This window comes from Pseudomonas viridiflava (genome assembly GCF_003702045.1).
Lineage (GTDB): Bacteria > Pseudomonadota > Gammaproteobacteria > Pseudomonadales > Pseudomonadaceae > Aquipseudomonas > Aquipseudomonas viridiflava_C.
In genome coordinates this window covers 1-57671 of sequence record NZ_RBTP01000002.1, presented here as the reverse complement: position 1 = coordinate 57671, position 57671 = coordinate 1, and the positions used below count along the sequence as shown (strand labels likewise).

The 57671-nt window shown below is 53.2% G+C and carries 49 protein-coding genes; 28 read left to right on the top strand and 21 right to left on the bottom strand.

Annotated features, from left to right (window positions below; genetic code table 11):
* Positions 1 to 175: 175 nt before the first annotated feature.
* From ftsK to cysG, 6 genes are all read left to right on the top strand, one after another.
* On the top strand, positions 176 to 2578 hold the full coding sequence (ftsK, locus tag ALP40_RS00285) for a DNA translocase FtsK (RefSeq protein ID WP_122206342.1): 2403 nt from the start codon (positions 176 to 178) through the stop codon (positions 2576 to 2578).
* 77 nt (positions 2579 to 2655) lie between these two features.
* Positions 2656 to 3279, top strand: coding sequence for an outer membrane lipoprotein chaperone LolA (gene lolA / locus ALP40_RS00280; RefSeq protein ID WP_122206341.1), 624 nt, complete (start codon positions 2656 to 2658; stop codon positions 3277 to 3279).
* Between the two features lie 19 nt (positions 3280 to 3298).
* Positions 3299 to 4621, top strand: coding sequence for a replication-associated recombination protein A (locus tag ALP40_RS00275; RefSeq protein ID WP_122206340.1), 1323 nt, complete (start codon positions 3299 to 3301; stop codon positions 4619 to 4621).
* Positions 4621 to 4995, top strand: coding sequence for a fluoride efflux transporter CrcB (gene crcB, locus ALP40_RS00270; protein WP_004884696.1), 375 nt, complete (start codon positions 4621 to 4623; stop codon positions 4993 to 4995). Before ALP40_RS00275 ends, crcB begins: the two co-directional genes overlap by 1 nt.
* Before the next feature lie 16 nt (positions 4996 to 5011).
* Positions 5012 to 6292, top strand: a complete 1281-nt coding sequence (gene serS / locus ALP40_RS00265) for a serine--tRNA ligase (protein WP_122206339.1) — start codon at positions 5012 to 5014, stop codon at positions 6290 to 6292.
* Positions 6293 to 7687 carry a siroheme synthase CysG gene (cysG, locus tag ALP40_RS00260; RefSeq protein ID WP_122206338.1) on the top strand — a complete coding sequence of 465 codons (1395 nt, stop codon included), beginning with the start codon at positions 6293 to 6295 and terminating at the stop codon, positions 7685 to 7687.
* 45 nt (positions 7688 to 7732) lie between these two features.
* Here cysG and ALP40_RS00255 read toward each other — a convergent pair whose 3' ends face one another.
* The 8 genes from ALP40_RS00255 to ALP40_RS00220 form a co-directional block, all read right to left on the bottom strand.
* A complete protein-coding gene (locus ALP40_RS00255) occupies positions 7733 to 8731 on the bottom strand; it encodes a glutathione S-transferase family protein (protein ID WP_122206337.1) in 999 nt (332 codons plus the stop codon).
* Between the two features lie 108 nt (positions 8732 to 8839).
* Positions 8840 to 9841 (bottom strand): glycosyl transferase family protein, encoded by a 1002-nt coding sequence (locus ALP40_RS00250; protein WP_122206336.1) that lies wholly within the window; start codon positions 9839 to 9841, stop codon positions 8840 to 8842.
* On the bottom strand, positions 9838 to 10173 hold the full coding sequence (locus tag ALP40_RS00245; protein ID WP_122206335.1) for a TusE/DsrC/DsvC family sulfur relay protein: 336 nt from the start codon (positions 10171 to 10173) through the stop codon (positions 9838 to 9840). The genes ALP40_RS00250 and ALP40_RS00245 overlap by 4 nt, the downstream gene beginning before the upstream one ends.
* The gene (tusB, locus tag ALP40_RS00240) at positions 10170 to 10463 is read right to left on the bottom strand and encodes a sulfurtransferase complex subunit TusB (protein WP_122206334.1); all 294 of its coding nucleotides are present in this window, start codon (positions 10461 to 10463) and stop codon (positions 10170 to 10172) included. Before tusB ends, ALP40_RS00245 begins: the two co-directional genes overlap by 4 nt.
* A complete protein-coding gene (gene tusC / locus ALP40_RS00235; protein WP_122206333.1) occupies positions 10463 to 10825 on the bottom strand; it encodes a sulfurtransferase complex subunit TusC in 363 nt (120 codons plus the stop codon). Before tusC ends, tusB begins: the two co-directional genes overlap by 1 nt.
* A 1-nt stretch (position 10826) precedes the next feature.
* Positions 10827 to 11219: a sulfurtransferase complex subunit TusD gene (gene tusD, locus ALP40_RS00230; RefSeq protein WP_122206332.1), complete on the bottom strand. Its 393-nt coding sequence runs from the start codon at positions 11217 to 11219 to the stop codon at positions 10827 to 10829.
* 642 nt (positions 11220 to 11861) lie between these two features.
* A complete protein-coding gene (locus tag ALP40_RS00225) occupies positions 11862 to 12206 on the bottom strand; it encodes a hypothetical protein (RefSeq protein ID WP_044324018.1) in 345 nt (114 codons plus the stop codon).
* Between the two features lie 116 nt (positions 12207 to 12322).
* Positions 12323 to 12841 carry a GNAT family N-acetyltransferase gene (locus ALP40_RS00220; protein WP_122206331.1) on the bottom strand — a complete coding sequence of 173 codons (519 nt, stop codon included), beginning with the start codon at positions 12839 to 12841 and terminating at the stop codon, positions 12323 to 12325.
* Positions 12842 to 13248: 407 nt separating this feature from the next.
* Here ALP40_RS00220 and ALP40_RS00215 point away from each other — a divergent pair, with 407 nt between their 5' ends.
* The 3 genes from ALP40_RS00215 to ALP40_RS00205 all read left to right on the top strand — a co-directional run bounded on the left by ALP40_RS00215 (position 13249) and on the right by ALP40_RS00205 (position 16104).
* A complete protein-coding gene (locus tag ALP40_RS00215) occupies positions 13249 to 13665 on the top strand; it encodes a hypothetical protein (RefSeq protein ID WP_122206330.1) in 417 nt (138 codons plus the stop codon).
* Positions 13666 to 14000: 335 nt separating this feature from the next.
* Positions 14001 to 14813, top strand: coding sequence for a hypothetical protein (locus ALP40_RS00210; protein ID WP_122206329.1), 813 nt, complete (start codon positions 14001 to 14003; stop codon positions 14811 to 14813).
* A 586-nt stretch (positions 14814 to 15399) separates the two neighbouring features.
* Positions 15400 to 16104 carry a competence protein CoiA gene (locus ALP40_RS00205; RefSeq protein WP_122206328.1) on the top strand — a complete coding sequence of 235 codons (705 nt, stop codon included), beginning with the start codon at positions 15400 to 15402 and terminating at the stop codon, positions 16102 to 16104.
* A 238-nt stretch (positions 16105 to 16342) separates the two neighbouring features.
* Here the strand turns inward: ALP40_RS00205 and ALP40_RS00200 are convergent, their stop codons facing one another.
* Positions 16343 to 19225 (bottom strand): UvrD-helicase domain-containing protein, encoded by a 2883-nt coding sequence (locus ALP40_RS00200; RefSeq protein ID WP_122206327.1) that lies wholly within the window; start codon positions 19223 to 19225, stop codon positions 16343 to 16345.
* 480 nt (positions 19226 to 19705) lie between these two features.
* Between ALP40_RS00200 and ALP40_RS00195 the strand changes: the two genes are divergently transcribed.
* Genes ALP40_RS00195 through qatD form a run of 4 tightly spaced genes read left to right on the top strand, consistent with a single transcriptional unit; the run spans position 19706 to position 24469 of the window.
* Positions 19706 to 21616, top strand: coding sequence for a P-loop NTPase fold protein (locus ALP40_RS00195; protein WP_122206326.1), 1911 nt, complete (start codon positions 19706 to 19708; stop codon positions 21614 to 21616).
* Positions 21616 to 22467 (top strand): hypothetical protein, encoded by an 852-nt coding sequence (locus ALP40_RS00190; RefSeq protein ID WP_122206325.1) that lies wholly within the window; start codon positions 21616 to 21618, stop codon positions 22465 to 22467. Before ALP40_RS00195 ends, ALP40_RS00190 begins: the two co-directional genes overlap by 1 nt.
* Positions 22464 to 23729 carry a Qat anti-phage system QueC-like protein QatC gene (gene qatC / locus ALP40_RS00185; RefSeq protein WP_122206324.1) on the top strand — a complete coding sequence of 422 codons (1266 nt, stop codon included), beginning with the start codon at positions 22464 to 22466 and terminating at the stop codon, positions 23727 to 23729. Before ALP40_RS00190 ends, qatC begins: the two co-directional genes overlap by 4 nt.
* Positions 23729 to 24469 carry a Qat anti-phage system TatD family nuclease QatD gene (qatD, locus tag ALP40_RS00180; RefSeq protein ID WP_122206323.1) on the top strand — a complete coding sequence of 247 codons (741 nt, stop codon included), beginning with the start codon at positions 23729 to 23731 and terminating at the stop codon, positions 24467 to 24469. The genes qatC and qatD overlap by 1 nt, the downstream gene beginning before the upstream one ends.
* A 188-nt stretch (positions 24470 to 24657) precedes the next feature.
* Here the strand turns inward: qatD and ALP40_RS00175 are convergent, their stop codons facing one another.
* From ALP40_RS00175 to ALP40_RS00155, 5 genes are all read right to left on the bottom strand, one after another.
* The gene (locus ALP40_RS00175) at positions 24658 to 25767 is read right to left on the bottom strand and encodes a pentapeptide repeat-containing protein (protein WP_122206322.1); all 1110 of its coding nucleotides are present in this window, start codon (positions 25765 to 25767) and stop codon (positions 24658 to 24660) included.
* A gap of 277 nt (positions 25768 to 26044) precedes the next feature.
* On the bottom strand, positions 26045 to 26341 hold the full coding sequence (locus ALP40_RS00170) for a hypothetical protein (protein ID WP_147478281.1): 297 nt from the start codon (positions 26339 to 26341) through the stop codon (positions 26045 to 26047).
* 8 nt (positions 26342 to 26349) lie between these two features.
* Complete coding sequence (locus tag ALP40_RS00165; RefSeq protein WP_122206320.1) at positions 26350 to 26691, bottom strand: hypothetical protein; 342 nt, start codon at positions 26689 to 26691, stop codon at positions 26350 to 26352.
* Between the two features lie 212 nt (positions 26692 to 26903).
* Positions 26904 to 29558, bottom strand: a complete 2655-nt coding sequence (locus tag ALP40_RS00160; protein WP_122206319.1) for a TrlF family AAA-like ATPase — start codon at positions 29556 to 29558, stop codon at positions 26904 to 26906.
* A gap of 472 nt (positions 29559 to 30030) precedes the next feature.
* Complete coding sequence (locus ALP40_RS00155) at positions 30031 to 30483, bottom strand: helix-turn-helix domain-containing protein (protein WP_122206318.1); 453 nt, start codon at positions 30481 to 30483, stop codon at positions 30031 to 30033.
* A 235-nt stretch (positions 30484 to 30718) separates the two neighbouring features.
* On the opposite strand from ALP40_RS00155, the gene ALP40_RS00150 reads away from it, so the two are divergent.
* Entirely contained in the window at positions 30719 to 31231 is a 513-nt protein-coding gene (locus tag ALP40_RS00150; RefSeq protein ID WP_122206317.1) for a hypothetical protein, read from the top strand.
* A gap of 172 nt (positions 31232 to 31403) precedes the next feature.
* Here the strand turns inward: ALP40_RS00150 and ALP40_RS00145 are convergent, their stop codons facing one another.
* From ALP40_RS00145 to ALP40_RS00130, 4 genes are all read right to left on the bottom strand, one after another.
* On the bottom strand, positions 31404 to 33521 hold the full coding sequence (locus ALP40_RS00145; protein ID WP_310887061.1) for an ATP-binding protein: 2118 nt from the start codon (positions 33519 to 33521) through the stop codon (positions 31404 to 31406).
* Between the two features lie 2 nt (positions 33522 to 33523).
* Complete coding sequence (locus tag ALP40_RS00140; RefSeq protein WP_122206315.1) at positions 33524 to 33967, bottom strand: hypothetical protein; 444 nt, start codon at positions 33965 to 33967, stop codon at positions 33524 to 33526.
* Positions 33967 to 34881, bottom strand: a complete 915-nt coding sequence (locus tag ALP40_RS00135; protein ID WP_241001439.1) for a hypothetical protein — start codon at positions 34879 to 34881, stop codon at positions 33967 to 33969. Before ALP40_RS00135 ends, ALP40_RS00140 begins: the two co-directional genes overlap by 1 nt.
* A gap of 330 nt (positions 34882 to 35211) precedes the next feature.
* Entirely contained in the window at positions 35212 to 35667 is a 456-nt protein-coding gene (locus tag ALP40_RS00130; protein ID WP_122206313.1) for a transcriptional regulator, read from the bottom strand.
* A 117-nt stretch (positions 35668 to 35784) separates the two neighbouring features.
* Here ALP40_RS00130 and ALP40_RS00125 point away from each other — a divergent pair, with 117 nt between their 5' ends.
* The 8 genes from ALP40_RS00125 (at position 35785) to ALP40_RS00080 (ending at position 42646) form a co-directional block, all read left to right on the top strand.
* Positions 35785 to 36522: a metallophosphoesterase gene (locus ALP40_RS00125; protein WP_122206312.1), complete on the top strand. Its 738-nt coding sequence runs from the start codon at positions 35785 to 35787 to the stop codon at positions 36520 to 36522.
* A 32-nt stretch (positions 36523 to 36554) separates the two neighbouring features.
* Complete coding sequence (locus ALP40_RS00120; protein WP_122206311.1) at positions 36555 to 36884, top strand: hypothetical protein; 330 nt, start codon at positions 36555 to 36557, stop codon at positions 36882 to 36884.
* Positions 36885 to 36933: 49 nt separating this feature from the next.
* Entirely contained in the window at positions 36934 to 37323 is a 390-nt protein-coding gene (locus ALP40_RS00115) for a DUF6957 family protein (protein WP_122206310.1), read from the top strand.
* A 61-nt stretch (positions 37324 to 37384) separates the two neighbouring features.
* Positions 37385 to 38023, top strand: a complete 639-nt coding sequence (locus tag ALP40_RS00110) for an HAD family hydrolase (RefSeq protein ID WP_122206309.1) — start codon at positions 37385 to 37387, stop codon at positions 38021 to 38023.
* 830 nt (positions 38024 to 38853) lie between these two features.
* The gene (locus ALP40_RS00100; protein WP_241001438.1) at positions 38854 to 39180 is read left to right on the top strand and encodes a hypothetical protein; all 327 of its coding nucleotides are present in this window, start codon (positions 38854 to 38856) and stop codon (positions 39178 to 39180) included.
* Positions 39181 to 39910: 730 nt separating this feature from the next.
* Complete coding sequence (locus ALP40_RS00090) at positions 39911 to 41476, top strand: hypothetical protein (protein WP_122206305.1); 1566 nt, start codon at positions 39911 to 39913, stop codon at positions 41474 to 41476.
* A gap of 65 nt (positions 41477 to 41541) precedes the next feature.
* The gene (locus ALP40_RS00085) at positions 41542 to 41730 is read left to right on the top strand and encodes a hypothetical protein (RefSeq protein WP_122206304.1); all 189 of its coding nucleotides are present in this window, start codon (positions 41542 to 41544) and stop codon (positions 41728 to 41730) included.
* A gap of 34 nt (positions 41731 to 41764) precedes the next feature.
* Positions 41765 to 42646, top strand: a complete 882-nt coding sequence (locus tag ALP40_RS00080; protein ID WP_122206303.1) for a hypothetical protein — start codon at positions 41765 to 41767, stop codon at positions 42644 to 42646.
* Between the two features lie 131 nt (positions 42647 to 42777).
* On the opposite strand, the gene ALP40_RS00075 is transcribed toward ALP40_RS00080, so the two are convergent.
* Both ALP40_RS00075 and ALP40_RS25335 read right to left on the bottom strand, forming a co-directional pair.
* On the bottom strand, positions 42778 to 43719 hold the full coding sequence (locus ALP40_RS00075; RefSeq protein ID WP_147478280.1) for a hypothetical protein: 942 nt from the start codon (positions 43717 to 43719) through the stop codon (positions 42778 to 42780).
* 1 nt (position 43720) lies between these two features.
* Positions 43721 to 44608, bottom strand: a complete 888-nt coding sequence (locus ALP40_RS25335; RefSeq protein ID WP_147478279.1) for a hypothetical protein — start codon at positions 44606 to 44608, stop codon at positions 43721 to 43723.
* 1126 nt (positions 44609 to 45734) lie between these two features.
* Here ALP40_RS25335 and ALP40_RS00065 point away from each other — a divergent pair.
* The 5 genes from ALP40_RS00065 (at position 45735) to ALP40_RS00040 (ending at position 52350) form a co-directional block, all read left to right on the top strand.
* Complete coding sequence (locus ALP40_RS00065; protein ID WP_122206368.1) at positions 45735 to 46067, top strand: hypothetical protein; 333 nt, start codon at positions 45735 to 45737, stop codon at positions 46065 to 46067.
* Positions 46068 to 46229: 162 nt separating this feature from the next.
* Positions 46230 to 46559 carry a hypothetical protein gene (locus tag ALP40_RS00060; protein WP_122206301.1) on the top strand — a complete coding sequence of 110 codons (330 nt, stop codon included), beginning with the start codon at positions 46230 to 46232 and terminating at the stop codon, positions 46557 to 46559.
* 555 nt (positions 46560 to 47114) lie between these two features.
* Positions 47115 to 48521, top strand: a complete 1407-nt coding sequence (locus ALP40_RS00050) for a TolC family outer membrane protein (RefSeq protein ID WP_122206300.1) — start codon at positions 47115 to 47117, stop codon at positions 48519 to 48521.
* Between the two features lie 258 nt (positions 48522 to 48779).
* Complete coding sequence (locus ALP40_RS00045; protein WP_055003082.1) at positions 48780 to 50936, top strand: type I secretion system permease/ATPase; 2157 nt, start codon at positions 48780 to 48782, stop codon at positions 50934 to 50936.
* The gene (locus tag ALP40_RS00040; RefSeq protein WP_004665126.1) at positions 50929 to 52350 is read left to right on the top strand and encodes an HlyD family type I secretion periplasmic adaptor subunit; all 1422 of its coding nucleotides are present in this window, start codon (positions 50929 to 50931) and stop codon (positions 52348 to 52350) included. The genes ALP40_RS00045 and ALP40_RS00040 overlap by 8 nt, the downstream gene beginning before the upstream one ends.
* 71 nt (positions 52351 to 52421) lie before the next feature.
* Here ALP40_RS00040 and ALP40_RS00035 read toward each other — a convergent pair whose 3' ends face one another.
* On the bottom strand, positions 52422 to 53897 hold the full coding sequence (locus ALP40_RS00035; protein WP_240997204.1) for a tetratricopeptide repeat protein: 1476 nt from the start codon (positions 53895 to 53897) through the stop codon (positions 52422 to 52424).
* Positions 53898 to 54293: 396 nt separating this feature from the next.
* Between ALP40_RS00035 and ALP40_RS00030 the strand changes: the two genes are divergently transcribed.
* On the top strand, positions 54294 to 57671 hold a 3378-nt coding region (locus tag ALP40_RS00030; RefSeq protein WP_310887060.1), incomplete at its 3' end, for a calcium-binding protein.

The following is a 57671-nucleotide window of genomic DNA, read 5'->3' as shown; positions in this document are numbered from 1 at the left end:
CAAGGCGGGTAAAGCCGTACAATGCCGGCTTTTCGCATTATCATTCAACCGGCTGCCGATCAGGTGCTCCCGCTGGCCGACCGCCCATTTCCATCAGGGCCTGGCTAGTGTCTGTGACAGTTGTTCATAGTCAATCAACGAGATGTTCGCGCTCCAGCGCAGGAAATAAAGCGTTTTGAAGAAATCCACACCAGCACCCAGCGCTGTTCCGCTTTGGCGGCAGCAATTGCATTACCGGCTCAAGGAAGGCGCTCTGATTGCCTTCGGTGCACTGTGCCTTTACCTGATGATGGCACTGTTGACCTACGATCAGAGTGATCCCGGCTGGAGCCATACCAGCAGTGCCGCGCAGGTGCAGAATGCGGCCGGTCGTGCCGGCGCGTTCTGTGCAGATATCCTGTTCATGGTCCTGGGTTATTTCGCCTATATCTTCCCGCTGCTGCTGGCCATCAAGGCGTGGCAGGTGTTTCGTCATCGCCATGAACCGTGGCAGTGGAGCGGCTGGCTGTTCTCATGGCGCCTTATCGGTCTGGTATTTCTGGTGCTGGCGGGTGCTGCACTGGCGCATATCCACTTTCATTTTGCAGCAGGCTTTCCCGGTTCTGCGGGCGGCGTGCTGGGCGAAGTGCTGGGTGATCTGGCCAAGAAAGCGCTGAACATTCAGGGCAGCACGTTGCTGTTCATTGCCTTGTTCCTGTTCGGCCTGACCGTGTTCACCGACCTGTCATGGTTCAAAGTCATGGACGTGACCGGCAAAATCACGCTGGACCTGTTCGAGCTGTTCCAGAGTGCGGCCAATCGCTGGTGGACGGCGCGAGCCGAGCGCAAGCAGATGGTTGCGCAGTTGCGCGAAGTCGATATGCAGATCAACGACGTCGTAGCCCCGGTCGCCTCCGATCGCCGCGAACAGGCCAAGGCCCGCGAGCGCATCATCGAGCGCGAGGCGTCCCTCAGCAAGCACATGACCGAGCGCGAGAAACACGTGCCAGCCGTTATTGCTCCCGCTCCGTCGCGTCCGCCCGAGCCCAGCAAGCGGGTGCAGAAGGAAAAGCAGGCACCTCTGTTCGTCGACAGCGCGGTCGAAGGCACCTTGCCGCCGATCTCGATTCTCGACCCGGCTGAAAAGAAGCAGCTCAACTATTCGCCTGAATCCCTGGCGGCAGTCGGGCACCTGCTGGAAATCAAACTCAAGGAGTTCGGGGTCGAGGTTTCGGTGGATTCCATTCACCCCGGCCCGGTCATTACCCGTTACGAGATTCAGCCAGCCGCGGGCGTCAAGGTCAGCCGCATCTCCAACCTGGCCAAAGACCTGGCCCGCTCGCTGGCGGTGACGAGCGTGCGCGTCGTCGAGGTGATTCCCGGCAAGACCACCGTGGGTATCGAGATTCCTAACGAAGACCGCCAGATCGTGCGGTTCTCGGAAGTGCTGTCAACGCCTGAGTACGACAACGCCAAGTCCCCTGTGACCCTGGCGCTCGGCCATGACATCGGCGGCAAGCCGGTGATTACCGACCTTGCAAAGATGCCGCACCTGCTGGTGGCGGGTACGACCGGTTCCGGTAAGTCGGTGGGTGTGAACGCGATGATTCTGTCGATTTTGTTCAAGTCCGGCCCCGAAGACGCCAAGCTGATCATGATCGACCCGAAGATGCTGGAACTGTCGATCTACGAAGGCATTCCGCACCTGCTGTGCCCAGTGGTGACCGACATGAAGGACGCTGCCAACGCACTGCGCTGGAGCGTGGCCGAGATGGAGCGTCGCTATAAACTGATGGCAAAAATGGGCGTGCGTAACCTGTCGGGCTTCAACCAGAAGGTCAAGGACGCTCAGGACGCCGGAGAGCCGCTGGCGGATCCGCTGTACAAGCGTGAAAGCATTCATGACGAAGCGCCACTGCTGACCAAGCTGCCGACCATTGTGGTGGTGGTGGACGAGTTCGCCGACATGATGATGATCGTCGGCAAGAAGGTCGAGGAACTCATCGCCCGTATCGCCCAGAAAGCCCGTGCGGCCGGTATTCACCTGATCCTGGCTACCCAGCGTCCGTCGGTCGATGTCATTACCGGCCTGATCAAGGCCAACATCCCTACGCGTATGGCATTTCAGGTATCGAGCAAGATCGATTCGCGTACCATCATCGATCAGGGTGGTGCGGAGCAATTGCTGGGCCACGGTGACATGCTCTACATGCCACCCGGAACCAGCCTGCCGATTCGTGTGCACGGTGCATTCGTTTCCGACGAAGAGGTCCACCGTGTGGTGGAAGCCTGGAAGTTGCGCGGCACGCCGGACTACAACGACGATATTCTGGCTGGCGTCGAAGAGCCGGGCAGCGGGTTCGATGGCGGTGGTGGCGAGGGTGGTGACGACAGCGAGAGCGATGCGCTCTACGATGAAGCCGTCAAGTTCGTGCTGGAAAGCCGTCGCGCCTCGATTTCCGCCGTTCAGCGCAAGCTCAAGATTGGTTACAACCGGGCGGCCCGCATGATTGAAGCGATGGAAATGGCCGGTGTCGTGACCGCCATGAACACCAACGGGTCACGCGAAGTGATCGCGCCAGCCCCCATGCGTGACTGATCGTCAAGCTCAAGACTGCGTCGACAGTGAGCGCTGCTCGCTGTCGCTACATCCCAATGACTGCAAAGAGGAATTCCATGCGTCTTATCCGCATGCTGTTGGCAACCGCACTGACCTTCTCCGTAATTCCCGCCCATGCAGACAGCAAGGACGTGACACGCCTGACCCAGTTGCTGGAGAACTCCCGCACGCTGAGTGCGCGCTTCTCGCAACTGACGCTGGACGGCAGTGGCACCCAGTTGCAAGAAACCTCGGGCGAAATGGCCTTACAGCGTCCAGGCCTGTTCAACTGGCACACCGATGCGCCCCAGGAACAACTGATGGTGTCGGACGGTAAAAAGGTATCGCTCTGGGACCCGGATCTTGAGCAGGTGACCATCAAGACCCTCGATCAACGTCTAACCCAGACTCCGGCATTGCTGCTATCGGGCGATGTGTCCAAGATCAGCGAGAGCTTCGATATCACCACCAAGGAAGCGGGCGGTGTCATCGACTTCGTGCTCAAGCCCAAGACCAAGGACACGCTATTCGACAGCCTGCGCCTGTCGTTCCGTAACGGCATCATCAATGACATGCAGTTGATCGACAGCGTGGGGCAGCGCACCAACATCCTGTTCACTGGCGTGAAGGCCAACGAGCCGATTCCGGCCAGCAAGTTTCAGTTCCAGATTCCCAAGGGTGCTGATGTCATTCAAGAGTAAAAAGGCCTGATTCCGAACCATGGACCTGTTTAGCCGCGAACCCATCGCTCAGCCACTGGCCGCACGTCTGCGTGCGACCAATCTGGACGAGTATGTCGGTCAGGAGCACGTGCTGGCTCATGGCAAGCCTTTGCGCGAGGCGCTGGAGCAGGGCGCGTTGCACTCCATGATTTTCTGGGGGCCGCCGGGCGTGGGTAAGACCACGCTGGCCCGGCTGCTGGCCAAGGTATCGGATGCGCACTTCGAAACGGTTTCCGCCGTGCTGGCCGGTGTGAAGGAAATTCGCCAGGCTGTCGAGGTGGCCAAGCAGCAGGCTGGCCAGTACGGTCGGCGTACCATTCTGTTCGTTGACGAAGTGCATCGCTTCAACAAATCGCAGCAGGATGCGTTTCTGCCTTATGTTGAAGACGGCACGCTGATTTTCATTGGTGCCACCACCGAGAATCCCTCGTTTGAACTGAACAACGCGCTGCTGTCCCGAGCCCGAGTCTATGTGCTCAAAAGCCTGGACGAAGCGGCACTGCGCAAGCTGGTGCACCGCGCGCTAACTGAAGATCGCGGGCTGGGCCAGCGCCACCTGACGTTGAACGATGAAGGCTTCGCCATTCTCATGGCCGCCGCCGATGGCGATGGTCGGCGCATGCTCAACCTTTTGGAAAATGCCTCCGACCTGGCCGAAGACGGCAGCGAGATAGGCACTGAACTGTTGCAGAGTCTGCTGGGTGACAGTCGGCGTCGTTTCGATAAGGGCGGCGAAGCGTTCTATGACCAGATTTCGGCGTTGCACAAGTCGATTCGTGGCTCCAATCCGGATGCGGCGCTGTACTGGTTCGCCCGCATGATCGACGGCGGGTGTGACCCGTTGTACCTGGCGCGCCGCGTGGTGCGCATGGCGAGCGAAGACATTGGCAACGCTGACCCACGGGCCTTGCCACTTTGCATGTCGGCCTGGGATGTGCAGGAACGCCTGGGCAGCCCCGAAGGGGAGTTGGCGGTCGCTCAGGCGATTGTCTATCTGGCCTGCGCACCGAAAAGCAATGCGGTGTATATGGCGTTTAAAAGCGCCATGCGCGAAGCGTCCGAACACGGCTCGCTCGAAGTCCCGCTGCACCTGCGCAACGCGCCAACCAAGCTCATGAAACAGCTGGGTTATGGTGAAGAATACCGATATGCGCATGACGAGCCGGACGCGTACGCCGCAGGTGAAGATTACTTCCCTGACGAGTTGGAGCCGCGCCAGTATTATCAGCCGGTGCCTCGCGGCCTCGAACTCAAGATCGGCGAAAAGCTCAGGCACTTGAACGCGCTGGATGACGCCAGCCCCCGCAAGCGGAGAAAGTAGTGATTCAGACCATTCTTGCGGTGTCGATCGCCGGTATCGCTGGTACATTATTGCGCTTCGCGGCCGGTACATGGGTCAGTGCCCATTGGCCGCGGTATTTCTATACGGCGACGCTGGCGGTAAACATCGTCGGCTGCCTGATCATCGGCATTCTTTACGGGCTGTTTCTGCTGCGTCCTGAAGTGCCCATCGAGATTCGTGCCGGCCTGATCGTCGGTTTTGTAGGGGGTCTGACGACCTTTTCATCCTTTTCACTGGATACGCTGCGCCTGCTGGAAAGCGGGCAACTGCCACTGGCCCTGGGCTATGCCGGTATCAGCGTGTTCGGCGGGCTGCTCGCAACCTGGGTTGGCCTGTCCCTGACCAGACTTTGATAGACGAGAGAACGATATGCTCGATTCCAAACTGTTACGTACTCAACTTCAGGACGTAGCGGATCGCCTGGCTTCCCGTGGCTTTACACTGGACGTCGCCCGTATTGAAGCGCTGGAAGCCCAGCGCAAGGTTGTGCAGACCCGCACCGAACAGCTGCAGGCCGAGCGTAACGCCCGTTCCAAGTCCATCGGTCAGGCCAAGCAGCGCGGCGAAGACATCGCGCCTTTAATGGCGGATGTCGAGCGCATGGGCACCGAGCTGAGCGAAGGCAAGGTGGAGCTGGACGGCATCCAGGCCGAGCTGGATGCATTGGTGCTGAACATTCCGAACCTGCCGCACGAGTCCGTGCCGGTTGGCGCTGACGAGGACGGCAACGTTGAAGTCAGCAGTTGGGGCACGCCGACCCGCTTCGATTTCGAAGTCAAGGATCACGTTGCGCTGGGCGAGCAATACGGCTGGCTGGACTTTGAAACTGCCGCCAAGCTTTCCGGTGCGCGCTTTGCCCTGTTGCGCGGCCCGATTGCCCGTCTGCATCGTGCGCTGGCGCAGTTCATGATCAACCTGCACATCAACGAGCATGGCTATGAAGAGGCTTATACGCCTTATCTGGTTCAGGCGCCTGCGTTGCAGGGTACGGGTCAGTTGCCGAAGTTCGAAGAAGACCTGTTCAAGATTTCCCGCGACGGCGAAGCTGACCTGTACCTGATCCCGACGGCGGAAGTGTCGCTGACCAACATCGTGTCGGGCGAGATTCTGGACGCCAAACAGCTGCCCATGAAGTTTGTTGCTCACACGCCTTGCTTCCGCAGCGAAGCAGGCGCGTCGGGGCGCGACACGCGCGGCATGATTCGTCAGCATCAGTTCGACAAGGTCGAAATGGTACAGATTGTCGCGCCGGACGAGTCAATGGCGGCGCTTGAGTCGTTGACCGGCAACGCCGAGCGCGTTCTGCAGCTTCTGGGGCTGCCGTATCGCAAGCTGGCGCTGTGCACCGGCGATATGGGTTTCAGCGCCGTGAAGACGTACGACCTTGAAGTCTGGATTCCGAGTCAGGACAAGTACCGCGAAATCTCGTCGTGTTCCAACTGTGGTGATTTCCAGGCGCGCCGTATGCAAGCCCGCTGGCGCAACCCTGAAACCGGCAAGCCGGAACTCGTCCACACGCTGAACGGTTCCGGGCTGGCGGTAGGTCGTACGTTGGTAGCGGTTCTTGAAAACTATCAGCAGGCGGACGGTTCGATCCGTGTACCGGACGTTCTCAAGCCCTACATGGGCGGTCTTGAGGTCATCGGTTAAATGGAATTCCTGCCGCTGTTCCATAATCTGCGTGGCAGCCGAGTGCTGGTGGTCGGCGGCGGTGAAATTGCCTTGCGCAAATCCCGGTTGATCTTCGAAGCAGGGGCCATCATCAGGGTGGTCGCGCCAGAGATCGAAACTCAGTTGGGCGAGTTGGTCGTCCAGAGCGGCGGCGAGATGATTCTGCGTGGCTATCACGAAGATGATCTGGACGGCTGCGTGCTGATCATCGCTGCCACTGATGACGAGCCGCTTAATGCCCAGGTATCCCACGATGCCCGGCTGCGCTGTGTTCCGGTCAATGTGGTGGATGCGCCTGCGTTGTGCACGGTCATTTTTCCAGCCATCGTCGACCGGTCACCGCTGGTGATTGCCGTTTCAAGTGGCGGTGATGCTCCCGTGCTGGCGCGACTGATTCGCGCCAAGCTGGAAACCTGGATTCCTTCGACTTATGGGCAGCTTGCCGGATTGGCGGCGCGCTTTCGTCATCAGGTCAAAGGGCTGCTTCCAAACGTGCAGCAGCGCCGTGCGTTCTGGGAAGAAGTTTTCCAAGGAGCCATTGCCGATCGTCAACTGGCCGGGCAGGGTGCCGAAGCAGAGCGCCTGTTGATCGCCAAGATTGCGGGCGAGCCGCCGGCGCAAACCGGCGAGGTCTATCTGGTGGGCGCAGGCCCCGGTGATCCTGATTTGCTCACGTTCAAGGCGTTGCGCCTGATGCAGCAAGCGGATGTGGTGCTGTACGACCGCCTGGTAGCGCCCACCATCCTCGATCTGTGCCGCCGCGATGCCGAGCGGGTTTATGTCGGAAAGCGTCGTTCCGAACATGCCGTGCCGCAGGATCAGATCAACAAGCAATTGGTGGACCTTGCCAAGCAAGGCAAGCGGGTGGTTCGCCTTAAAGGCGGTGATCCGTTCATCTTCGGCCGAGGCGGCGAGGAAATCGAAGAGTTGGCGGCGCACGGAATTCCGTTTCAGGTGGTGCCTGGCATCACCGCCGCCAGCGGCTGTGCAGCCTACGCCGGCATTCCGCTGACTCATCGAGATCATGCCCAATCGGTGCGGTTCATTACGGGTCACCTGAAGGATGGCAGCTCGGACTTGCCGTGGTCAGATCTGGTGGCTCCAGCGCAGACGCTGGTGTTCTACATGGGATTGATCGGTTTGCCAGTGATCTGCCAGGAACTGATCAGACATGGTCGTTCTGCGGACACGCCAGCGGCGCTGGTTCAACAGGGCACCACGACCCATCAGCGGGTGTTCACGGGCACGCTGGCCAACCTGCCGCAACTGGTCGCCGAGCATGAGGTGCATGCGCCTACCTTGGTCATCATTGGTGAAGTGGTTCAGCTACGAGAAAAGCTGGCCTGGTTCGAGGGTAATCAGGCCACTGTCTGATGCTGGCTAATGGATAGCCCGCTCGGGCTATCCATCTTCACTCATTCACTTTTTCCAGACGCCCATGCCGGACAGCCGTTCACGGTCGTGGCTGGCCTCAAGATTCAATGCCGGACCCTTGGGGATGATTGCGGTAGGGTTGATGGTGCGATGGCTCGCATAATAGTGGCGTTTGATGTGCTCGAAATTCACCGTCTCGGCGATACCCGGCCATTGATAAAGCTCGCGCAGCCAGTTGCTGAGGTTCGGGTAATCCGTGATACGCCGCTGGTTGCACTTGAAGTGGCTGTAATACACCGCATCAAAGCGCACGATGGTAGTGAACAGTCGCACGTCGGCTTCGGTGAGGTGTTCGCCCGCCAGATAGCGCTTCTCGCCCAGTAGCTTCTCCAGCTCGTCCAGTTCGGCGAACACGTCGTCGAAGGCTTCTTCATAGGCATTCTGCGAGGTGGCAAAGCCTGCGCGATACACGCCGTTGTTGACGGCGGGATAAATGCGCTCATTGAGTTCATCAATGGTCGGCCGCAGCGCTGACGGGTAAAAGTCCAGTCCATTGCCCGTCAACTCGTCAAACGCCGAGTTAAACATGCGGATGATCTCCGCTGACTCATTGCTGACGATTCGCTGTTGCTGCTTGTCCCACAAAACCGGCACCGTGACCCGCCCTGTGTAATGAGGATCATCAGCGGTGTAGCGCTGATGCAAAAACGTCAGGTTGTCGAGCGCATCGCCACTGGAGCCTTTTTCCCGGTCGAAGGTCCAGCCGTTTTCCAGCATCAGCCAACTGACGACTGACACATCGATCAGGCTCTCCAGTCCCTTGAGCTTGCGCAGGATCAGCGTGCGATGCGCCCAAGGGCAGGCCAGTGAAACGTACAAATGGTAGCGGTCTGCCTCGGCGGCGAAACCGCCTTCACCAGAAGGCCCAGGCTTGCCATCAGCGGTCACCCAGCTGCGCCGCTGGGCATTCTCGCGCTGGAATGCTCCGTCTTTGCTGCTCTCGTACCACTGGTCTTGCCAGCGTCCTTCGACCAGAAGGCCCATGTCTGAATCCCCGTTTCCGATTAAGTACCGTTTGGAGATCAGTCTAGTGGCATCGGTTCGTCCGAAAAGCGCAAATAGTGACCTATAAGCATCGAATGAACCGATCGGTTAAAGGTTTTTGTCGCGACGCGCCCAGAATACCTCGGCCTGCGCAAACGCTTCATCACGCGCACTCCCCAAGCCGCGCAACGCGAGCGCGATAGTCGATATCAATGCCAGTTGCGGGTAGCTGTCTTCAATCTCACCACGCCACAATCCAACCAATTGCTGCGGTTCAAGGGTGGCCGGTTTGACGTGTCGACGAGGCGAGAGGGCAGGCCACTCCTCATCCCACGGCTGTCCGCCGGTGGTGCCGTACAAGTGGCTGATAGTGTCCGGATTGATCTCGATTTCGCCGCCGTCGCCCTTGACCACGATAGCGTTGTCGCCCAGCAGGCTACTGGCGTCGCGGTGTACGCCCTGGTAGCCGGGGTGGAAGATGCTTTGCAGCCCGCAGCGTGCGTGCAACGGATTGAGAATCCGCGCCAGCGAATGGATCGGCGAGCGCAAGCCAAGGGTGTTGCGCAGGTCGATCATGCGCTGCAACTGCGGTGCCCAGTCGGCCAACGGGATGAACGCCAGATTATCGTGCGCCATTGCCGTTTCGACGGATGACCAGTTGCGGCACAGCGGAATATTCAGCACGCCGAGCAACTGCTCAGTGTAGAGCCGCCCGGCAGTATGTGCGCCGCCGCCATGCATCAGGATCTTGATGCCGTTCTGGGCCAGGCACTTGGCGGCCAGCAGATACCACGGCAGATGGCGCTTCTTGCCCGCGTAGGTCGGCCAGTCGATGTCGATCTGAATCGGCGGGGCATTCAAGCGCTCCCGCACGGCCTCGGTGAAACCGGCCAGCTCGTCCGGGCTTTCTTCCTTATGACGCAACAGCATCAGGAACGCGCCGAGCTGGGTGTCTTCGACCTTCTCGTCGAGCACCATGCCCATTGCCTCGCGGGCTTCTTCGCGCGTGAGATTGCGTGCGCCGCGCTTGCCTTTGCCCAGAATGCGGACGAACGGAGCGAAGGGATGCTCGGCGGGTGTTTCGGTGACAAGCGGGGTAAGTTCGTTCATATGCAATTGGTCGGCTTCGGCAGGCCCGCCAGCTTGGCGGCAAGTTTGGCGGGGGTGCCGTTGAACAGGCGGTTAAGGTGCATGCTGTTGCCTTTCTCGACGCCCAGCTTCAAGGCGGTGTACTTGATCAATGGGCGGGTCGCGGGAGACAGCTGAAATTCTGAGTAGAATGCGCGCAACAACTGAAGAATTTCGACGTGCTCGGCAGTCAGCGGCAAGCCTTCTTCGGCAGCCAGCGCGTGAGCGACTTCCAGGGACCAGTCGTTCAAATCCTTGAGGAACCCTTCCTTGTCGAGTTCCAAGGTGCGCTCGGCGACGATCAACTGCTTCATAGCCAGGTGTTCACTTTGTCAAAACGGATCGACAGCGCGACGAAGCCTGCGTAATCCACGCTGACCGCGCCGGTCGGCAATACGATGTTTCGTGCCAGAAGGTCTTCATCCAGCGCATACAACGATTCAGTGCTCGCCTGCAGTCTGGCCAGCACTGCGCTGGTCGGCATCAAGGCGTAGGTGGCATCGCCGCAGAGCAGAATGCCGTCGTCATCGCCGAGCAGACGCAGGCAGCTGTCGAGCCGGCTGTCGGTGAAGGGGGAGTGTGAAAGAACGTGCAAAGTACTCATCAGATCGTTATCACCTGGTCATAGCGCTCGAACAGCGCCGACAGCTCGGTCCTGCCTGAGAGCACAAGGATGTCTTCATTCAGGTCATGAGCTTGAACCCCGCGTTCAGCGAGGCTCTGTGCGCAGGCGAACAGGTCGTCGACGCCAAACATCGACAGCGCTTTGAGATTGGCTGTCAGGTCTTTCTGTTGCACGGCGGCCGCAGCCTGTCGTGGCAGCAGTTGCAGCACACCGTCATCGAGAAACAGCAGGCCGATGGGCAAATCGAACGCGCCTCCCGCTAGCACGATGTCCAGGGCCTCGCGAGCGCCAGGCCCTGACCAGGGCGACTGACGGCTGACAATCAGCAGTGACCTGGGCATCTTATGGCCCTCCGAAACAGATCAGTCGATCGGCCGACTGCACGGCATCGTGCAACTGCCCCAGCCCGGACAAATCCCAAGGGGCCAGCAGATTGGCGGCAGGCCGCTCGTAGCGCTGCGCCTCTTCATCATTCAACACGCCACGGCGCAGGGCTGCGGCGATGCACACCACACCATCGAGCCGATGCTCGACGATGAACTCGCGCCACTGGCGTGGCAGATCCTGCTCGTCCTGAGGTGTCACGGCGTTGGCCGAAGCGCTGTGTACGCCATCCTGATAGAAGAACAGCCGGACAATCTCATGCCCGCCCGCCAGCACAGCCTGTGCAAACAGCAGCGCACGCCGGGAAGAGGGCGCATGGCCCGCAGAAAACAGGGAGATGGCGAATTTCATTATCGGCTCTGCCAGTAAAACATGCGCAATGATAAAGAATTCGAGGGCGTTCGTGTGAGTTTGCCAGCGGACTGGTATCGCCTGCGTGGCGAGGAAAGCGTCTGCCAGTCCCTGCGTCAACGAACGCCGTGGGGTCGCTCTCGCCAAACCCCAGAAACGACAAAGCCCTGAATAATCAGGGCTTTGCGCTACTTAATATGGCGGAGGCATAGAGATTCGAACCCTTATACAAGGTAGCCCCTATATCTCTTCATTTTCAGGCAATTCACTTGCAATTGATCGACGGATAGAGCTTAGCAAAACAGGGGCTTTCAGCCAAGTAACTTTATCTTAAAAGCATGCAGCTGGTTGCATTCTTAACAAGTCGGCCATCTTCCAAACTGACGTTTGGGGATCAAAGGCTTGTCGCCGCGATCCTTAACTCAACTGAGACTTTCACCCCGCGCGGGCAGGGGGGCCAGAAATGAAGTTCGGAATATTGCCACCATGCTTTTGAATGACACCAAAAAATAGTTAAGAACTCGATGGTTCGGATCAAGACGTTGAGGTATTTGGCTGTGGGTGACGTTCTTTGTTGAGAGGAGACTTTGCATTCAGAAGTCGAGCACTCCATGAGTCTCTCGACTCTGCGGGATGCGTTGATTACGAGCCTGTCGCAGAAAAGCAGAGAGTGGCCGGTTCCACATTGTATACAATTCGGTCTTGGGGGTAGCGCACGAAAAACCCGGTAAGAATATCTGCAGCCTGGATGCCGACGGAGTCCTCGTAGCGTGAGATCGATAGCTCTGCTTGCTGAAGGAACTTGTAGTCTGCGATGGGAGATACCTCTCGCTCTGGCATCGCTTCCTCGGCGGCTTTCTTGGCCGAAAACAGGATGTCTTCAAACTGGGTCTGCACGTGGTGAACCAATTTTACTGGTTCGATTTGGCCACCATTTTTCAGAAGTGGAATGGTTGAGGTTCCGAGCCTCAATTGGCTGATGTTCACTCAGCAGTTTCCAAGTAAGCCTCATCGGCGCCTCCATTCTTTTGCATCCAAATGCCGTTCAGAGCTGCTGAGCATCCAATCAAAGGTGTCCGTCCGGGAATCCCACCTGCGCGACCTCAGAGGATCAGGGGCAGTCGATACCTCGCCTCTACAAGTGCTGCGCCCCCCCTTTCGAGATTGCGCTCACTCCCCGTTTCTTCAATACATCCTACGCTGCGATAAAATCGGATAGCTCGCTCATTTTTGGTCAAGACCCAAAGGGTTAAACGCTGATAACCTTGCTTTATTAAATGCTGCAACCCGGCCTGCCACAAAGCAAAGCCGACTCCAGTTTTCCAGTGTTCAGCAAGAACGTAGAGAGCCATGACCTCAGCTAAATTTTCTGCGGCTATATCCTCATCTCGGCATACCCCGACAGATATCCAGCCGACCAGCTCGTTGTTCAGCTCAGCGACGAATACGTTCGATTCACCCGACTCAATCGAGCGAATCCAATAGGATTCCCGCTGTGGCAGCGAAGCGCCCAATGACAGCAAATATTCAGCAGGCATCAAGTCACGATATGCGTCTTGCCAACTGCTGATATGGACTTGCGCAATAGCTTTCGCGTCCGATGGTAATGCTTTCCGAATCATAGGTGCTCCTTTTCAGACTCTCGACGTTTTGCCTCAGGGTATCACCCCGTCCGTTACTACACCGTATGCCACTTATGCGGAAGTAGTTCCTCAATTTCACTCGCTTTCTGCGTCGGCAGGCGCGTGAGATCGATAATTTGCTACCGCATAAGTGGCAAGCGATTTAGTTACGCAGATTCTGATGGCTGTCCTCATGCTAAGCTTCAATTGACCAAATCTGATAACTGAACATGCCTTGGGGGCCATTTACGTGGAGTTTTCAAGCTTTTCACGTTAGCGACGAACGCTTCGTGTGCCCCCCAGCATTCGCGTCCCATTGGTATGTAGATATCTAACTTGGTGAGCGAAGGGTTGCTCACTCTCTTGCTCCATCCACATAATCAATAAAAACAAGAAGAGCATTGAAAATGTCCGATTACGCTAATTTCACCATGTATGTTGATATGGATTCCGATAAGGCCCTTCGCTTTCGGCATGAGCTCAAGAAAGAAGAGAGTTGCCATTTTAGCGACTATCAGGATATCGGACTCATCTATATGCGGTTGAGTAGTGCCATACGCACCAGCCCGGATTTTGTGAAACCGGCCGTGGAGTATTTTCAGAGCGCTATGCGCCGTAAGGGCTTTCAAGAAGATGAGATTCGGGTGCTGCTTCATGCTGAAAGCTGGGAAGAGCGGATGCGTTTCTCGTGGTATGCGGTGAGCGAACAAGCGCGAGCGTCAAGCACTGTCGTCGATTACAACCGTTATCAAAACTACTGGCCAAATTTGGATTTCTGCAAGGAGGGGTGGGGGAAAGATCCTTATGTTTTGATAACCTTGTAATCAAACGCCACCATTGAGTTGTGTGACTGAATTCATCTTCATATGCGATAGGTCTTTAGCCAACAGGCATTGAAAGCTTCCAGAAAATGGGCGTTTCCTTTCTGGACAGGGCCCTACGGGCGTCTATCCTTACGCCTCCGCGCTCCGCTTGGCATTGATCACCGCTCCAGCGCCATGGTGCTCGTGTCCCGGGAAATGGACTGACTTCGCTCGCATAACGATTCGAGTTGTGGTTCGATTCGAAATGTCCGCGCAGTACCCCAGTTTAGATCTACGCGCGTTCTCCTAGATGCAAGATGCAAACCGGACTGTCCAACTCACGATAAGGATCATCAATGACGCCCAGTATTTCTGAGTTCTCGTACGGCTACGCGGTGACAAACGAAGTGGTGAAGTTGCTGGGGACGTCTATCGCGGCTGCCCCCCAGTTTCCCACGCTGTATGCTGAAGGTCAGGCAGGCGGAGGGTATGACGTCAAGATCGTTGGGGGCAGCCCGGTTTTCTTGCAGTTCAAGCTGAGCCATCGCATGGTGCGAAGCAATTGCAAAGAATACGACCTGATGGGTGGGCCTTACTACCGGTGGCATCTGCATTCGCTCCAGCGCTCGGATCAGCACAACCTGCTTCTTGATCTAGAAAGCAAAGGAAACCTCGTGGTCTACACAGCCCCTATGTTCGATGAGTCTGCAGAGCTGAACAGCTATTTCCTGCATGACGGAGTCCTGGATAACTCTGCCGCCTTTCTCCCCTCCGACATTGGGCCGCTTCCGGATGAGAAGGATCACTATATGGTATTCAACAGAGCAGGCTTGGTTCATCGCTGCTCTGAAGATCCCGTTCCGGCAAAGTTCCAAACCCTGAGCCGATTCCTTCAAGGCCAGTTGAACAAGCCTAAGCCGCAATCGCTGGAAGCCGGTGGGGTAATCAAGTTGGGCGATCAGATTGTCGAGGCTGTGAAGGTAGCCAAGTCACGTCGTAGTCAAGACAGCGGTTCTCGACCGTCAGAGATTGATACCGAGGAACTCAGCAAGGTGATCCGAGCCCGGCCTTCGCTTGTGACCCTGTCGCTGATATCCCGGACAGTCCTCGACTCTGAGCTGTTAGTGATTAACCCTCAATGGCAGCGCACGCCTAAGCTTTCGCCGTAGCTCGATTCATGTGGGTTAATTTCCATCTATCTAAATGGGTACCTCTACTTAGATAGATCGTCGTGACTCGGCAGATTTTCCCCTAGAAAAGCACTGGTGAGCCGTTTCAGGGTAGCTGTTGAACAGGTGGTGGTCGATAAGAGTGTTCCCTCTAATATCCTAGGCTTCCCACGCGGGTGCTGCGAAATCGTCTCGGAGCTTATGGGTAATTATTTGAACTGGGCATTGGGGACTTTCACTATGTCTGCTCGACGAAAGACGATGCTTCACACGCCTGGCTTGAGCTTGATGGACTGATCATCGACATCACCGGTGACCAATTTCCTGGTCGTCCACCGGTCTACGTTGGCGAGCCCGACGCTGGTATGGCGAGTGGGAGGAAGACACAAGACGCTCTGCAATCTACGACCCTAATGCGTCCGACTATGGCGATGAACGCGATTTTCTCGACCTGATCATTGAAAAGCTCAACAAACCTAAAGCGCCATCTTAGTTTTACGCCGTCCCTCGGGCATCATGAGTTGAGTTCTACCCTGACTTCGCACTGCACTTTCCAGACATGACTTTCGGTGACCCAATGAGCGTAATGCCTGAAGCCTTCACTAGGGACGAACAACCCGTCTATGCTGGCCGATACACTCGTGAGCATTGGGACGCCCTCAAGGCCCAGTCACTCCAAGACCCTCATGCATTCAAGATGCCCTGCTGCGCTTCGCGCGCGGTGCTGAAGACCAGCATGAACGGCGTTCAGTTTTTTGCGCATTACTCGGACGAATGCGCTACGGCGCCGGAGACGGTCTGGCACATAGAAGCCAAAGACTTGGTGTTCGGAGCACTCAAGCTATTCGGGCTCAACCCCCGCAGTGAGGTATCAGGTGGGGCAGGGAAGGATCGATGGCGGGCCGACGTGTACGTGGAGATGGGTGAGCGCAAGGTTGCGATCGAACTCCAGCGTTCATATCAGCACCTTAGGGACTTCGTCCGCCGGCAAGAACGCTATGCCAGGTCGGGGGTCGAATGCTATTGGCTGGTACGCCATGAGGTTGGGCGAACCTTGGGCAAGTCAATTATGACGAAGCGCTGGAAGGAGGAGTTCGATAGAAAACTCCCTCCACAAGGCCACATGATCAATAACTGGCCCATGTTCTATTTTGGCATGCTAGTACCCGAGCAAGATCCCAATGTGATAACACCAGGACTGCAGCTAAGCCATTTCGAGTTACTCGCTCACATCTACAACGATGACCTTCATTGGAACGGCATGCAATGGGCTGTGAAACGCGCTGATTGAAGCTTCAAAATATGCGGTTATGAGCATGCAGATTTTAGGGTCGCCCGTGTCTCTGCGTAATACTTAATCTATGAACCCGCTTAGGCCCAACTGGCCCAAGATGAGCCGCTCCCCATTTTCTGAGGTTTCCAAATTAAATGACACGCTGAAACAGGAATAAACGCGAATCGCTTTGTTTGGCTCTGTAACCCCATTCGCGTTACCCATGACCCCATGGAAGATGCATGAATCGTATTGGTTAATTACTTGGTTTTGGTGGTGGGGGAGCAATGTGTTTTTCCATATGCCCGCATGAGCTGAGGCCCCCAACACGGTAGTGTGAGCAGCCCCAGGTGTTGAATTTTTTTCGAAATACCATATGACCCCCGCTGGCAGGGCACACGGCGAGCCAGCCATTGCATTTAGGTGAGACGCAGACCCGGTAGCGTCCTGAGACAGTCATCGGTGCATTACACTCGTCGCACCCGTCTTCGATGTGCCTGCACGGTAGAAAGTTCGAACAGCCAATGAAGGGTTGCCCAGTAGTCCCGTTAACCCGGTTAACCAGGAACCCCTCTTTGCACGCGGGGCAGTTGGTTGCGATCGCGTTAACCTGTTCAGGGCTCGCTGCCAGCTCTTCCAGATCTAGCGGATATTTGCCGTCTATCAGCTCACGTACGAAGGGTGAGGATCGCATCATGTCGCAGATTAAGTAGACCCTGTGCTTGGCGCGGGTCAGAGCGACGTAGAACAAACGCCTCTCTTCGGCGTGAGGGAAGGCTTCAGCTTTAGGCTGCAGGGCCTCGATTAGCGGATGCGTAACAATCTCGGACGGCAGCCCGTACTTCCCTTTGCCTAGGCCCAGAATGATAACGTAGTCCGCTTCCTTGCCTTTGGAGCTGTGGATTGAATCCTGTTTGAAGACCAAGTTCGAGTAACGCGCACGGATGGCGTCAAGGTCAGGTAGATGGAATTTGAACCTCGCCAGCAAGTAGACGGTAGAGCCTGGCTTCGCAATTGCGCTGATGCGCGCCGCAGTTCGATCCAGGACTTGGTCGATGGCAGCATCGCCAGCCAGGGAGGCTCTCACTATCGACACCGTAGGTGAGGCTACGATGGTATGGGACTGGATGTCCTTGGTGATCTGGCGGCTGTTCTGCATGATGAACCGACTCGCCACTTCACCGATTTTGCTGTTGAAGCGGAAGGTCTTGTTGAGCTTGCTGAACTGGGTTGCGCCGAAGATTTTCTCGAAGTCGGCGGTGAAGCTGATATCGCTTCCAGTGAATCTGAATATGGACTGCCAGTCATCGCCGACGCAGAACAGTGAGGCATCTCCCCGGCTCTTGCGCAAGGCTTGAACGAGTTCGGCGCGGGACTTTGCAATGTCTTGGAATTCGTCGACGACGATGAATTTCCAAGGGCTCTCGAAACGGTCGTTCAGGACATATTCGTTGGCCATGTTGATCATGTCATCGAAGTCCATTTCTCCTTTGCCTCGAAGCGCTTCCACGTACGCGCTCTTGATAGGAGCCAGGAGTGTCAGGGCAGCGCTGACCTGGCCGGGATTAGCGGATCGGGCTATCAAATCCGCCTGCTGCTGGGCAGACAAATTCGCAGCTCGCACCAGTCCGAGCATCTGCGCCAAGATCTTTGAAAAATCCGAGATCGCTCCAAACTCTCGTAGGGTCTCAAGCACGGCTTCGGGAGGTAGTGGGTTGAGCACCACGCCTGCTTTGACTAGCCGTTGTTCTAGCGACTTAAGTAGAGCACCTTCCTGTTTCTCGTAGTGGAAGGTCTCGATGAGAGTCGTCCCACCCTGAGCGTGTACATTGCGTTTCCACGCCATGTCGGCCTGGTATTTCTGGCGGTCAATGTACGGAGCTGTATTGCCTTGGCGATCGATACCGAAGTGTTCGACGTAGATCCCAAGCTCCGGCAGGAAGAAGTCAGGGCGATAAGCAGCACGATCGGGTGATTGTAATGGGGTGGAGTAGGTGGCCTCGTACCGGTACTCGATCCCGTTCTTGAAGAGGAAGTTTGCGATGTCGCATTCGCCGAACCCTTTGACTGCTTCGCCTTTGAGGGTGCGAATTTGGTTGTCCTCAAGGAATCGGTAGTAGTCGCCAAGCGTTTTGAAATCAAACGGGTTGCGGGCAGGGTGCAGCCACCGTTCAAAATAGTTCAGCAGCAACGCTCTGTATTCTGGCTCTTGCTGATTGGCTTGGAAGACCTGGTCGACGAAATTCGCTGTGAGATCTTCATCCCCTGCCATGTCACTTATCGCGATTGCCTTTTTGTCAGCTGCCTTGACGATGCACCGACCCAGCCGATGGAAGGTTTCAGCTGTTACCCCTTTGATCCCGAGTTTGCTTTCCAGACGTTCCCGTAGCTCCAGGGCCGCTTTTTGGCCGTATGCAAGAAGCAAGATCTCTTCTGGTTTGGCTTGTTCACTGGCCACCAGAAATGCGACTCGACCAATGACCGTGCTGGTCTTGCCTGTGCCGGCACCGGCTAGGATCAGATTATTATCTTCGTCAATCACACATGCTTTGCGTTGTTCAGGCGTCAACGGGTCGCTTTCTACGGTTTCAAACAGATCGTGATAGTCAATCAGGGCTTGGGCGACGTAGGAGTCGCGCGATTCTTTCAACCAGCCATCGGGGTTCTTGGTAAGTTCCAACATCCTAATCAGCAGGTTTCGATGATCCTGCCTGAGAATGCCTTCAGGTGGGACAGGAGGTCTGGTGGTAGCCCAGGACAATACTTGCTGACGGTAGGGCTCCCACACGGATGTTCGCAGGTATCGAGAATCCTGCAGGCCATCATCGAACGACTTAAGTCGGCGCTGGGTCTCGATGATGCGGGGAATATACCAAGCCCGGACGAGCTCGTTCCACGCGGCATCTTGTTGTGGTTGGGTGCGAAAATAAAGGCGCCAGGAGCCACGTGGCGTATTGATGTATGCCATGTGCAGGAACCAGATCGGCGATCTTTTAGGATGCTGACTGATTGCCGTCCAGTCGAAGCTCTGGATACCTTCGCGGGTGTGGATTTCGACACCCGTGCCAGAGATAACAAGTTTGCGAGCAGCTGACGGGAGCCATCGGGCCCACCAAGGAGGAGTGAGTTCTTTAACCATTTAATATCAGCACCGGCCTTTGAAAGCGTAGTGGTGCACTTCCTTTTTCAATGGGGCTGGAATCTGGCAGGGCCGGAGTACCCTGGCCAATTAATCGCGGTTAAGCGAAAGGTGACTCAGCTTTCGTTTCCTGAATTGCTGGCACGCCGGGGTAACGAACGGAGGTGGGAGGCGCGACGGCATATACTTTAGGCATGTTTTTGCGTTGACAGGTAGTGGAAGAAGCGGGAAAAGGTGTGAACCCAGCATGTCTCTGATATGGCATTTTGCTATCAGGTGACTTAGAATCATTGGATCATGTATTGCTCTGCTGCAGAGCAGCGGGAGGATGGTTCTGCTTTAGGCCTGATCTATCACCGGCCGTAAGTCGGCGCATCCAGATAAATACACGGACGTTTTTTAGCCTTTGCCGAAGGGCTGCTGCCAGCAGCATCCAGGGCGAAGCGTCCATCGCACGAAAACCGAAACGGACTTCAATCCATGTGGCATGACAACGAGACAACGGTCGACTACCTAAACTTTGGCGTGGTGGCTGATGCCTGCGCTAGTCTTCTGCGGCAGAGTCGTGGCGAGCCGATTTCGATAGGTGTGTCAGGTGGTTGGGGCGCCGGCAAGTCCTCTCTGGTCAAAATGATCGCCGCCCGCCTCGAAACCCCGGTCGCTTCAGCTTCCTTATCGCCGCCTTCCGCCACAGGTGCCCGGCCCCAGCCTACCGACCACCGGTACGTCGTTATCACCTTCAATCCATGGCTCTATCAGGACTTCGAAAGCGCTCGCAGTGCGTTGCTGCAGATCGTCGGCGATGAAGTGCTGAAGCTGGCCAAGGGTGATGAAACGCTGCTGAAGAAAGCCCTCGACCTCTTGAAGCGCATCAACCTGCTACGGTTGGCGCAGTTCGGGGGTGAGGCTGCGATCACGATTACCACGGGTGTACCCGTCGGTGCGATTGGCAAGGCCATTGGGAAGGTTTCAGGTCTCTGGGATGCATTCACCTCAGATGGCGATACGGCTGAAGGGGAAGACAAGAAAGAAGGGGAGTCACTGGAGCTCAAGGCCGATGGTCTTCTGAGCGCGGCGAAGCCGATATCGCTGCCTAACGAAATCCATGCCTTCAGAACCGCACTCGAAAAGCTTTTGGAGGAGCTTGGGATCACCTTGGTGGTGTTTGTCGACGACTTGGATCGGTGTTTGCCGGAGACGGCAATTTCGACTCTCGAATCCATTAGGCTGCTTTTGTTCCTCAAGCGCACGGCTTTCGTGATCGCTGCTGACAACGAATTCATCCACGGTGCAGTGAAGAAGCATTTCGAAGGTACCGGCATCACGAGTGACATCGCCACCAACTACTTTGACAAGTTGATTCAGGTGCCTCTGCATGTGCCGCGCATCGGCGTGAACGAAGCCAAGGCCTACTTGGTGCTGCTACTGCTTGAGCGCGAAGCGAGGGCCGGGACATTTCCACAAGACAAGTTTGATCAGGCGAAGCTGGATATACCGCAACGCCTGGCCCGAAGCTGGCTAGGCGAGACGATTACGTCCACGTTCCTCAACGAGCTCGTGGGAGCCGATACCCGTCTTCAGGCGCTGATGGAACTGGCTCAAGGATTGGCAACGCTGATGTTCAAGTCCTCCAGTATCAGCGCGAATCCGCGGCTCATGAAGCGATTTCTGAACACCGTGTATCTGAGAGAGTCCTTAGCGTTACCTCAAGGAATCACTTTGGACATTCCGGCATTGGCGAAGTGGCATTTGTTGGAGCGCTACAAAGAGGAGCTGGCTGACACGTTGTCGTCCATGGTCAGTTCTGAGAATGACGGGCAGGTAGCGCAGTTGCTGCAGGCCGAGACGTTGGCCCGTGAAGGCGGAACATTGTCCAAACCTTTCGAGGAGCCGTTTGTTAAAGAGTGGCTCCAGTTGGCGCCGGCGCTCGGTACGATGGACTTGCGACCCTTGCTTCACCTGAGTAGAGACACCGCGACGCGCGACTTTGGTGACGACAACATGACTCCCGACGCTCGTGTTCTTCGTGATGTATTGAAAGTAGCTACCAGCGCCAATGAAGCGCTGACGAATGCTATTAACGCCGTTGACGGCGACCAGGCAGAGCTGGCTATGGTGAAGGCTTGGCAGGGCACAGCTTCATCGCGAACATGGAAAGCTACCGTCGAGATGATCATCTTGATTGAGCCTTGCAAGGTTTATCCAGCACTCGGAAGGCGTGCGGCAGGGCTTTTGAGTCTTGCTCCCTTGGATGCGTTGGGGCCTGGAATTATGCCTGTGCTTGCGGGCCAGTCTTGGGCGACGGAAGTCCTGAGATCCTGGGCGGACGATGCTGCTGTGAATGACCGTGCCAAAAGGGCAATCACTGCAGCACTAAGGAGTGCGGTCTAATGGGTACCTCTACATCAAGTGGTGGCGGTAAGGCGGGTTCTCCGTTTGATCCTGAATGGTTGGATCAGGGCGATGCTGCCGGTGGCCCGGCGCCAGATGGAGGAGCGCCAGATGGTGCTCCAGATGATGAGGGTGTTCCCGAGGATGCGCCTGAAAATGGTGAGGCCGGTTTAGAGCCTGCCCAAGACCGAGACATTGCGCCAGATCGCAGGTTTATGCCGGCCCGTTCAAAGATGGGTAAATACCTGTCTGGAGGTGGTCGTGACGCGCTTCGCGGCGCCGCCAGCAGCATGATCAAAAAGGGTATGGGGGGAGCCGGGCGCGCGAGCAATACCATGCGTGGGGTTGCTCAAGGTGCCGGGCGATTAGGATCGTTTCTCGAAGCTGTCAGGGACGGCACAGATCCTCAAGTAGTCGACTGGATTCAGAGGGTTCGCGGCCAGAACCTTTCAGCAAGCGATCTCGCACTGGAGCTCATCAAGGAAGTCATGCCGGGCACCGGCAGTGTCGACGATGAGTCTTTGAGAAATGCCGCCGCTGATGCGCTAGCACAGCTGTACGAGCAGGATCCCAACGTCGACATTTTTCAGCTTGATGATCAGCAGATCACCTCGGTCATCGGTTTCACGATCGCCAACGAAGTTTGCAATCGGATGGATCTGCAGTTGGGCCAGACCTACGAAAAGCTCAAGTATTCACCCGTCGAAATCCAGGCGTTCCGTAACGACATCAAGCAATGGGTTCACGCAGAGGTGCAGCGAATCATGGAAGGTCTGGCGGCGCAGAGAATCGATCCCCAGGCCCTTGCGCATGGCGTGCTGCAGACCGCGCTGGAGGTATTTGCAGAATGATCAAGGTTATTTGTACCAGCGTTGCCCGTCTCCCCGCTCAACTTGCCGAAGGGGAGCGGGCCTTCACCTATTTCAAAGGCGCCAGACGTGAAGGTGTCGGAACCATCGCTAAGGGGTGGCACGGCTCCTTGAAGCGCAAAGGGTTCCGCCCGAGTCCCGCGGCTTGGGACTTCGTTCAGCTCTGTTTGGCCGTCTGCGCGACCGACCTTTGTGCGATGCGCAGTACAAGTGCTGATGGCTGGACTCGGACTATTGAGCTGAGTGTTGGGCTTCATGAACCGTTGCGATGGGAACCGTGGAAGGAAGAGCTTGAGCAACTGCTGAAGGTTCTGACGGGGGACTATTGGACTCTCATGTTCACGGATGCAGGCCTGCCACCTCCTCAGGGCCGTTTCACCGCCAAAGATCAAGATTGTGTTTCCTTGTTGTCTGGTGGCCTCGACAGCCTAATCGGCGGTCTGGATCTCGTGGCTCAGGGTCGGCAGCCTCTGTTTGTTTCTCAGCTGGCTCATGAGGATTCTGAGCGCCAACGCCACTATGCAACCCTGCTTGGTGGTGCCGATGCTCACTATCAGTGGAGCCACGGGATCAGCTTCAAAGGCCCCCGCGAACCATCGACACGTGGTCGATCGTTGGCGTTTTACGCCTTTGCAGTGTTAGCGGCGTCTCGGCTTGATGCTGCACGCCCGACAATCTACATTCCAGAGAACGGATTTATCTGTGTGAACCCCCCACTTGTTCCTGGGCGAGTATCGAGCCTGAGTACTCGCACGACTCATCCTCTGTTCATCAACAAACTACAGCAGGTTCTCGACGGTATTGGCGTCTCGGTGCAGCTGGAATTACCCTACCGGTTCAAGACAAAAGGCCAGATGATGAATGAGTGCCTGGATCAGCCACGCCTAAAAGCGCTGGCCTCCGATACGACAAGCTGCGGGCGATTCCGTACTTACAATCGAACTCACTGCGGTCGCTGCGTGCCTTGTATGATTCGCAGGGCTGCTTTTGGTGCCTGGACATCGGGGGCCGATGCAACCCGCTACGTCTTCCCAAGGTTGGTAGGCAGCGACAAATCCAGCGGGCCAGATGACCCAATGGCTGTAGCATTGGCGGTACTTACGGCGCGAAATAGGGGTATCGACAGGTTCTTGGGAGCATCACTAGCGTTTGCTCCTATTCCTGAGCGACCTCAGTATCGATCTGTGCTCACCAATGGCATCCATGAGCTGGAGGCCCTTTTGACCGGAGACGGATTGCTTTGATGGATTTTCACTGCCATCTCGACCTCTATCCCAATGCACGGGAGGTCTTCGCGCAAGCGGTGGAGAGGAACATGTTCACCTGGCTGGTTACCACCAGCCCCCGTGCATTCTCCGCCACCAGTAAGGTGCTTGGCGGTCATGCAAATGTGCTCATCACCCCGGGACTGCATCCGGAAATCGTGCATGAGCGCTATGGTGAACTCGATACTTTGATCGAGCAGATCAAGGACGCAGCTGCCGTCGGAGAAGTGGGGTTGGATGGTTCCAGACGCTTTCAGCACAGCTACGAAGCTCAGCGCAACGTGTTTTCTGCCGTGGTCGCGCAATGCGCCAACGTTGGTGGGCGCGTGCTGAGCATTCACTCGCGCCAAGCTGCAAAAGACGTGTTGGCTGTTCTTGATGAGCACCCAGGTTTTGGTACAGCTGTTCTTCATTGGTTTACGGGTACAGCTGCCGAGCTTAAGTCTGCCGCGGATATGGGGTGCTGGTTCAGCATTGGGCCGGCAGCGTTTAACTCGGCATCTGGTAAGGCCCTGGCCAAGAAACTGCCTCGTGATCGCGTGGTTCCTGAAAGCGACGGGCCGTTCGCCCAGGTCAATGGTGCCACGGTCATGCCTTGGAGCTCAGGCCAGACGGCTGAGCTGCTGGCTGAGGCATGGGACGTGCCAGTGGGGGAGGTAGCAATGACTCTCGAATTCAACGCTAAACAGCTGATCGGTCTCATACACGCGGCCGATTGACTGTGTTCGAGCCCTTGCGCTTCTCATAGATGTGGCCTCCTACCAATCTACAGGCCTTGGACTGAACACACGCCGACTCTAGACACAGTGCGACTGATGAGGAAAGACAATGCGTCTGCCAACCACAGTTAGAGACTGAATGCTGTCAGCCAATAGCTACTACCTGATATGACCAAAATAAAGAACTCTCATTCACTGCGAGGGCTTTGGAAACGAATACGAAAATCGCTTTTAGCTGGATGTTCTATCAGTCCCTCTGGAGGGCCGTCAGAGATGAATAAATTTGACAGTACGGTGAGTAGCGCACCTAGTATGACATAACCAAATAGCACATGGGTTGCCACGAGTGCCTGAGATAGCCAGCTTAACTTGTTTGCTGAAATGTCTCCGTATCCAAGAGTTGTCATCGTGACGATAGAGAAATATAAACTCTGAATTATATTTAAATCTTTTTTCTCAACTCCAGATGTTGATCCAGGTATTAGCCAGTACAGGAGTGAGTAGAATAAGCATATAATCAGAAACGATAGTGCTACCTGTTTGGGAGATCTCCCATAGTCCGATGTCATCCAAAATAACTTGGCTGGGATGCTTTTTGCCCTACTATGTTTTTCATACCATGCAGTCCAGTTATGCCTGCGATTACAGTACTGAAGCGTTTGGCGAAGCCCCGCAGAATAACAGGCGCTTTCAAAGCTTACCGTTCTAAAATCTGTTTTTCTTGAAACTTTCGCAAGGTGGAAATAGGTTTCGCTTGTAAATTTTGCCTCCCTAAATATTGTTCCACATAGATTAAATCTCAACTCGCCCTCTACTAAAGGATTTCTGCCACCGCCCTGGAATTTGGCACCTGAAAGGTCTGTCGCGTAAAAGCTACAATCTTGAAAGTTTGAGTTGGAAAATTTCACTGCAGTTAAATTGCTTTGTTGGAAGTTGGCTTCGTCAAAATTGCAAAGCTTAAAGTGGGCGTTGGCTACTTGTGCCCTGACGAATATAGATTCGTGAAATATAGATCCGAATGCCTCAATGCCGGTCAGGTCGGCATTCAAGAAAGCGCAATCAGACATATCCACACCGTCTAGCATTGCATTCATTAATTTTGCGTCGCAAAAATTCGCACCCTTACCATCGGCATTTTTGAAATTGGCGCCAATGATTTTTATGCTCTCTAGGTTTGACTCTCGCAAATCGATAATGTCTTTAGTTTTCGAGGCGTAGTCATTCCATTCTGAGAAGTCTCCTTTTTGTGCGCATTCGGTTATGAGTTTGTATTGTTCTGGATTGAAGGTTTTGGTCATGGGTTATATGTAACTTCTGTGTGAACGTTGTAGTTGCTGATTCTGGATGATGGCGCAGGCCAAGTACATGCGTCAAATTGAGATTGCAATCGCCGCTCAGGAGTATGCTGGCCAAATCGAGGGCAACTGGATGATCAGTGATTATGCAAATGGGTGGCAAAGTCCTTGCCATATCGCAGGTGGTAGTTTTGAAGCTGCTGAACCATTAAATCTAGTGCTCCGACGGCTCAGCGGTCTAGGGGCGCCACCCAGTCCAATCGGCTTCTACACACCGCGACTAGGGAAGCAGCGGAATGATGCAGGCAGCTGCCCCAGCCGCAATCAGCAGACGTTCCAAAAGCTTTATCCCGCCGTTGTATTTGCGAGTGCGAACGTCCTTGTAAATCAGCCACAGTCGCCAGACATATTCGCTGAATGCCTGTTGGTGATGGGTGCTTGTGATAGACAGATACTTGAAGAGTTTCGAGAAGAGTTTTCTGATTTCCCGGTCGCTGACCTTGGCTGGGCTTCTGTACATTCCCAGAACGATATTGTCTTCGGTCATTCTCAGGTTGTCAGAGCCATAAGGAGCCATGAAAACGGTCACCATTCCCGACGGGGCTTGGTTGAACCACAGCGCGGCAGAGGCTTCGCTTTCCCCTTCCTTTCCTCCACCTTTGTCTCGACGCCCCAAAGCCCCAACTGCCTCGTACCGCAAGAGAGTTGTAATTGGCCTAGAATCTGATCCCCTCGAAATTCGCGAAGAGCTTCGGGAATCACGGGATGAAGGTATAGCGAGCCGTAGTGGCCGGCCAGAGGTGAATGCTCGACCTCAGCAAAGACGGCGCGCACGCGGTCGACCATCGCAGGCCATAGTTTTCTCCGGTCGACGGATGCTTGATCGTCTTTCATCAAACGCACAGCGTGCTTCTTGAACGCCTTCATAACTCCTCCAAATCAGCAGGCAAGCATGCTGAGCGAAAGGGCTTTTGGCAATACCTGTAGCCTTTAGAGTGAGGCCCGTAAGCGCTTGCGAATAATCAGAGAGGACTGCTCGAACCGTTAAAGAAAACGGCAGGAGTAGTAGCAAGTAATGTCATTGGAGCGGGGTGCCATTACCCTCGATCATTAGGTTTCGCTGCAAAAGTGATGGCGACCTAAAACTCGTACTTCTCTTTACGTTGAATGAAAGCGGCTCGGCCACCCTCAAGTATCTTCGCTACCTGGTCTCGGATCGCGGGGACATCAATCGACCCTTGAGCTTCCAAGGTCAGAGATCCCCGCTTTTCTTCTGCAGTGAAAACCCCGATCCATTCGGCATCACCGAAGACAGGGATGTTCGCGTTGTGGGTAGCGAACAAGAACTGCCTGGAAGTCTTCGCATCCCTCAATTCAGCGACGATCCTCTCCGCAATGAATGCGTTGTCCAGGTTGTCTTCGGGCTGATCCATGAGCAGCGGGTCTGGATTGTCGAGCAACAACATATGAAGGATCGCCGTGCATTGCTGTCCCGTGGACAGCTTGCTCAACGGCCTGAATGCCGGCTCGGCGTCGCCATGAGCGACGTTCAGGGAAATATCGACTCGGTGGGCCAATTCCAGCGCTTCGAGCTCCATGATTTGGGATGGCTGCAGTTTGGCAAGAGCATCGGCCACCATCTGCGGTGTGCCCCAGTCGAGGTAGACGACGCCAGCACCTTCCCTTATGGATTTAACCAAAGCCATGGGTGTGATTGATTCAGCTGCGCCAATCCAGCCGAGGCGTTTTTCGCCGATGTTATCGAGCTTGCAGGCCAGAAGGAATTGGACGATAGGGGATCTGTCCGCGTCAGGAACGATCTCAATCTTGAGCTTGGCCTGAAGCCGCTTGCTCATTTTCTTCGCAGCCTTTACCAAGGCGCCAATACGCTCGGCCCGCAGATCAGATAGCTCAGCCAACACATTTCGACGTTCCTGTTCGAGCTCATCAAGCTGTGCTTGGTGAGTTGGAAGCTTGGAATTCAGTGGCTTGATGCGCTCGATTTCCTCTTGCACCTTCTGGTATGCCGCACCGATGGCTTGGCCTGTTTTGCCAGCGGCGTCGGGGAGGGCTCGTAGTTCTTTCTCAAGCTCCGCGTCGTGCTGTTTGATCTGCTGCTCCCAGGCGTCGTGCTGGGTATTGAATGCCTGCACCGCTGTGTCCACGAGGGTTTGCATCGCCTGTAGGTGTATGGCGCACTCCGCTGTGAGCTTTTCCAACGTACCCCGCATGGCGATGAGAGCATCAATGTCGGGCACGCCCTTAAGCACCTCGTCACTGATAAAGGAGAGGTCAGAGAAGTGCTCGCTGAACGTCGGTACTGCGGTTTGAACGTTGCCGATCGCCTCTTTGGCGCTCTTGGCTATCTCACGTTCGCGGGCTAGCAAAGAGTTCTTGGCCAGCTTTTCTTTTACGCCCAGATCATCGAACCCGCGCAACTGTTCTTCCAGGTTGGGTAGGCGATCGACCTGTGTGTTCAGATCGTCAATGTCTCCCAGTGCTTCAGAAATGCTCTGCTGATTTGCCTTCAATCGACGCTGGGCGTCAGCTCGCTTGAAGTTGTAATCACCTTCCTCTGGTAGGAATCTTTCAAGTAGTTGTATGCGGCTGGATTCGTCTTGGGCGAGTTCATAGATCTCGTTTTGACCATAGATGTCGATCCGTGGCATCACATCGCTAGGCGTCATGGTCGAAACAGCTCCGTGCTCGTCTCGAACCACTGGAGGCTCGCCGTAGCGGCGGCTGATGCTGTACCTCCGGCCGTTCTGTGAAGACGAAACCAATGTCAGTTCTACGCGGCCACCTTCCAGACCTAGGTTTTCCTTCATGATATCGCTGTGCAGCTTCTGCGCCTGTTTTCCTTTGGGCTTGCAATCGAGAGCGAAGCGCACACATTCGATAAGGGTTGATTTGCCCGTGCCCCGGCCTCCAATGACAGTGTTTAGATGGTCAGAGAAACTGACATGCACTCCGTCAAGGTAGCCGCCGGCCACGCTCATGCTGATCAATCGGCCGATTGGGCTTTTGGCCTCAGTGGAGTTCAGGCGTATGCGTGACTCAGGATCGAGAAATGCGACCCTGAAAGCCGCAAAGGTCGGGCGAGTCATCTTGATGAGGCACGTTGCGTTGGGCTTCTCAAGGTCTTCAGGCTTGGCGACATCTTTTGCGTTGATGACTGCGATGGGCTTGTCTCTTCGATACGCGTCATCTCTGCCCAGAAGCACACGACGGTAGAAGTCGCTCTCTTCACCGGCCAGATTTTCAACGGAGAAGGGGATCTGGGCCGCCCTGAGCGTAGGATGCTTCCAGACGTGGCTCAGGCGGTTTTTTAACAGCCCACTGTCGTGTGTGCAGTGGGCTGCGTAGATAAATCCCCCCATCTGCTCGATCTTGTCGATCAGTTTGATAGAGCTTAACTGTGACGGAAGAATACGCTCTTGAGGATCCAGCAGCTCAAGGTTTCCCAGGTAGCGCTCAAGTGACTGCACCGAGGTGTCTTCAGGAAACAGGCAGACGAAGTGAGTCTTGTCACTCGCGGCAATTTCAAAGCCCGGAAACACCACGATCCCGTGTGGGGTCAATGCCTGACGTAATGCATCCACCGTCGCGACACTTCCATGGTCTGCGATCCCGACTACCTTGATGTCGAGTTCCAGGCACTTCTGGAGGAGCGCTTGGTTGTAGTTGGCTTCGTCCAACTGGTGATCGGTGCCTCGGTACGCGCCATGGTATGAAAACGGATTGACCTGAAGAGCGCAGCGCCAGAACCGGGCGTAGGTGAAACGATCGTCCATGATGGTTCCTTCATTATGTAGCAGGCCGACTGGGCAAAGGGGATGAGGCGTTATTACTAATGCTGACTCTACAGGTGGAAATTGAGCTGGAGTAGATCTTTCTGGGGCGATGATCAGTCAGCTCAAGTATCTCTTTGTCGAGCGTGCCTGTTCATAGTCTGGCGGCTTATCTCAAGACGTTTGGCGGCCACTGCTCGTGTCAGCCCTATGCCATTGGGTATCCAGCAGGGGTATCTGCTCTACAGTCAGGTTTTATCAACTAGGGCTTGCTCATGGAAGGGCAGAGAGTGATTGCGTCGAGCAGATTCCTCACTTATCTCGACTTAAGCTCCAATTTGGCGTGTACGCCCGGAGTCAACGCCGCAAACAGCGTGGTATGCGGCCAAGATTACAGGGTAGTACTGCTCGCGGGTAGGCCAGCAATTAAGCTGCAAACCACCTCATGGCTTTATCATCGGAAACGAGTGCGACTTTAGTGCCAATGCCTCTGAACCGTCGATCTCGGAATCCCCAGATGCTTAGCAACCGCCACCTGGGTTAACCCCTGATTTTTCAGTTCCTGTACTTGAAGCCGTATAACAGCTGCCCGCGCGCTAGTCGGGTGAGGGCTTTCAGTGCTCTGCGCCGATGCCGGCGGAACCGTATCAATCACCTCAAGGCGTTCCAAGTCGTCAATGGCCTGCATCAAGACGGCTCTAGGCGTCGTCCCCAAATTGGAGGCCGCCGCCGCAGCCAGCAGAGCTGAAGGTGACAAACCAAGCGCAAGGGCCAAGTCTCCAGCGACCTTAACAGTTGGGCTTGTTTTGCCAGCTTCGAGTTGACTGACGTGGGACGCAGCCACAGCGCCGCTGACCTCTTTCTGGTTAAGCCCTTTTGTCACGCGTATCCATCTTAACGCTGCAGCGAAGCCTTCATGTATAGACATTCTGCCGTCTCAAAAGCTGACGGTATGCCGCGTTTGCCTATGATCGAACAAATCTATATATTAACCTGATCGGGCGTATAGCCATCATTTGCGTGGATTGTTGCGTCCTTGGCGACGCCATGGCGTTCGATCCAAGACGTCCGGCGAAACCGCATCTGGGATATCTCAAGGCTGAAGCAAAGACGCCACCCATAGAAACGCGAAGCAAAACGGAACAGGCACTAAGGAAGGCCAAATGTCAGATCTGAAGAAAATCACGGTAACGGTCAAAAATTGCGACTTTCATGCCTCTCAAGGCACTGCAAATCTCTACAAGAAAGTAAGGCTTTTGGACGAGGCTGGCAGGATCTTTTATTACAAAGACCTGATTGTTCCTCACTACCTGGAGCGCAAAGGCGCAACGAGTAAGGATGTGCCGAGAACGTGGTTCATCAAACACATTGGCAAATCTGCGGTAGTGGTGGTCGCTTTTGAAACCAAAAACGGGACTGTCGAATACGATCTTGATGAAGTTCGCGACCTAGCGAGATCGGGATTTGTGGCCGGAGTTGTGTACGGGGTGTTAGCGATCCCAGCTGGTTTTATTGCCGGTATAGCCACCTTCGGGATAGGGTTGGTGGTGATCCCTATGGGCTTGTATTTTGCATATCGAAATATTTTCAAAATACCCGAAAGCTTGAGCCGAAAACGACTGCTGGAAGATTTTTCACTTCATGGTGTGCAAGTGGGTGAGGGCTGGGCGCGGTAGGGCCGGTTCACCTTGCCAGACCTCCAAGCAAGGCGGATTTGCCAAGGGCTGCGGAAAGGCGGGGCTGCTGTGTTCGTGATCAAGCATAAGGGTGTGGGAAGCCGAGAACGCTCGCTCTCACGCTCAACAACACAGCGAAGGCGAGCATTTCATGAGGGGGATGCGCACAGCTTCAAACGAGTTCGCCCAGCAGTAACGTATCCCCGTTTGGCACAATAGCCTTTTCGCCAAGACGAATGAGGTTGAAGCGAACATTTTGGGTGGCTTCTTTGTACGCCGCCTCGCTATCGTCGAACGATGCTGCGACGATGCTCTGAAGATTCTTCTGGGCCGACAGTTTCTGAAGCAGCGCGAGCTGACTCTTCGTCGCCATGGAGTGCTGTCCTGGCTCATCCATCAACATGAAACCCGGGTGGTTGCCTTTCACCGTAAAGTTTGCCGAAGTCTCGTATAGCGACAGTATGTAGCTCCAGATCAGGCGGACGAAGTCACTGGCACTGGATTCCCGCGCGATGTTTGAACTGCTCTTGGAAGTGCTGGTAACCGAGGCGCTCTTCTCTTCGGCGAAGTCTTTTTTGTAGATTTCTCTGAGCTCGATTTTGTCCAGTTCTGGCAGCAGGTTTGCCACATTGAACCGAATGTCGGTGATCGACGCGCTATGGTAGTCAAAGGAGCTCACGTTCGATCTGAAAACCTTAGAAAAATAGTCGTATTTCGCGAGGTCTACCTCGGAGTAATGCTCTTTTGGTAATGCAGCCCTGGCTTCCTGGTTCAGCTTGAACTGGCCCGACAGCTGTAAGAGGATCTCCAGTTGATCTTCGTTGCGCTGAACAAATTGCGAGACATCTTCGATGCTTATCTCGATCTGAAGCTGTTGGCGCAGGTTGGCCTTGGACACCACGGCATTTGTGGTGAGGTCAGACTTGAGTGCACGCAGTTTTGCTTTGGAAATATTGATCCGCTTCGCTAGTTCTTCGCCGAGCACAGCGGTTTCTTTGACCGATTGCTCGATACCGGCGGTGTCCCGTTCCAGCATCTTGATCTGGGATTTCAGATAGGCGATGTTGGTCTCGATATCCATATGCGGAGTGCTTTCATGGAGGTCGGTCAGGGAGTGGCCGATGTTCTGATGGCATGCCGGGCACACGTCGCTGGCTACATCAAGTTCGAGTGAGGCGCCATATTTAATGAGCTTCTGAGCCGCCTGGTTCTTTGAAAGCTCTTCCTCAGCCTGACGCTGGTGTATGGCGTTGGCGTTTCTCGCTGCGCGGTGGAGAGTCAACTCGCCGATGCTGGTCTCGTAGGCGACGGTCAGCTGTTGAAGCATCGAACTTTCATCTTCAATGAGCTTCAGGGTTTCGTCTGGCTGGTTGTCTTTCCACTTTGCCTCATCCTGAGCCAGCTTCTGCAGCGCCAATATCTGGTTACTCTTGAACTGATCTAGCCCGACCAGCCCCTGAAGCGTGGACTTTTGATAAGTCACGCTATCAGCCACGAAGGCCAGCACCGGACTCTTCGGCAGGTTCAGAACCTTCATGGAGTTTTTCAGCGCATCGGTGTTAATTGCCCGATATACGTCTTGCCAAGCCGTGTTCAACTCCTGCGACTCGTGATCCAGTCGAGCCCGGTTAGCGTCCATCTCGAACACATTGGTACCGACCAGATAGTCGACGATCTTGATTCGAGCCTCTTTGACGCCGAAGTAGGGGAGGTTGGCGATGTAGTCCGTCCAGCCACGCTTTTGCTCGATGACCATCGCCGCGAAGATGTATTGCAAGTAGAGCTTCACCTGCTTGCCGTTCGTATGGGGCACCATCGGCAGCTGAAGTCCCAAAAAGTTTTCCAGGTAGGTGTAGAAGCCTTCCCGGATCTGGGCGCTGCCGCCGTCATGTAGGAACCGGTAGAGGACTGGCGTAGATTGGCCTTCGCTGAGAACGGCGCATTCCTGGATCTCGACCAGCTTCGGGTTGACACCATCTTCCTTGATCTTGCGAGTGATAGTGATCGTCTTACCGAGCGATTCCAGCTCCATCATGACCTTGGAACGAATGATCGGGTACTTATCTCCCTCGAATTCGACATAGTCCTTCAGCACATACGTCAGTGCTGCCGCATTCTGCGCGCCTAGCAGCTCTTCCATGCCTAGCGCGTAAAGAACGCTGTGGACGATGCTGCTTTTGCCCGAGGAGTTACGGCCACGGATGATGTTGAGGTTCCGATCGAATTTCGCCATGAAGCCAAACGGGCCACCGGTGGTTTCGATTGCGATTTTGATACGTTTGATAAACAAGGTTATTCCCATTCCTTGGATATGGTCTTGACCATAGTTTCGGTGATTTTCCTGCCGATCTTCAAAAGCGCAGCCTTCTCTTCAGCCATGACGGTTTCATCGCCCATTATGTCTTTTACAAGCTGCCCCCCTTTGGGCAAGAGCTTGAAACCGTTCGACGTAGGCTCGATAAGCCCGTCTCTGAATGCCAGCTGCAGGGCAATCGATAGCGCAGGATCAAATCCCCAGACAGGTAGGCTGATCTGGCCGAGTTGTGCAGCAAGGATCAACGTTTCCATACGGCGGGGCGTTTTCATCGCCCAGTGCATCAGGTGCAGTTTGACCAAGCTGCATTTGCTGCCATGGCCACAGATAGAAAGGATCAGCAATGCTTGGCTGATCTTGTACATCGGTCTGAGCTCGGTCAGGACGGGCATGGGCCGTACTGTGAAGTTGATCTTTGCCATCAGGTGTAGAAGTCCAGTTGGCAGACTGCCAGCCAACGGGCGACTGTTCTGCGCACTATGTCGTCTGTGAGTGTTGCATCGATCCGTAGTTGATCATCGGTCAGCAGCCGGTTGGACAAATGCTCCCTGATCTCCTTTACCAGTTCGTCGGGGGTGCCATTGGCGGTCATGCTCCATTCGTCCACGTCTTTCTCGAAGCCGTTGAGAGTTTTCGCGACTTGGAAGTAGGTCTGCGGTGCCTTTTCGTACAGCATCTGGAAGAAGCCATCATGATCCAGGAAAGTGTCCCTGGTTTTGGAGAAGAGGGCGGCAGCCGGACGCTCACCCTTACCGACCATTCGCAGTTTCGTCTTACGTTGCAGATTGTCGTCGTAGGCGGTGGGGCTTTCGTTGACCTTGGGAATGGACTGCTTGTCCTGGCTTATGGAGATCGGTGCCCCCATTGTTAAACGGTGCTGGTTAATCTCATGTGTGTAAAACCCGATGTCCTGGACGAGCACTGTGAAGTTCTCATCCAGATGGGGCAGGCCCCAGGCTCGTACTTCATTCTGTTTTTTCTGAGCATGGGTCAGCAGGGCGTTGTGGGCGATTTCGGGCGTGATGAAGTACCAGTCTTTGATTTTGGTACCGCCAAGAATCCCCTGAAGGCTGGTTTGGTTAATCATCAGCTTCTTCAGGTCTTTTGTAATCTTATCCTGCTGCTTTTTGTTGAGCTCTTTACGTTCGTAATGCGTGTCAGGGCAATAGCACTGGAAGGCAAGCCCGGTATGTTTGGTAAAGCCTTCGATGCCGAAGTCGCCTGGGGTAGCAGGCACATGCTGGTATCCGTCAGCGCCGAATTTTGCCTTCAGGACGAACTGAATCGTCGCTTCCCACGTCGATCCGTTGAAGGCACCCATTGGTGTGATAATCAAAAGCTTACCTGCCTTACCACTCGAATCGATTAGTCCATTTCCGAGGGGAAGAATATCTACCCCGGATATCGCGAAGAGGTGCCCGGCACCGCATAGTGCGACGCTATCAAATGGCCAGTGGCAGGTCTACGATTTACAGAGAAATTGATAAGTAACGAACATGGTTATAAATACAGTGCTGTATGTGTAACCACCTTTGGTTGACCTTTACAACAAAATTAGGTGATCAGAATGAGTTGGAGGGTGCGCTCAATCTGGGCAACCCATCTCGCCAAAGGACGTCAACACAGGGCATAGCAACAGCACAATGCCAGCTTGCAAAAACGGGCCTCAGCCTTTCATCCAGTATTTGTCTACGGTCGACCTGCTGACGCCCAGCTGGCGAACGACCACCATCTTTGGATGCCCTTCTGCCTGAAGTCTCCTCACTGCCTCCATGGTTTCATCCGCGCGCTTTCCGCGTACGCCCCTGACTGCCGATGTTTGGAGCGCGCCACCGAGACGACCCAACTCAATGAGGCGTTCCATCTGGACATCCCAGGAAGTCTTGTAGGTGTGCAGATCAACCCCACGCAACCGAGCCTCCACTGCCAGCAATACCTGACTGGTAGGAACCCCGAGCAGATCACACAGGGAATGCAGCTTGATGGCCGTTATGGCTTGCTGGCCCTGTTCAACCTTGGCCAGATGAGGCCTGCTTAATACCTCGGCGCAGGCTTCGCGTGTCAAACCTGCCGCAACCCGCAGTTCGCGCAGAACCTGGCCTAATGTCGGCTGAAATCCCATCTCTTGGATGTACTCACAAAAGAAGAGAATGAAGCCACGCTTTGACGCCCGGCATCGTCAGCGTATACCATTCATTAAAATGGCGTTCCCAATGTACAATTGACGGTGAATTGACTCATGCGACTTCTAGTGATGTCGGATCTGCACGTCGAGTTCGAGCCCGTTGAGCTACCTGATTCGTCGCTGTACGACGTCGCGATCCTCGCCGGAGATATCAACATCAAAGGGCGGAGTTCCGATTGGGCGGGCGAGCATTTTTCGAAACCGACGATTCTGGTTGCCGGCAACCACGAATTTTATAAGTCGAGCTGGGAAAAGACCCTTGATCGATTGAATTCGCCCAGTGGCCCACATGTGCATTTTCTGGAGCAACGCACCCTGATCCTGGATGGTGTCCGTTTTTTAGGTTGTACAGGATGGACTGATTTTGAGGGGACAGGGAACGCGCCACTGGCGATGCTGGAGGCTCGCGCGCTCATGAATGATTACAAGGTGATCCGGGTGGAGCCGCAGTACCGAACTCTGGTTCCTCAGCAAACCCGACGAGTCGCCCAGCAGTCCCGTGAGTGGCTACGCAAGGAGTTGGAGGAGCCGTTTGAAGGCAAGACCGTTGTAGTCACTCATTTTCCACCCTTGATGCACTTCGTTCCTGACTACGGCAAGCATCCGCACTTGCGAGCCGCTTATGGCAATAATTGGCAAGAGTTTTTGGATATGGAAATCGAACTGTGGATGTTTGGGCACACCCATATGCCGGTGGATGAAACTATCAACGGGATCAGGTTCCTGTCCAACCCTCGCGGGTACCCAGGCGAAGATGTTGATTTCGACAACCAGTGCGTGATCACACTTTGAGTAGCTGGCAATCGCCGAGCAGAGGATTTTAAGTGTATTTTCCAGCCAAGCTGATGCAGGCCACGAAGGTCTCCTTTGAAGGCCCGATCAGTGGTTATCTACTTGATGCTCGCCCAGCAGGCGCTGGCTTCAAGGGGGCGATGTTCTTCGACATTCATCAGCGATCCGGCAATGGTGACACGGTCATTACCGATGAAGTGGCGATGATGGAAGAGGAGCAAGGCTACTCAGTCGTAGTCACCGTCAGGGGCGAGCGGTATGTGATCGTGAGCTTCCTGTTGTTCATGGTCGAGGAAGTGGATGGGGGCGAGCAGACCGTGGTGCTTTCGATGACGCGCAATGCCGCCAGCTCTTCCTCATAAGGCTCCCAGTTCAGAGACGCTAACTCGCGATGAATCGAAAGGAAAATCCATGTCGGACTTTGATGCGGAGCAGATGATCGGCCCGAGTGCAGTGATGTCTGGCAGTGATTTCGGGCTCGAAGAAGCCATTCGGGTCACCCAAGAAAAATTCCCGGATCGTAGTTTTTGCGTTGTCAGCGAGTGGGTCTGGCTTGATCTGGATGCGCCTGACCTCGTCGTTGAGGAGCTGGCTTTGGAGGGCAAAAAGCCAACCATGCTGCTGGTCTTCGATGTGCTCTTCGACAGTTCTACGAATTTCCAGTCTCATTGGTTTCGCTCGACGCCCATGATGGATTTCACTGATGGCATGTTTTTCCAGACGCAAAACAAACTGTATGTCCTGCTGGGGCATGGACGACGCAAGTCGATGCTTCTCTCGGCTGTCATGAGACTTTTTTGAGCGAAATAGGTAACAGCATGACCAAACCCAGCAGCGTCGTAGCGGAAGAAGGTGGTGTGGTTTGATCAGTGCAATCGTGTTCGACGCGTTCGGCACCACCGTGTGCATTAGTCAGCGGACGAACCCTTACCGTGAGTTATTTCGCGAAGGCCGGCGCCAAGGTGTAGAGCTGAAACCCGACAGCACTCACATCGCGATGACGATGAACCTCTCACTCGATGAGCTGGCATCGGAATTGGGCGTTTCACTTACGGCTTCGAAACGAGATGAGCTGCACCGTATGCTTGAGGCAGAGGTATCGTCGATCGAGCCTTATCCGGACGCCGTCGAGGCCATCTCATTCTTGAAAAAATACGAGATCAAGGCCGGGATTTGCTCGAACCTTGCCAGCGCCTATGGCCCTAAAGTCCGAGAAATCTTCCCGCAGATGGATGGGTACGCGTTCAGCTTTGAAGCGGGAGTCATGAAGCCCGCCCCCAGTATTTACCGACTGATCTGCGACCAGATGAATGTTGAGCCCGGGCACTATTTCAGTGACAACCTAGGAAAAGTACTGATGATCGGTGACTCACAAAGCTGCGACCAAGACGGCCCGCGCGCGGTGGGTATCGCGGGCTTCTATCTGGATCGGACAGGTCGTGGGAAAATCCATGACCTGATGCAGTTCGCTGAGATGGTCATCGCCCACAACGGCCAGTAGCTCATTTTATCCTCTATGCGATTAGTCAGCACCTCTCCCGCTGGGCGCATTTCGATTTACAGAAATGAGTCAGTAAAGTACTGGCCAATCCAACGCCTCCAGTCTCTCACGGAGGTTCCTCCCGTACTCAGGCTCGATCTGGATGGCATATGCTGCCAATCCCATAAGGTGATTGCGCATGCCTGCGACTGCTGACCCCCCCCGGCGCTCAGCGTGTACCAATGGCCCGATATCTCCGCGTTCCAGATAGTACATGTGCATCCGCATTTTCATTTTGAACGCACGGGTCAGCCTAGGCTTATCCCGATCAACCTGTAGCCCTAGTACGATTTTCGGCTGTGCGGCGAGGCGATCGTCATCTTCGCAATGTTCGGCATGAAGGCGTTACGCAAGGACATTTCGGGCTTACTCACAAAACCGATGATATGCCGCGTTTGTTATGCGTCTATCAACTCTATATATGTGATCGAGTGACGGTTAGGGCTCAGGCCTTACGAGAGCCGCCGATTTCTTTGACGGCAACACGGCAGCTTTAGATTGGTTGGTCGGGGCCGGCGTTGGGGAGTCGATCGGCTCGCGCTTAATATATAGATAAATCGAGCTTGGGCGAATTTCGGTTTCGAGCAATGGTTATCGCTGGGCGCCGGCGATACGGTTCGGCAAATACAGGTGGAACCCGAGAAATGCAGCGTCGCAGATTTAAATCTGCATTGTGGGGCCTTCGCATTCTGATCCGGCAGAGTTTTTGATGAACGAAAAGTTTCGAGCCTGTTTCTCCGACTTCACTATTTATGTCTGACACCAAGGGCGTGGGAGGGGGGACGTACTGGGTGAAGTCGTTTGGTGCTTCGCTGAAAGACCTCACGTTCTACCGGCTCCCAAGCATGATTGAGCGTGCCCGAATCGCTGTTCCGGATACGGACATCGTCGGATACCTGATCTGTGCCTTGGAGAGACCGCCTCAGATGACAGGCCTGCTTTTTTGCGATCGCCGCCGTCTCTTGCCCGAAGGCCTACCCGTGCACACCCCAGCGATCTCCGATCGCTTTTGGAAACAGGGCTATGAAGTCGTGGTTGCGGTCGACGGTGGATGTTATGTCGTCGCTCATTGGCTTTGTGAAAATGGCGCTCTCGATCGTTTCGACAGGGTTCATTGAGAGGCTAGCCAGCGTGGTTTCACCATCTGGAAATTGGGGGATATAGGCATTGGGGATTCCATCCAGCGTATTAGTTGCACAACGAGCCGATTTCGGGTGCTCCATCACTGGGTACTTGTGTTGTACAGAATTCGTGCCTCCCGTCCTGAAAGGACTGGTATTTAACGATGCCCGACGCCGCTTTCGGCAGGGTGCGCATATCCGGACTTCGGCGATTCAAAAGGTGTTTCTGTCCGAGGGGTAGGCTAGTCCGGGTGCGATACGGCAGACTGTGCCGACCTGCATTCTACGACCAACGTTTGGTCAATGCGGCAATACCCAGCATGTTGGGTATTGCATGCACGGCAGGCACAACATGATGTGTTTTTTTGTTTTATGAGTGGATATCTCTGTAGATAAACTGTGGATAAGTGCCCCCCAAACTCAGCAAGCCTGTTGAACCAGCGGGTACCCTCCGATATCATAAGTAGGCGCGAGATGCGCTTATCCCTCACTGCAGGCAGGACACATGACCTTGTCATACTCGAAAGCCGATCAGCTCCCACGTGCTTCATCTCCTGAAGAATCGCTCCCGGAGCGCGTGAGAGCGTGGATCCGTTCTGACGATGCCCTCGCTAGGTTCGAGCAAGCCTCCAGTCAGGTTGATCGGGCAATTGCGCGGATGAACGAGATGCGGGAAGTCAGCAGCGAATCTTTGCACCGCCCGATCAAGCTGGGTTAAGAACTCAAATTGACATTCGATGTCATTCCCTATTCTGACAGCAATCTGATCAGATGCTTCGTCAGCGGCTCGCGTAACCTCAATACGTTTGAAGGGGTCGAGTCGAAACTGCATTTAGACTATTTCAGCGAATATTTTGGGGAGCTTGAGGCTCGAACCATCCTGGCAGAGCACGATTATGTTGATCGTGACTACCTTGAGGACTACGCGGCTTACTACGATCGTTGTTTCCAGGAATACTCCCGGCGAACCCAGCGGCTTCATTTTTTCAGCAGGGAATTCACTGCTGAAGATTTTGAGCGATGCCTGATTGGTGAGCCTGGAGCGCTTTCAGAAGCGGAGCTACAAGCCTCATATCTTGGATTCGTGGTGGTCAAGCCCCTCCCTCAATCCTTCGTGGGGCGCACATGCCTTGTAACCTATCCAGACGATGGCGGAAGGCGATACTTTCCAAGCTTGCGCACCTATGATGTGCATCTCTTTGGCATCAATCTCGAAGTGCGCAGCTTGGCCTACCAGGAGCAGGATCACGTGGTTGCTGCCTGCGCGACTAGTGCAATCTGGTCGTGCCTGCAAGGTACCGGAAAACTGTTTCAACACATCATTCCTCCGCCTGTGGAGATAACGCGTTGGGCAAGCGAGCTCATGCCGGCGGATGTCACACGGTCAGGATCAAGAGCGTTCCCCAATTACGGCTTGACTGCTAGCCAGATGGCCCATGCGATCAAGCGAGTGGGCCTCGATCCAATGGTTGTAGGTACGCCTAACCGGTATGTGCTTAATGGGGTGGTGTATGCCTTTTTAAGAGGAAAGATACCTTGTGTGATGATCTGTCAGCTTAAGGATCATTCGGGTGAAGGCGAGCCGAGAAGTGATGGTTTTCACGCAATCGCGATGACAGGCTATTCCTTGCGGGAGGGAGAGCCCATCGGGGCTGTCGAAGCAGGTGGCCTCCAACTCCGCGCTACTCGAATTGACAAGCTGTACGGACATGACGATCAGGTAGGGCCATTCGCACGAATGACTTGGCCCGCTCTTTCCTCGGCAGACCAGCTTGGAAACTCCAAGGAACTCCTTACTTCTTGGCGGGGAGATGTGAGGGCGGAGATGGAGTTCGTCATGCTGCCGATTTATCACAAGATTCGCGTGCCTTATGCCGAGATTCATGACTTGGTCATGGCTGCCGATAGATATCTTGAGGCCGTGCGCGACCAGTTTGACGTTGATCGTGGTGAGTGGGACATCTACCTGACCACTGCAAGCGACTATAAATCGTCGGTGCGCGATCAGTATCCAGGGCTAGGGTTCGATCTTCGTGACTCCCTCTACCGGTCATTGCCCCGTTTTTTATGGCGCGCGTCGGTGGCGGTCGACGGGGAAATGCAGGCGGATTTCCTCTTCGATGCAACGGGCATTGCCACGCACGATCTGCTGGTGCACATGGTCATGAAAGAGGGAGCGTACGCCGACATGTTTCGTACCGTTGCTGTGTTGAGCGCAGAGGGGAGCTTGCGGCCAAAGCAGCATGTCAAAACCATTCTGGATCGTATCTACGCGGCCCCTCAGCCAGTTTGAAATGCTGGATTGTGTGAAGTGGATGTGTGCTAAATTGATAGCAATAGACAGGGAGAGGAAAAATTATGCTGTTCAACATGATCGGAAAGAAAACCAAAGCGGAGCGGGCAGAGGACGACAGGTTTCTGGAGGCGCTCACCAACATCAAGACGCTGCAAGTGCAGGATGGCTGCGTGTCCATGGAGTTTTCTGAACTCAAAGAGCAAGTACTTGCTGCCAGGGAAAAAGCTAAAGGCTTGGTCAAAAAGGCATAAATAATAGGAGGTTCAGGATCTATAAGGAAGAAATATGGGCTTCTTACTTCTCTTGCCGCTTCTTGTAAGCGGTTTTTTGGTTTGTCTTAAGCATCGAGGTATTTATTACCGGCTTCACCGTTATGAAGGTCAGCTTTTATATCTGCAGGTTGCCCGCTATGGTATGAACTGCCTGTTTGTTTCGCTGGCGGCTATTGGGCTAATCAGTGCTCTTATTTCTCACTCCTGGTCGGGTTGCATCTGGTTTACTGAATTTTGCCTCCCCTCATTCTCCACGGACTTTCTCTACTGGCTAAGCCCAAAAATGCAGGCGATCGGCCTGGCCAAGGATGAGATTCGTGGAGAGGCGGCTGCGTTCTTGGTGCTGGTGAGTATAGTTGCCATGTTATTGCCTGTGCCGTGGACTAAATGGCTCATGAGACGCCTCAAGAAAAACCTCAAGCGTCGCCTATCTAGGCAAGACAAGGGTGGGGCAGAGAAATTTGAGGAGCGAGCGGATGAGATCGTCTCGGCTTATTTGCTGAAAGAGTCGGTTGCGCACAGCCCACGACTAAAGATGCTCTATGAGGCTTTCGCTAATCAGCAGCCGGTCATGCTTTCCATGAGTGACCGCAAGGTCTACGTTGGCAACATCTTGTCCTTAGGTGCCCACACAGAAGTTGCAGGTATAGATCAAGAGCTTCATCTCGCTCCTATAATTAGCGGTTATCGAGATGATGACACTCTAGAGCTCACCTATACCACCGATTATGCAGGTCTCGCTGTTGAGTGCCCCATTTATCTGAAGCAGGAGAACATCGTCTCTGTGACACTTTACTTTGAGGATGTAAGGGTGAAGTTTGAGGGGATAGCAAAAAAAAAATCGCTAAGAAAGATGTGGAGCCGAGTTTTAGAATTCATTAGGCCAGCGGTTTGATCATACCCTATTAAAAAGAGCGCCTGGTGCGCTCTTTTCTTAACACATGCACTTATGTTGATTCGCCGTAGATTGATGATTCCAGGTCATTTCTGAGCTCGATCATCATGTGCGAGTATGAGACGGTTGCGTTATCCCGCACTTACTTTTTGTTCAATGATCGTCTTCAATGGCTGAAGAAGTCCTACGCCCTCATTTGCACTGCTGTGTGTAGAGAAAGCTCTTACGATCTCCATTGCAGCCTCGTGCGTATGTTCGGTCGACACGTCGATGATTACCTCAGGTTCTGTGTTGGAGTTCGCCGTCGCTCGGTAAATCATGAGCGACCCAGAAATGGCAGCCATCCAATATCGAGCTTGGGCGTCTTGATCTATTAATTTCATTGTTATGAGATCGGGGCGGCTGATTGAAACTTGCGGCTGGAATACAGGCATTGCCGTGCGCCCTATTACGAGGGATTTTAATTTGGAAAAAAATGCAGAGATAGTATGCGTGTTGAATAAGCTTGTTGATCTTGATCGGTAAGCTTCGTCAACGATAAGGCGTAAAGAGCTCTGCGCTTCAGCAATAACAATGAGGAGGGATTTAAAGTCCACGCGTTGATTTATTGTTGTTCTTATGAGCAGAGAAAAATTCCTGTTCGCTGCATAAAAGCAGACCAAGTCTTTTCTTTGCGCATCTTCTTTTGTGGCATCGATGAGGTGCTTGCATCTAAGAAAATACTCTTGATTTAGTCTGGCTAAGAGTTGCTTCTGGCGCAAGCTGCTATTGTGGTAATTGATCGTGCACAGCCGGGCCACACTCAGTAAGTTGTTCTGAGCATAGTGGTCAGCACTTTCAATGGGGCTATCATCATAAAGCCAGTTGTAATTTTCTTCAGGGTTTGGCCATTCTTTCATCGCTTCACGATAAAATCTCCTGCTGAGCAATGAAAGAGGATTACCGAGACGGGATCTTCTTTCTTCCAAGAAACCGGGATCTTCGGCAGATTTCGTAGAAAAATCGTCCGAATCTGTGCCTGAGGCGCGTTCAAGGGCACGGTTTAGCTTGTCTGGCGCAAATGGATTGCTCACCTTATGCTCCTTGATACGCGCTTTGCTGAGCAGGAAGTCTAGCAGGACTAGGTTGTCTGTAGACGTCGTATTGTGAGCAAAATTCTGTGGCCGATTTGTCGTCGAAGAAAAAGTAGTCTTTGCGACTCAAAAGAAATCTGGCTTTAGAAACGGCAGTGACGGCTACAGGGACGGAGGCCATGCCACAGTCAGACCTGTAGAATTTCTTGAGCCGATCACCGCCCTTTGGCGAGGCGTGCAATAGCAAGCTTCGATATCCGTTTTCCAGGTGGCCTGCTTGGATGCTGTAATCGAGAAGAGCGTCTGCCACATTTTCTATTTTTGGAGATTTTATAGCGTTGTAAAATTCTGTGGGCGCATCTGCAAGATACCAAGAAAAAGCACGGCTAGATCTGTCCCCTGAGATCACCGATAGAAACTTCGGAACAACGATGAGCATTCCAATTGGGAAAGTACGGCCGTTTTTTCTTAGAATCATACAAACGGCATGCGATTTTCCTATCAGTGTGGTTCTTTCACCGAGATAGTTATTGATCGAGTGCCGCCAGAAAAGATCTTTCCACTTCCACTTTACGTCCGCCCTGTATCGCCTAGGTTTTTTCTGAGCTTCATCAGTATGCGTCGTTATGGGAGATTCTAGAATAGTCGTCCCTAAATTAATCTGAGCCCTGGATGTGCTGGGGGCAATATCAGCTTGTGCATTGCATGCATCTTTAGGAAAAGGCCAGCGTGGGTATTTTTTATAGTTAGAATTCACTAACTTTTGGATTTCAGAATCCCAAATATTAATTAGTTCAGGAGTCATCTCTATAAATGAGATGTCTACAGTATTGTCTGGAGGAGGACAGTTTTTTTGGGGAAGTCGAGAGATTGAATTCGAAATTAGCATAGTTCTAAATCCGCACGAGCTTATCGGAAACCATCCACATGGCCGTGGCTCGTTTTAGCCCGTAGGACACGAATAGACTCTTGTGATTCTTTATGTTCATCCCTTGCCCGTCTGCAGATTCCACCGAAGTTACTCAATCGTATCATGGATCAGGCAGAATGCCATCAAATCGCGCAGCTTTGGATCCATTTTTGAATTTCGTCTTACTGGAGCAAAGGGAGTCCATACTGTTTAACCAGCCGTGCCAGTGCTTTACGGAAAGCGGGCAACCGTCTCGAGTGCTCATCTTTCATATGCGTAGATAAAAAGATCACCCCGCCAACTGTTCTCTGCGAAACGCTCTACGACCTGGGCGCATTTGGATAGTCAGTGGCCTAGCAGATGCTAATTTTCGAACCCGCTCCCATTGCAGTTCCTCGCCCGGCGCGGTACTGACGCAAGGGGGGAAGGGGAGATCGGCCTTCGGCGGCAAGGCCGCTGCCTTTTTTGGCTACAAAACTAAAACTTCTACAGACAAAAAATTCGTCGCCAAGCACGAACGACTGATATGGATCAGTCCGTCCTGAGCTTGGAAGTGAAAATGGATTATCGGTTGGAGCCGGAGATCTGGTGCGCCTTGCAACGAAGCATGCCAAGGGATGCGCTTGTAGCACTGCTCACCTTGGCAGTTCAAAGCTATTAGCGTCGTCCGGGTTACGCTCAGCTTGAACGGATACATGTGGCGGTCGTCGGTGCTGAAGGGATTGAAGCTCTAGGTGAGGCTTTCAGCCGGGCAGGGCTGTCAGGCTGGAAACGCGGAGATACTTTCGTTTCGATCAGGGCTCACCTGCGAGAGCATATTTACGGGGCTCTGCAGCAATATCTAATCTCGTCGTCTCTGGCGTCGGGCGCTGTGGAAGACAACAGAATGGCGCGTGACTTGGGGCTGTGATTGGTAGCTGGCAATAAACACGGAATGAACTGTAACGTCCGCGTGTGCTGCTTTACTCGGACGGTTACGGAGCTGCTGCCCATCATTAATCAACCTACATGATCAGCAGGTCTAGGATAGCGACTCGTTTAGCGAGTGACCAGCCATGCTGATAGAATGGTCTACGTTACTTATCCCAGATTTACGAGAGGCGGCATGAGCACAGAGCTTACAGAAGACGAGATGCGCCGGGCGCTATTCGGTGAAATCGAGCCTGCTGCGCAGCCCATTACACCGCCGGAGCCAGTTATCCTGCCGAAAGCCGTGACTACAGACCCCGTAAAGCCGATAAAGAAAAAGACCGTCGCCAAGGCATTCACACCAAGGTTGCGAGTCACCATGCGTGTAGGTAATGAGTTTGAAGGCAAAATGCACGAGCTGATTTATGAGGCTGATACGATGAGCTCACTCCTTGCTGAGCAAGAAGCTACCAAGGCAGCCAGGAAGAAATTCCGGTATGTGGAAGTGCTGTCTGTAATGTCGATGTAGCGGGCTGTTTCGATACGGTACATGCCGAGCCTGGAGAGCATACGCGGGCGTAAATCACACCTCGTATTGATGAGCCCTTTATACAGACCAGCGACGGTTGAGAGCGTTGGCGCCACGAAAACGCATTTTTAGAGGCAAAAGAGCATTTTGCAAGGATTATCTATGGCATCGGAATTGGAAACAGTCTCTCTTTTTTGTCATAAGCTTGCTTATGAGATTGAAGATGGAAGTCCAATTTTGCGCGATGATCTACTCATGGGTGACTACAATCGCGACGTCTTCAAACTGTTGATAGCCAGGAGTGATGTGGATGCGATTCAGCAGAAGATCAATGAGTGCCTGCTCGTTGCGCTTGAAGCGATGGGCGGCCCTGACAAGCCGCTCGGGCGCGAGCTTCAACATCTTTCCGCCGGTTTCTACGCCGCTCGAACAATGGACTCACTGGACGCCCCCTTGCGAGTGATCGAGGGCTATTTACGAGAGGTGCTGTAGTAACAGATGGCATGGACGAGCACCGGCCAGTTGGAGTGAAAACCCTTCAGCTTCCTACTTCATATTTCCTAGCCAAGCAATTGCTTATTCTGCTCTGGATGAAACGCATAGAATACCGGCTAATCAAGCAAGCTGATGAACGTCGTCGACTCAAGCCAATCTACGATCTGGCAAGCGCTTTATCAGTTTTTCGTGAGCACAGAGGTCGATCTTGAAACGTTTGATCATATGGCCAAGGCAAATAGGACGTCAGACTACAAAATAGCCACGACCCTCTTTTGCTGCGCTGGTATGATTAGGCAAAATGCAGCTTTACCTCAGCAAGGGTGCTGCGTTGTGGAATGGTTTCCCGATCAGCGTCGGCGCCGTTGAATGAGTTCACCCATCATAACCGAGAAACCGACGTCAGCTCTGGCGGCAATTGCGCTGCTGGACGTTCAGATACGTCCTTACGCTGGGTGTGCTGTGCAACGCTAAAGACTTTTATCGGCTGGCCGACAAATCTGACTGGCTGGCATTTAGGTTGTCTGGATGCATCCGATACATGGAACGTCGATGAAGCACAACTTCTATCTCTGCGCGCTTTCTCTTTACCTTTTCGCCTTAGATGCCCAAGAAGCTCTGGCACGCGAACCTTACTCAAAGCGCGCAGATCTGCTCGCGGTTTATCAAGCTGCATCACTGAACGATGCGAGGCTTTCCGCTGCGCGGCATACCTATCAAGCTCAATTAGAAGCAACGCCACAGGCGCGTTCCGGGTTGCTGCCAAGCCTCACAGCAGGAGCGACGACGGAGGTGACTCAGTTGGATCGCGACGAGCCAGCGCTGTCGAGGGAGCGCAGCAGCACGACCTTTCGAGCCAACTTGAGCCAACCTCTATTTCGCATAGATCGCTGGTATCAACTTAAAGCTGCAGAATTCACGGTCAGCCAAGCGGCGCTTGAGCTTTCCGCGAAAGAGCAAGAGCTGATACTGACTGCCGCGCAAGCGTATTTCGAAACGCTACGTCAGCTTGATGCAAGAGCCGCCGCTGAGGCTGAGGAGGCAGCGCTTTTACGGCAAAGAGATCAAGCGCAGGGCCGTCTTGAGGATGGAGCCTCAAGTATTACTGACGTTTATGATGCTCAAGCTGCGTACGACAATGCCCGAGCTAATCGGCAGCTCATTCAACGCAAAGTTGATGATGCCTATGAGGCTCTTTATCGCCTTACCAAAAATTCCTATGACTCCCTCGATGGTATGGGTCACCAATTGCCGGTCATACCTCCAAACCCTAACAATCCGGTTCTTTGGGTGGATGCCGCGATAAAGCAAAACCTTCAGTTGCAGGCTGCCGAGCATGCGGTGAGCGCCGCTGAGCAGACTCTTCGCCAGCGTAAAGCGGGGCATGCTCCTACGGTTGATGCCGTGGTGTCGTACCGCACAGGCAATAATGATGGTTTTGGCTATAGTAATCCTGCGGAGTCCGGGACGGGCGGATACCGAGGCAATGTAGCCCAGAGCAGTATCGGTGTTGAGCTAAGCATCCCATTGTATTCTGGTGGAATGGTCAATTCGCAGGTTCGAGAATCGACGGAGCGTTTGTACCAAAGTCAGGATGAGCAAGAAGATCGACGTCGTGAGGTAGTGCTCAACACGAGAAATGCATTTCGGGGGATAAATTCAGACATCGAGCAGATAGCCGCCCGACGCCAGAGCATTCGATCCGGAAGAAAGTCGGTAGAGGCTAACAAGGTCGGAGTTGATATCGGCTCTAGAAACGTTGTCGATGTGTTGAACGCTGAGCGGCAATTGTATGCCGCCGTTCGAGATTATAACGACGCTCGCTATGACTACATTCTGGACAACCTGAAGCTCAAACAAGCAGCGGGTTCGCTCAGTCCAGACGATCTCAGGTCTTTATCCGCCTACCTGAATCACGACTATGATCCAAGCCGGGATTTCCTTCCTCCAGATATCTAAGCTCCTTTTCGGCTCACCGCCGTCGTACGAGTGGTCAGATATTACCCTTGCAGTAGGCTAAGATCAGTGGCGCCTGCACACAGCCGCCCCTCGTCCATACCTTTTTCCGTGCCACTAGCGCCCAAATTTTATGGACGTCGTCATTTTGGTATGCCTCGTAATATTTTGTATCGGTTCAGGTATCGTTCAGATATATTGCGCTGGCTAACCGCTAGTAATAGCTCTGGTGCGCACCACATCAATTTGCAGGGGTGCTTCATGACCGCCACTGAGCCAGCCGCAGCTTCCAATGACGCCGTACCAATAGATACCGGACTGGCATCGCTCGTGATGCTGGCTCGTTTTCATCAGGTGTCAGCATCCCCTGAGCAACTAGCCCACGAATTCTCCTCAGGCGAAGCTCTCCAGCCATCCGAGCTGCTTCTTGCTGCAAAAAAATTGGGCCTCAAGGCGAAGTTTGCAAAAGTGGCTATCGATAGGCTGGATCGCACGCCTTTACCTGCAATAGCACAGGGCGAAGACGGGAATTTTTTTATCGTTGCGCGTCTAGATCAGGGCAAGGTGCTCATTCATGACCCTCGATCTCAGCGCCCCGAGATCATAACGATTGAGGACTTGGCTGGTCGCTGGGCTGGCCAACTGCTCTTTATAAGAGCTGGTGCAGGAATCACTGGTGAGTCCTCTCGCTTCGATTTCACCTGGTTTATTCCAGCGGTTGTTAAATACCGAAAGCTTCTCGGCGAGGTACTGCTGATTTCTTTCGTTTTACAGATTTTCTCGCTTATCACCCCGCTTTTCTTTCAGGTCGTCATGGACAAGGTGCTGGTGCACCACGGATTGACCACGCTGGATGTGATCGCGATTGGTCTGGCGGGTGTGATGCTGTTCGAGTCTAGTCTATCGGGCTTGCGATCCTATGTGTTTGCCCATACCGCCAGCCGAATCGACGTCGAGTTAGGCTCCAAGTTATTCAGGCATCTGATCACACTGCCGCTTTCCTATTTTCAAGCGCGACGGGTAGGGGATTCGGTAGCAAGGATGCGAGAGCTCGAAAACATTCGGAGTTTTATCACAGGCAACGCCATTACCTTGCTTCTCGATGTTTTATTCTCTGCGGTCTTCATCGCTGTGATGTTCTACTACAGCGGTTGGCTGACGCTGATCGTTCTCTTGTCACTCCCGATGTACATCCTAGTTTCGGTTTGCATTACACCGTTATTGAGGGCGCGCCTGAATGACAGTTTTGCTCGGGGTGCGGAAAACCAAGCATTTCTAGTAGAGACGGTTAACGGTATCGACACCCTGAAATCGATGGCCGTTGAGCCTCAAGCTGTTCGGAAATGGGACAACCAGTTAGCGGGGTACGTGGCAGCAGGGTTTAAAACTCAGACCTTGTCAACCATCGCCAACGAGAGCGTGTCGTTGATTGGTAAATTAGTGACTGTGGCCACGCTTTGGTTGGGGGCCCGACTGGTCATCGACGGTCAGCTTTCAGTTGGGCAACTGATTGCCTTCAATATGCTTGCTGGGCGTGTTGCCCAGCCAATCATGCGCCTGGCTCAACTTTGGACAAACTTTCAGCAAACCGGCGTTTCTGTGCAGCGGCTGGGGGACATCCTTAACACCCGTACTGAATTGACCCAGGCAACTCGTAGTTCGCTCCCGCCCATAAAGGGGCGTATAGAGTTCGATGAGGTTCATTTTCGTTATCGCCCGGATGGCTCTGAAATTCTTCGGGGCATCAGCCTAGCTATCGAAGCTGGCGAAGTTATCGGTGTCGTTGGAAGATCTGGCTCGGGCAAAAGTACGCTGACAAGATTGCTTCAACGCCTCTATGTGCCTGAGCGGGGGCGTGTCCTAGTCGATGGAATGGACTTGGCGCTGGCGGATGTTTCTTCGTTGCGTCGACAGATTGGTGTAGTGCTGCAAGACAATATGCTGTTCAACCGTAGCATCCGGGAAAACATCGCCTTAAGTGACCCAGGCGTTCCACTGGAAGCCGTGATTGAAGTCGCACAGCTGGCCGGAGCGCATGATTTTATTCTTGAGCTTCCCGAGGGCTACGACACTATGGTTGGTGAGCACGGCGCCTCACTGTCGGGTGGACAGCGTCAGCGTATCGCTATTGCCCGGGCGCTTATGGGTAACCCTCGCATTCTTATTTTTGATGAAGCAACGAGTGCTTTGGATTACGAATCTGAGCGCATTGTTCAGCAGAATATGAAATCTATCTGCACGGGACGCTCTGTCATCATCATTGCACACCGCTTATCAGCTGTCCGCGATGCGAATCGGATTGTCGTCGTCGATCGAGGGCAAATCGTAGAACAGGGCACACACGCCGAGCTGCTGAACCATCAGGCCGGACACTACTCTCGTCTCCATCGCTTGCAACAGGGAGGTGGTCATGGCTGACGTACAGAAATCGGGGTTGGGGCAGAGCTACCGAAGAGCTTGGCGTAACTCTTGGCGCCGACGTAAGGAAATGGATGCGCCTAAGCGTTTGGCGCATGAAGTTCAATTTCTGCCTGCTGCTCTTGAACTGCAAGATCAGCCGGTGCACCCAGCTCCTCGCATATTTATCTGGGCGATCATCCTCTTTGCCACTCTGTTATTGATATGGGCCTGCGTTGGTAAAATCGACATCGTAGCTACCGCAAATGGGAAAGTTATCCCAAGTGGCAAAACCAAGATCATTCAGTCGAGTGAGACTGCGGTAGTACGGGCGATCTACGTGAACGACGGGCAAGTGGTCAAAGCTGGCCAGCTTCTTCTTGAATTGGACTCTACGTCGGCGGACGCAGATGTTGGAAAAATTGAAAGCGATCTCCTCGCTGCTCGCATTGATAGTGCTCGCGCTGGGGCGATGCTAGATGCCATTAATGGTAACCATGCGCCGCGATCTCTCGCTGATACCATTCTCGGTGGTGATCCTGAGCATGTCCTAGCAGCCGAGCGATGGCTTCAGGGGCAATATCAGGAATACCGAAGTAACCTGGAACAGGGGGAAACGGAGATACTGCAGCGCCAAGCTGACATTCAAGCCGCTCGTGCGCAGGTGGCGAGTTTGCAAAAGACTTTGCCCATCGCCACAAAGCTTGCCCAAGACTACGAGCATCTACTGCAGAAGCAATATATCGCTCGCCACGCGTACTTGGAAAAAGAACAAGCTCGACTTGACTTAGAGCGTCAGCTTGCCGTTCAACAGATAAGTGTTTTGCAGTCAAATGCTGCGCGCCAACAAGCGGAGCGGAGAAGGGACGGTGTTGTCGCTCAGACCAGAAGAGCGATGCTTGATTTGTTGCAACAAGCGGATCAGAAGGTTGCTTCCTTGAGTCAGGAGTTATCGAAAGCTAGGTATCAGGAAGATTTGACTACTGTCGAAGCCCCAGTAGATGGCACCGTACAGCAATTGAATATCCATACTGTTGGTGGTGTTGTTACGCCCGCTCAACCGTTGATGATGTTGGTGCCTTCGGATGTATCCGTTGAGGTCGAGGCTATGCTGGAAAATAAGGATGTCGGGTTTGTTCATGTAGGACAGGATGTGACAGTAAAAGTAGAGACTTTTACGTTCACAAAATATGGAACCATTGAAGGGGAGGTGGTTAGCGTTTCAAGAGATGCGATTGAGGATGAGAAACGTGGCCTTCTCTACAGCAGCAAAATTCGCTTGAAGCAGAATCATTTGTTAGTTGATGGGAAGCAATTTGAGTTGACTCCCGGGATGGCCGTTACGGCAGAAGTAAAGACTGATAAGCGTTTTATTATTGAATATTTTTTAAGCCCTTTAAAGCAGCATATGTCCGAATCTCTCCAGGAAAGATAGCTTTGGTTCTCTCGGTCATAAGCTAAAAGCAATGCGCCATTCAGCAGTCGTGTGAATGGCTACGCCCGCCATTAATTATATTTCTCGATTACATCTAGTCCTTTTAGGTTTATTTTAAAAGCGAGATTTTTCGCGTTCTCGATTTCACTGCTGCTCATGTTGCTTGATAATTTTTCCAGATGTTCATTTATGTAGGATCTTTCGGGATGCTTAAAAAGCACGCTTCGTAGTAAAGCGTAGCTAATGACAGCACTTCTTTGTACACCATGCCCTTTCTCATAAGCAAAACCTAAATATTCAAACGCAAAACCTGTGTTGTCTTTGTCGCTAGATGCCAATTTATACAATGAAATTGCGCGCTGATAGTCTTGTTCAACGCCTAGCCCATTTTCATAGAATAATCCCAGCTGGGCCTGAGCTTCACTTGCACCCATATTTGCAAGTTGTTCCAGCAAGGCAGCAGATTGCACGTAGTCTTGCGGTGCTCCTCGACCATCCTTAAGCATTATTGCCAAACGGTACATTCCCATTGGAGACCTATGTGCTGCCGCCTTTCGGTAAAGTGCAATTGCAATTTTTTCGTCTTTTTTCACTCCGTTTCCGGTTTCATAAAGATCTCCTAAGGCTGCTTGAGCAAAATCTATGTCTTGATTGGCTGCTTCGGTGAACCACTTCGCAGCTTCTTCAGGATCTTTATTGACACCCATTCCTTCTAAGTAAAAAAATCCTATTTTAAAGCTTGCATAACCCCCAGCTTGTTTCGCCGCTCGTCTATACCACTGAAGAGACAACTTATAGTCGGGTTCAGTACCTATCCCTACTTCGTATATTTGCCCTAACATAAATTGAGCGTCTGCAATACCTTGCTCAGCACTCATTGTATACCAGCGTATGGCTTCGGACGGGTTTTGGGCTACACCGAGTCCTTTGCTGTACGCATATCCAAGATTTAACTGAGCACCAGCATTTTTCTGTTCTGCGGCTAAACGAAATAGCTCGAATGCTTTAATTGTGTTCTTGATTACTCCAGTTCCCGTAGCATATTTAATTCCAAGCTCATTTTGTGCTCGTGCATCGTTCTTTTCGGCAGCTTGTTCCAGCAGTGCTAAAGCTTTCTTCTGGTCTTTCTGTACTCCAATACCTTTGTCGTACAGTATGGATAATGCGTGCATCGCCTCAGGTACACCCCCATCTGCTGCTTTCTTGTATTGTTTAGCAGCCTTGATATAGTCTTGTTTGATCCCCAAACCTTTTTCGTAGAAAAATCCTAGCTCACCTTCTGAAAATAAATCTCCTCGTTTAGCAGCTAAGGCATAAAGGCGAAATGCCTCGTCGTAATTTTGAGGAATTCCTTCACCTGCGAGGTAAAGACTTGCGAGATATCGGGCTGCTACTGCCGAACCATTTTTTACTTCCGGAGTTAAAAAGGTAATCGCTACTGCGTAGTCTTTTTTTTCAATTGCTTGAATTGCGTCATTTAACGACGCGCGAGTGCACACAGAGATGGAGAGGGTTGATAATGCCACCAAGTATAATAATCGTTTCACAGTTTTGGATCTCTGTAAGGTGTCTTAAGCCAATGATAGAGAACGATTTTAGCTGAAAAAAAGCGATAGTAACATTTCAAAATTTTCTCTGCTATCTGGTTTTAGACGGTGTTAACGCCCTATGGTAGCCGCCGCTATATGGATAGAATATCGAAGAAACTAGACTGATAGGAATAGCTAATTGCCATTACTGGGTGTTTTTATATTATTATAGCCCGTGATCTCGTCCGTTGTGAGAAAGGTTTAGTGGGCATCCAATGGTTAACTCTCCAAAGGACTATCTATTCCCCACATCCTTCACACGTCTCAAAGCTACAAATAAATTACGTTGGCTAAAAATTCAAAATTTGTAGCTCTCATATTTTGGGCGCTGCTTTATCTATTGCAGGGGTAGGTATGTCGGGTCGTCCGGGTTATTCAGTCGGTGCAAAAGTATCTTATAGTGAGAGCACAGGAATCACTATACATGGGGAGGCATCAGACGGCCATGGGATCGGAATTCAGACAGAAACCAGGCCGTCCGACGGGGCTGGCACTTCTGTAAAGTTAATGTTTCCAGCTGGGAAAGACACCAGCGTGGGGTTAGGTGTCGATAAAACCGGAAATCCTGATTCGGTATCAATTAAGACTCCCAATGGGCAGTTAGAACTAACCAGGTTTAAAGACGACGCTGGTGGCGTCGGTTTTGGTATAGGATATCAAGACACTAAGACGGGGGTTAAACAGCAGCTTGATTTGGAACCGGACGGCAATGGGAACTATAATGTAGGTTTCCCAAATGGTGATGGATCGACGACTTCTGGAAAGTTTTTTAAAAACGAAGATGGTTACGGTTTTGGGGGGAGTTTTAATGATGGGAAAGGCTTTACTTTTAATCTTGATACAAAAGGAGGAAGCTTTAAGTTCGATAAGTCAACAACAGATGGCCAAGATGGCATTACAAAAACAGAGTCTGGAAGTTTTGAGTTTGGTATTCAGGGTGATTTTTTCAAGCTTGGCGGGCAGTACGATAGTGATGGTGGGGGAACTTATCAAAGTATTGAAGATATAATGTACCCGTTGCATATTTTTCCAGATGATTTCTTTGAAAAAGTCCCTGACGGTCAGGTCGAAAAGATCGAAGAGGCTTTTGGAGAGGCTGAGTCAACCGCTAGCCCCCTGATACTAGATTTGGATGGGGATGGAGTTGAAACGCTTTCTACCGATGCCGGAGTTCACTTTGATCACGATGGTAATGGATTTTTAGAAAGCACGGGATGGGTCGGCGTAGATGATGGCCTATTGGTTTATGATAGGAATCGTGATGGGAAGATTGATTCTGGCGCTGAGCTTTTTGGAAATAAGACGAGCATTTCAGTAGATAAGAAAGCCGCAAACGGATTTTTGGCATTATCTGAGCTTGATAGTAACAAAGATGGTGTTTTTGATTCTCATGATAATGCTTTCTCAGAGCTTAATGTATGGGTTGATAAGAACTCTGATGGTGTCGTAAGTGAGGGTGAGCTATTAACTCTTGCTCAAGCAAAAGTTGCCTCAATCAACTTGTCTTACTTCGATTCTAGTAAGCCAGACGCTAGCGGAAATGCACCTCAGAATATGCTGGATTCCAATGATAATGATCATCGTCAATTAGGGAGTTATACTCGAATTGACGGTTCTGTTGCTGCAATAGAGGATGTCTGGTTTGATGTTGATGCTACGGATACTGTCAATAAGCTTAGTGCTGAAGTTCCGCATGAAATAGTATCTTTTCCTAATGTTGATGGTTTCGGAAATGTCTATGACCTGCAGCAGGCAATGGCTCGTGACAAAATCCTTGTAACGTTGGTCGAGTCGTTCAGAAATGAGCAAGATATATCTGTTAGGCAGAAGCTGATTTTAGATATTATATATCATTGGGCTGGTGTCCAGGATCTCGATCCTGCAAGCCGGGGAAGTATGATTGGCGATGCACGTAAGCTTTTTACTTTAGAGGCTTTTTTAGGGGAAAAATACTTCACTAGTGCAGGCACCCCCGACCCAATGGGGCCAGTAGCAGTGTCGAAGCTGAACGAAGCATTTGACAGTTTAGCTACTGCTGTTTATGGCAAGATAATGCTACAAACTCATTTGGCATCACTACTTGGCGGGCTCGAAGGAACCTATGCTGAAGATGGAGTTCAATGGGATGTTTCATCTGTTGTTGTTAAGCTTAAAACTCAATTTGATGTGGATCACGAGAAAGGTCAGGTGCTTATCGCAGAGCTTTCTAATGCATTGAATGGTTCTGGTGATTTTGGTCAGATTTTATTAAAAGAGCTCAGGAACTCCGGGAAAGAGGGCGGGGGTGACTTTTTAAATTTGCTCTCTATTATTGGGGTCCGGAATTTCGGCGGTTTTGGCAGTGATTTTTTGAGCGGTACTTTATCTGATGATTATCTCATGGGTATGTCGGGTAATGACAGTATTTTTGGTGGTGAAGGAGATGATGATTTATATGGTGGCTTGGGTGATGACTATCTCTCAGGTGGTGGTGGCTCAGATACCTATAATTTTAATGTTGGGGACGGTAAAGATACAATTCTTAATATGGATTCCGATCCTGTAGGTGAGAGGCTAGATAGGATTCTATTTGGTGCCGGAATTTCACAAGGCGATATTCTAGTTAAACGTAGTGACTATGATCTAATTCTTTTTGTAAAGAATGCGCAAGATAGAATTACAGTTCAGGGTTATTTTAATGATCTAGCGCCAGATGGCAGCGACTACTCATTAGATAGAATTCAGTTTGAGGATGGGAGTTTTTGGACGACTGAACAAGTTCGTTCCATGTCTGGGCAAACCACCGAAGGTAACGACCAACTCTGGGGAGATCTTGACGACAACGTAATCAGTGGCGGGATGGGGGATGATTTACTTTATGGTCTCGCCGGAGACGACATTCTGAAAGGGGATGCGGGCAACGACTTTCTGTATGGCGCTAAGGGGACGGACTCGTTGTCGGGTGGCGGTGGTCAGGACAACCTTTCTGGCGGCGCCGGAGCCGATTTGCTCGCGGGTGGCGACGGAAACGACTATTTGTCTGGCGATGCTGGCGATGACGTACTCGACGGAGGCGCAGGCAATGATACGCTTTCAGGCGGTGAAGATTCGGACATTTACCGTTTCAGTCGTGGTTGGGGTCAGGACACGATCGGCAACTATGACGCCGGCACCAACAAGTCTGATGCCATTGAGTTCGCATCTGACATCTTGCCTGGCGATATCGTCATTACCCGTTCCTCCGATGATTTGGTTCTTGCGCTGAACGGGAGCACCGACAAAATAACCGTCTCTAGTTATTTTAGTAGTGATGGTGATAGTGCTTACAAGCTTGAGGAGATTCGTTTTGCCGATGGCACGAACTGGTCGCTGGATCAAATCAAGTCGATGGCATTGCTGTTGACCGACGGCAACGACTCCATTTGGGGCTATGCCACGGATGACACCTTGAGTGGCGGTCTTGGTGACGACTCGTTGTATGGTCTGGCCGGTAACGACGTCCTGAAGGGGGACGCTGGTAACGACATTCTTTATGGCGCGGAGGGGGCTGACTCCCTGTCGGGTGGCGATGGTCAGGACAATCTTTCTGGCGGTGCCGGCGCTGATTTGCTGGCGGGCGGCAGCGGAAACGACTACCTGTCTGGCGATGCCGGCGATGACGTACTGGACGGCGGTGCGGGCAATGACGCGCTTTCGGGCGGAGAAGGGTCGGACACTTACCGCTTCAGTCGTGGCTGGGGCCAGGACACGATC

Bases quoted from the DNA above. Each gene is read 5' to 3' on its own strand.
- ALP40_RS00150 (WP_122206317.1), top strand. From the start codon at position 30,719: ATGTCAGATCTGAAGAAAATCACGGTAACGGTCAAAAATTGCGACTTT.
- ALP40_RS00250 (WP_122206336.1), bottom strand. From the start codon at position 9,841: ATGAACGAACTTACCCCGCTTGTCACCGAAACACCCGCCGAGCATCCC.
- tusD (WP_122206332.1), bottom strand. From the start codon at position 11,219: ATGAAATTCGCCATCTCCCTGTTTTCTGCGGGCCATGCGCCCTCTTCC.
- ALP40_RS00190 (WP_122206325.1), top strand. From the start codon at position 21,616: ATGGGTACCTCTACATCAAGTGGTGGCGGTAAGGCGGGTTCTCCGTTT.
- ALP40_RS00040 (WP_004665126.1), top strand. From the start codon at position 50,929: ATGGCTGACGTACAGAAATCGGGGTTGGGGCAGAGCTACCGAAGAGCT.
- qatD (WP_122206323.1), top strand. From the start codon at position 23,729: ATGGATTTTCACTGCCATCTCGACCTCTATCCCAATGCACGGGAGGTC.
- ALP40_RS25335 (WP_147478279.1), bottom strand. From the start codon at position 44,608: ATGCTAATTTCGAATTCAATCTCTCGACTTCCCCAAAAAAACTGTCCT.
- ALP40_RS00060 (WP_122206301.1), top strand. From the start codon at position 46,230: ATGGCATCGGAATTGGAAACAGTCTCTCTTTTTTGTCATAAGCTTGCT.
- ALP40_RS00175 (WP_122206322.1), bottom strand. From the start codon at position 25,767: ATGACCAAAACCTTCAATCCAGAACAATACAAACTCATAACCGAATGC.
- ALP40_RS00125 (WP_122206312.1), top strand. From the start codon at position 35,785: ATGCGACTTCTAGTGATGTCGGATCTGCACGTCGAGTTCGAGCCCGTT.
- ALP40_RS00080 (WP_122206303.1), top strand. From the start codon at position 41,765: ATGGGCTTCTTACTTCTCTTGCCGCTTCTTGTAAGCGGTTTTTTGGTT.
- tusB (WP_122206334.1), bottom strand. From the start codon at position 10,463: ATGAGTACTTTGCACGTTCTTTCACACTCCCCCTTCACCGACAGCCGG.
- ALP40_RS00050 (WP_122206300.1), top strand. From the start codon at position 47,115: ATGAAGCACAACTTCTATCTCTGCGCGCTTTCTCTTTACCTTTTCGCC.
- ALP40_RS00220 (WP_122206331.1), bottom strand. From the start codon at position 12,841: ATGATTCGGAAAGCATTACCATCGGACGCGAAAGCTATTGCGCAAGTC.
- cysG (WP_122206338.1), top strand. From the start codon at position 6,293: ATGGAATTCCTGCCGCTGTTCCATAATCTGCGTGGCAGCCGAGTGCTG.
- ALP40_RS00245 (WP_122206335.1), bottom strand. From the start codon at position 10,173: ATGAAGCAGTTGATCGTCGCCGAGCGCACCTTGGAACTCGACAAGGAA.
- ALP40_RS00165 (WP_122206320.1), bottom strand. From the start codon at position 26,691: ATGAAGGCGTTCAAGAAGCACGCTGTGCGTTTGATGAAAGACGATCAA.
- ALP40_RS00275 (WP_122206340.1), top strand. From the start codon at position 3,299: ATGGACCTGTTTAGCCGCGAACCCATCGCTCAGCCACTGGCCGCACGT.
- ALP40_RS00130 (WP_122206313.1), bottom strand. From the start codon at position 35,667: ATGGGATTTCAGCCGACATTAGGCCAGGTTCTGCGCGAACTGCGGGTT.
- ALP40_RS00215 (WP_122206330.1), top strand. From the start codon at position 13,249: ATGTCCGATTACGCTAATTTCACCATGTATGTTGATATGGATTCCGAT.
- ALP40_RS00195 (WP_122206326.1), top strand. From the start codon at position 19,706: ATGTGGCATGACAACGAGACAACGGTCGACTACCTAAACTTTGGCGTG.
- ALP40_RS00205 (WP_122206328.1), top strand. From the start codon at position 15,400: ATGCCTGAAGCCTTCACTAGGGACGAACAACCCGTCTATGCTGGCCGA.
- ALP40_RS00160 (WP_122206319.1), bottom strand. From the start codon at position 29,558: ATGGACGATCGTTTCACCTACGCCCGGTTCTGGCGCTGCGCTCTTCAG.
- ALP40_RS00085 (WP_122206304.1), top strand. From the start codon at position 41,542: ATGCTGTTCAACATGATCGGAAAGAAAACCAAAGCGGAGCGGGCAGAG.
- ALP40_RS00065 (WP_122206368.1), top strand. From the start codon at position 45,735: ATGAGCACAGAGCTTACAGAAGACGAGATGCGCCGGGCGCTATTCGGT.
- ALP40_RS00255 (WP_122206337.1), bottom strand. From the start codon at position 8,731: ATGGGCCTTCTGGTCGAAGGACGCTGGCAAGACCAGTGGTACGAGAGC.
- ALP40_RS00155 (WP_122206318.1), bottom strand. From the start codon at position 30,483: ATGTCTATACATGAAGGCTTCGCTGCAGCGTTAAGATGGATACGCGTG.
- qatC (WP_122206324.1), top strand. From the start codon at position 22,464: ATGATCAAGGTTATTTGTACCAGCGTTGCCCGTCTCCCCGCTCAACTT.
- serS (WP_122206339.1), top strand. From the start codon at position 5,012: ATGCTCGATTCCAAACTGTTACGTACTCAACTTCAGGACGTAGCGGAT.
- ALP40_RS00115 (WP_122206310.1), top strand. From the start codon at position 36,934: ATGTCGGACTTTGATGCGGAGCAGATGATCGGCCCGAGTGCAGTGATG.
- ALP40_RS00140 (WP_122206315.1), bottom strand. From the start codon at position 33,967: ATGGCAAAGATCAACTTCACAGTACGGCCCATGCCCGTCCTGACCGAG.
- ALP40_RS00210 (WP_122206329.1), top strand. From the start codon at position 14,001: ATGACGCCCAGTATTTCTGAGTTCTCGTACGGCTACGCGGTGACAAAC.
- tusC (WP_122206333.1), bottom strand. From the start codon at position 10,825: ATGCCCAGGTCACTGCTGATTGTCAGCCGTCAGTCGCCCTGGTCAGGG.
- lolA (WP_122206341.1), top strand. From the start codon at position 2,656: ATGCGTCTTATCCGCATGCTGTTGGCAACCGCACTGACCTTCTCCGTA.
- ALP40_RS00170 (WP_147478281.1), bottom strand. From the start codon at position 26,341: ATGGCTCCTTATGGCTCTGACAACCTGAGAATGACCGAAGACAATATC.
- ALP40_RS00200 (WP_122206327.1), bottom strand. From the start codon at position 19,225: ATGGTTAAAGAACTCACTCCTCCTTGGTGGGCCCGATGGCTCCCGTCA.
- ALP40_RS00045 (WP_055003082.1), top strand. From the start codon at position 48,780: ATGACCGCCACTGAGCCAGCCGCAGCTTCCAATGACGCCGTACCAATA.